The 56,973-nt window shown below is 54.6% G+C and carries 51 protein-coding genes, 2 tRNA genes and 1 rRNA gene (1 of these 54 only partly in view); 30 read left to right on the top strand and 24 right to left on the bottom strand.

The annotated features are described in order from the left end of the window. Positions 1-581: the 5' portion of an endonuclease/exonuclease/phosphatase family protein gene (locus ACW17M_RS06510; RefSeq protein WP_009286938.1), read on the bottom strand. Its footprint begins 490 nt before the window's first position; 581 of the gene's 1,071 nt are visible here — the first part of the coding sequence; it begins with the start codon at positions 579-581; its stop codon lies off the left edge, out of view. Positions 582-814: 233 nt separating this feature from the next. Here ACW17M_RS06510 and ACW17M_RS06505 point away from each other — a divergent pair. After that, positions 815-891 (top strand) — tRNA-Val (locus ACW17M_RS06505). 22 nt (positions 892-913) lie between these two features. Further along, positions 914-990 (top strand) — tRNA-Val (locus ACW17M_RS06500). A 93-nt stretch (positions 991-1,083) separates the two neighbouring features. Here the strand turns inward: ACW17M_RS06500 and ACW17M_RS06495 are convergent. The 4 genes from ACW17M_RS06495 to ACW17M_RS06480 all read right to left on the bottom strand — a co-directional run bounded on the left by ACW17M_RS06495 (position 1,084) and on the right by ACW17M_RS06480 (position 4,250). After that, a complete protein-coding gene (locus ACW17M_RS06495; RefSeq protein ID WP_457547069.1) occupies positions 1,084-1,566 on the bottom strand; it encodes a GAF domain-containing protein in 483 nt (160 codons plus the stop codon). A 97-nt stretch (positions 1,567-1,663) separates the two neighbouring features. Beyond that, on the bottom strand, positions 1,664-2,455 hold the full coding sequence (locus ACW17M_RS06490) for a MetQ/NlpA family ABC transporter substrate-binding protein (protein WP_007114419.1): 792 nt from the start codon (positions 2,453-2,455) through the stop codon (positions 1,664-1,666). A 102-nt stretch (positions 2,456-2,557) separates the two neighbouring features. Beyond that, entirely contained in the window at positions 2,558-3,211 is a 654-nt protein-coding gene (locus ACW17M_RS06485; protein WP_022523240.1) for a methionine ABC transporter permease, read from the bottom strand. After that, positions 3,192-4,250: a methionine ABC transporter ATP-binding protein gene (locus ACW17M_RS06480; RefSeq protein WP_457547068.1), complete on the bottom strand. Its 1,059-nt coding sequence runs from the start codon at positions 4,248-4,250 to the stop codon at positions 3,192-3,194. The genes ACW17M_RS06485 and ACW17M_RS06480 overlap by 20 nt, the downstream gene beginning before the upstream one ends. A 565-nt stretch (positions 4,251-4,815) precedes the next feature. Here ACW17M_RS06480 and ACW17M_RS06475 point away from each other — a divergent pair. From ACW17M_RS06475 to moaE, 10 genes are all read left to right on the top strand, one after another. After that, positions 4,816-5,445, top strand: a complete 630-nt coding sequence (locus ACW17M_RS06475; protein ID WP_022523243.1) for a riboflavin synthase — start codon at positions 4,816-4,818, stop codon at positions 5,443-5,445. Between the two features lie 228 nt (positions 5,446-5,673). Beyond that, positions 5,674-6,972: an NCS2 family permease gene (locus ACW17M_RS06470; RefSeq protein WP_009286934.1), complete on the top strand. Its 1,299-nt coding sequence runs from the start codon at positions 5,674-5,676 to the stop codon at positions 6,970-6,972. A 39-nt stretch (positions 6,973-7,011) separates the two neighbouring features. Then, complete coding sequence (locus ACW17M_RS06465; RefSeq protein WP_180095184.1) at positions 7,012-7,557, top strand: adenine phosphoribosyltransferase; 546 nt, start codon at positions 7,012-7,014, stop codon at positions 7,555-7,557. A 6-nt stretch (positions 7,558-7,563) separates the two neighbouring features. Further along, a complete protein-coding gene (gpt, locus tag ACW17M_RS06460) occupies positions 7,564-8,043 on the top strand; it encodes a xanthine phosphoribosyltransferase (RefSeq protein ID WP_009286932.1) in 480 nt (159 codons plus the stop codon). A 2-nt stretch (positions 8,044-8,045) separates the two neighbouring features. Further along, the gene (gene ung, locus ACW17M_RS06455) at positions 8,046-8,729 is read left to right on the top strand and encodes a uracil-DNA glycosylase (protein ID WP_009286931.1); all 684 of its coding nucleotides are present in this window, start codon (positions 8,046-8,048) and stop codon (positions 8,727-8,729) included. 95 nt (positions 8,730-8,824) lie between these two features. Further along, entirely contained in the window at positions 8,825-9,454 is a 630-nt protein-coding gene (gene upp / locus ACW17M_RS06450) for a uracil phosphoribosyltransferase (protein WP_009286930.1), read from the top strand. Between the two features lie 91 nt (positions 9,455-9,545). Beyond that, positions 9,546-10,778 carry a uracil-xanthine permease family protein gene (locus tag ACW17M_RS06445; RefSeq protein ID WP_009286929.1) on the top strand — a complete coding sequence of 411 codons (1,233 nt, stop codon included), beginning with the start codon at positions 9,546-9,548 and terminating at the stop codon, positions 10,776-10,778. A 70-nt stretch (positions 10,779-10,848) separates the two neighbouring features. Then, positions 10,849-11,442, top strand: coding sequence for a molybdopterin-guanine dinucleotide biosynthesis protein B (gene mobB / locus ACW17M_RS06440; RefSeq protein WP_039859034.1), 594 nt, complete (start codon positions 10,849-10,851; stop codon positions 11,440-11,442). 4 nt (positions 11,443-11,446) lie between these two features. Then, on the top strand, positions 11,447-12,244 hold the full coding sequence (moaC, locus tag ACW17M_RS06435; RefSeq protein ID WP_457547067.1) for a cyclic pyranopterin monophosphate synthase MoaC: 798 nt from the start codon (positions 11,447-11,449) through the stop codon (positions 12,242-12,244). 2 nt (positions 12,245-12,246) lie between these two features. After that, a complete protein-coding gene (gene moaE / locus ACW17M_RS06430) occupies positions 12,247-12,714 on the top strand; it encodes a molybdopterin synthase catalytic subunit MoaE (RefSeq protein ID WP_457547066.1) in 468 nt (155 codons plus the stop codon). 45 nt (positions 12,715-12,759) lie between these two features. Here moaE and ACW17M_RS06425 read toward each other — a convergent pair whose 3' ends face one another. Further along, positions 12,760-14,370 (bottom strand): ribonuclease J, encoded by a 1,611-nt coding sequence (locus tag ACW17M_RS06425; RefSeq protein WP_457547189.1) that lies wholly within the window; start codon positions 14,368-14,370, stop codon positions 12,760-12,762. A gap of 230 nt (positions 14,371-14,600) precedes the next feature. Here ACW17M_RS06425 and purU point away from each other — a divergent pair, with 230 nt between their 5' ends. Together purU and ACW17M_RS06415 are read left to right on the top strand one after the other, a co-directional pair. Next, complete coding sequence (gene purU, locus ACW17M_RS06420; RefSeq protein WP_009286925.1) at positions 14,601-15,455, top strand: formyltetrahydrofolate deformylase; 855 nt, start codon at positions 14,601-14,603, stop codon at positions 15,453-15,455. A gap of 39 nt (positions 15,456-15,494) precedes the next feature. Further along, positions 15,495-16,166, top strand: coding sequence for an energy-coupling factor ABC transporter permease (locus ACW17M_RS06415; RefSeq protein ID WP_457547065.1), 672 nt, complete (start codon positions 15,495-15,497; stop codon positions 16,164-16,166). A gap of 8 nt (positions 16,167-16,174) precedes the next feature. On the opposite strand, the gene lexA is transcribed toward ACW17M_RS06415, so the two are convergent. Continuing rightward, a complete protein-coding gene (gene lexA, locus ACW17M_RS06410) occupies positions 16,175-16,855 on the bottom strand; it encodes a transcriptional repressor LexA (RefSeq protein WP_022523251.1) in 681 nt (226 codons plus the stop codon). A 267-nt stretch (positions 16,856-17,122) separates the two neighbouring features. Between lexA and ACW17M_RS06405 the strand changes: the two genes are divergently transcribed. From ACW17M_RS06405 to ACW17M_RS06390, 4 genes are all read left to right on the top strand, one after another. Continuing rightward, positions 17,123-17,815, top strand: a complete 693-nt coding sequence (locus ACW17M_RS06405; RefSeq protein WP_022523252.1) for a TetR/AcrR family transcriptional regulator — start codon at positions 17,123-17,125, stop codon at positions 17,813-17,815. After that, a complete protein-coding gene (locus ACW17M_RS06400) occupies positions 17,793-18,329 on the top strand; it encodes a L,D-transpeptidase family protein (RefSeq protein WP_457547064.1) in 537 nt (178 codons plus the stop codon). The genes ACW17M_RS06405 and ACW17M_RS06400 overlap by 23 nt, the downstream gene beginning before the upstream one ends. A 63-nt stretch (positions 18,330-18,392) precedes the next feature. After that, on the top strand, positions 18,393-19,430 hold the full coding sequence (gene nagZ / locus ACW17M_RS06395) for a beta-N-acetylhexosaminidase (RefSeq protein WP_141441026.1): 1,038 nt from the start codon (positions 18,393-18,395) through the stop codon (positions 19,428-19,430). Between the two features lie 64 nt (positions 19,431-19,494). Beyond that, the gene (locus tag ACW17M_RS06390; RefSeq protein WP_009286922.1) at positions 19,495-20,073 is read left to right on the top strand and encodes a hypoxanthine-guanine phosphoribosyltransferase; all 579 of its coding nucleotides are present in this window, start codon (positions 19,495-19,497) and stop codon (positions 20,071-20,073) included. A gap of 40 nt (positions 20,074-20,113) precedes the next feature. Here the strand turns inward: ACW17M_RS06390 and ppsR are convergent, their stop codons facing one another. Then, positions 20,114-20,947: a posphoenolpyruvate synthetase regulatory kinase/phosphorylase PpsR gene (gene ppsR, locus ACW17M_RS06385; RefSeq protein ID WP_022523255.1), complete on the bottom strand. Its 834-nt coding sequence runs from the start codon at positions 20,945-20,947 to the stop codon at positions 20,114-20,116. A gap of 256 nt (positions 20,948-21,203) precedes the next feature. Between ppsR and ppsA the strand changes: the two genes are divergently transcribed. Both ppsA and ggt read left to right on the top strand, forming a co-directional pair. After that, a complete protein-coding gene (gene ppsA, locus ACW17M_RS06380; protein ID WP_027957454.1) occupies positions 21,204-23,579 on the top strand; it encodes a phosphoenolpyruvate synthase in 2,376 nt (791 codons plus the stop codon). 110 nt (positions 23,580-23,689) lie between these two features. Further along, positions 23,690-25,480, top strand: coding sequence for a gamma-glutamyltransferase (ggt, locus tag ACW17M_RS06375; protein ID WP_457547063.1), 1,791 nt, complete (start codon positions 23,690-23,692; stop codon positions 25,478-25,480). Between the two features lie 8 nt (positions 25,481-25,488). Here ggt and ACW17M_RS06370 read toward each other — a convergent pair whose 3' ends face one another. The 3 genes from ACW17M_RS06370 to acnB form a co-directional block, all read right to left on the bottom strand. Further along, positions 25,489-27,432 (bottom strand): glycerophosphodiester phosphodiesterase family protein, encoded by a 1,944-nt coding sequence (locus ACW17M_RS06370; RefSeq protein ID WP_457547062.1) that lies wholly within the window; start codon positions 27,430-27,432, stop codon positions 25,489-25,491. A gap of 42 nt (positions 27,433-27,474) precedes the next feature. Beyond that, entirely contained in the window at positions 27,475-27,969 is a 495-nt protein-coding gene (rraA, locus tag ACW17M_RS06365; RefSeq protein ID WP_457547061.1) for a ribonuclease E activity regulator RraA, read from the bottom strand. 190 nt (positions 27,970-28,159) lie between these two features. Beyond that, a complete protein-coding gene (gene acnB / locus ACW17M_RS06360; RefSeq protein ID WP_009286917.1) occupies positions 28,160-30,763 on the bottom strand; it encodes a bifunctional aconitate hydratase 2/2-methylisocitrate dehydratase in 2,604 nt (867 codons plus the stop codon). 548 nt (positions 30,764-31,311) lie between these two features. Between acnB and miaE the strand changes: the two genes are divergently transcribed. After that, positions 31,312-31,995 carry a tRNA-(ms[2]io[6]A)-hydroxylase gene (miaE, locus tag ACW17M_RS06355; RefSeq protein ID WP_022523261.1) on the top strand — a complete coding sequence of 228 codons (684 nt, stop codon included), beginning with the start codon at positions 31,312-31,314 and terminating at the stop codon, positions 31,993-31,995. A gap of 27 nt (positions 31,996-32,022) precedes the next feature. After that, a complete protein-coding gene (locus ACW17M_RS06350; protein WP_027957451.1) occupies positions 32,023-35,922 on the top strand; it encodes an AAA family ATPase in 3,900 nt (1,299 codons plus the stop codon). Positions 35,923-35,943: 21 nt separating this feature from the next. Here ACW17M_RS06350 and ACW17M_RS06345 read toward each other — a convergent pair whose 3' ends face one another. Genes ACW17M_RS06345 through queC form a run of 4 tightly spaced genes read right to left on the bottom strand, consistent with a single transcriptional unit; the run spans position 35,944 to position 38,418 of the window. Further along, entirely contained in the window at positions 35,944-36,201 is a 258-nt protein-coding gene (locus ACW17M_RS06345) for a YkgJ family cysteine cluster protein (RefSeq protein ID WP_022523263.1), read from the bottom strand. Continuing rightward, on the bottom strand, positions 36,198-37,049 hold the full coding sequence (locus ACW17M_RS06340) for a 6-carboxytetrahydropterin synthase (protein ID WP_027957449.1): 852 nt from the start codon (positions 37,047-37,049) through the stop codon (positions 36,198-36,200). Before ACW17M_RS06340 ends, ACW17M_RS06345 begins: the two co-directional genes overlap by 4 nt. Further along, positions 37,049-37,705 (bottom strand): 7-carboxy-7-deazaguanine synthase, encoded by a 657-nt coding sequence (gene queE, locus ACW17M_RS06335; protein ID WP_022523265.1) that lies wholly within the window; start codon positions 37,703-37,705, stop codon positions 37,049-37,051. The genes ACW17M_RS06340 and queE overlap by 1 nt, the downstream gene beginning before the upstream one ends. After that, positions 37,705-38,418 (bottom strand): 7-cyano-7-deazaguanine synthase QueC, encoded by a 714-nt coding sequence (gene queC, locus ACW17M_RS06330; RefSeq protein WP_027957447.1) that lies wholly within the window; start codon positions 38,416-38,418, stop codon positions 37,705-37,707. The genes queE and queC overlap by 1 nt, the downstream gene beginning before the upstream one ends. Positions 38,419-38,639: 221 nt before the next feature. Here queC and ACW17M_RS06325 point away from each other — a divergent pair, with 221 nt between their 5' ends. After that, a complete protein-coding gene (locus ACW17M_RS06325) occupies positions 38,640-39,056 on the top strand; it encodes an SRPBCC family protein (RefSeq protein ID WP_022523267.1) in 417 nt (138 codons plus the stop codon). 37 nt (positions 39,057-39,093) lie between these two features. On the opposite strand, the gene ACW17M_RS06320 is transcribed toward ACW17M_RS06325, so the two are convergent. From ACW17M_RS06320 to ACW17M_RS06280, 9 genes are all read right to left on the bottom strand, one after another. Further along, positions 39,094-39,333: a DUF2789 domain-containing protein gene (locus tag ACW17M_RS06320; RefSeq protein ID WP_027957446.1), complete on the bottom strand. Its 240-nt coding sequence runs from the start codon at positions 39,331-39,333 to the stop codon at positions 39,094-39,096. Between the two features lie 88 nt (positions 39,334-39,421). Beyond that, positions 39,422-40,498, bottom strand: coding sequence for an asparaginase (locus tag ACW17M_RS06315; protein ID WP_457547060.1), 1,077 nt, complete (start codon positions 40,496-40,498; stop codon positions 39,422-39,424). 25 nt (positions 40,499-40,523) lie between these two features. Then, positions 40,524-41,732, bottom strand: coding sequence for a CynX/NimT family MFS transporter (locus tag ACW17M_RS06310; RefSeq protein WP_027957444.1), 1,209 nt, complete (start codon positions 41,730-41,732; stop codon positions 40,524-40,526). 8 nt (positions 41,733-41,740) lie between these two features. Continuing rightward, positions 41,741-42,244 carry a hypothetical protein gene (locus tag ACW17M_RS06305; RefSeq protein WP_027957443.1) on the bottom strand — a complete coding sequence of 168 codons (504 nt, stop codon included), beginning with the start codon at positions 42,242-42,244 and terminating at the stop codon, positions 41,741-41,743. A gap of 95 nt (positions 42,245-42,339) precedes the next feature. Continuing rightward, complete coding sequence (locus tag ACW17M_RS06300) at positions 42,340-43,596, bottom strand: DEAD/DEAH box helicase (RefSeq protein WP_009286911.1); 1,257 nt, start codon at positions 43,594-43,596, stop codon at positions 42,340-42,342. A 272-nt stretch (positions 43,597-43,868) separates the two neighbouring features. Further along, positions 43,869-44,375 (bottom strand): helix-hairpin-helix domain-containing protein, encoded by a 507-nt coding sequence (locus ACW17M_RS06295; protein ID WP_414126942.1) that lies wholly within the window; start codon positions 44,373-44,375, stop codon positions 43,869-43,871. A 65-nt stretch (positions 44,376-44,440) separates the two neighbouring features. After that, a complete protein-coding gene (locus ACW17M_RS06290; protein ID WP_039859019.1) occupies positions 44,441-45,025 on the bottom strand; it encodes a PqiC family protein in 585 nt (194 codons plus the stop codon). A gap of 10 nt (positions 45,026-45,035) precedes the next feature. Further along, complete coding sequence (gene pqiB / locus ACW17M_RS06285) at positions 45,036-46,721, bottom strand: intermembrane transport protein PqiB (protein WP_039859017.1); 1,686 nt, start codon at positions 46,719-46,721, stop codon at positions 45,036-45,038. After that, positions 46,714-48,087, bottom strand: coding sequence for a paraquat-inducible protein A (locus ACW17M_RS06280; protein WP_027957441.1), 1,374 nt, complete (start codon positions 48,085-48,087; stop codon positions 46,714-46,716). Before ACW17M_RS06280 ends, pqiB begins: the two co-directional genes overlap by 8 nt. A gap of 345 nt (positions 48,088-48,432) precedes the next feature. Between ACW17M_RS06280 and ACW17M_RS06275 the strand changes: the two genes are divergently transcribed. From ACW17M_RS06275 to ACW17M_RS06245, 7 genes are all read left to right on the top strand, one after another. Beyond that, on the top strand, positions 48,433-49,410 hold the full coding sequence (locus tag ACW17M_RS06275) for a calcium/sodium antiporter (RefSeq protein WP_027957440.1): 978 nt from the start codon (positions 48,433-48,435) through the stop codon (positions 49,408-49,410). A 274-nt stretch (positions 49,411-49,684) separates the two neighbouring features. Next, complete coding sequence (locus ACW17M_RS06270) at positions 49,685-51,100, top strand: cytochrome ubiquinol oxidase subunit I (protein ID WP_009286908.1); 1,416 nt, start codon at positions 49,685-49,687, stop codon at positions 51,098-51,100. Between the two features lie 2 nt (positions 51,101-51,102). Continuing rightward, positions 51,103-52,104: a cytochrome d ubiquinol oxidase subunit II gene (gene cydB / locus ACW17M_RS06265; protein WP_009286907.1), complete on the top strand. Its 1,002-nt coding sequence runs from the start codon at positions 51,103-51,105 to the stop codon at positions 52,102-52,104. A 3-nt stretch (positions 52,105-52,107) separates the two neighbouring features. Beyond that, entirely contained in the window at positions 52,108-53,781 is a 1,674-nt protein-coding gene (gene cydD / locus ACW17M_RS06260) for a thiol reductant ABC exporter subunit CydD (protein ID WP_141441032.1), read from the top strand. After that, on the top strand, positions 53,778-55,508 hold the full coding sequence (cydC, locus tag ACW17M_RS06255; RefSeq protein WP_342584404.1) for a thiol reductant ABC exporter subunit CydC: 1,731 nt from the start codon (positions 53,778-53,780) through the stop codon (positions 55,506-55,508). The genes cydD and cydC overlap by 4 nt, the downstream gene beginning before the upstream one ends. A gap of 27 nt (positions 55,509-55,535) precedes the next feature. Further along, on the top strand, positions 55,536-56,528 hold the full coding sequence (locus tag ACW17M_RS06250) for an adenosine deaminase (protein ID WP_342584403.1): 993 nt from the start codon (positions 55,536-55,538) through the stop codon (positions 56,526-56,528). A gap of 328 nt (positions 56,529-56,856) precedes the next feature. Further along, positions 56,857-56,973, top strand: a 16S ribosomal RNA gene (locus tag ACW17M_RS06245); the annotation flags it as partial.

Below are 56,973 nucleotides of genomic sequence, written 5' to 3'. Positions count from 1 at the left end.
GTCACTCGGGTGTGAATAGACGGGATGTCGTCCTGAATTAGCCACTCCACCGAGGTGTTAGAGAGCTCCAGGTGCGAGTAAAGGTGCATGCCGTAAAGGTTGTCGAGCGGGATTTTAACGCTGTGCGGCCACTGCTCTGCGAGAGCCGGATCTAACTGATCTTGCCACCACTGGTCTGACTCCAGGGTCAGTACTATGTCGGGCTGATGCTGTTTAATCATATCGATCAGCGCTTGGGCCTGCCGGTTAGGGGTCAGTACGTTAGCGATCAGCAGCGTGATCGTTTTATCTGAATCGTTACTCTTCGCCGCCTTGACCTGCACCGGCCACAGCGGTGTCCAGGGCAGAATATAGTAGACTTGAAACAGTAAAGTGATGCCTGAGGCGAGCAGGGCTACCCATAGCCAAGGGCCAGGCTCAACGAAGATAGCGGCTAATAGCCAAGTGATTAAAGCTAGGCAAGCGATCTGCAGGCGTGGAAATTCAAAACTGCGGATCCACCACCAGTGTAAATGTATTCTTGCAATCAGCGTCGCCAATAACAGTACGATCGCTATGCTTCCTAGCAAAATACCCAGCATGGTTTATCTCCCTATAGAACACCCAGCACCTTGAAGCGCTAAGCCTAGCGCTAGAAGGTCACAGGTGTCGAATTGAGCCTCTATTCGTAATGGGTTTAAGGCTGGCGGGAGAGGGCGCGCAATGGAAAAGAACTTGCAATTCAGTGATAAGAGCGTAAGATATGCATCCGTTGCAAGGCGCGCGGCTATCCAATAGCCCATCTCAGAAAGTGCAATAGAACAGATAGCGCAATAGAACCATAGCTCAGTTGGTTAGAGCGCCACGTTGACATCGTGGAGGTCGGCGGTTCAAATCCGCCTGGTTCTACCAGCCTTATGCCACACCTCTTTTCAGGACCATAGCTCAGTTGGTTAGAGCGCCACGTTGACATCGTGGAGGTCGGCGGTTCAAATCCGCCTGGTCCTACCAGCTTTTATCAAAAACGCCCCAGGCAGTGATGCTTGGGGCGTTTTTGTGTGGGTGTTATATGGCGTTTTTTATTTTGTAGACTATAGCTTTTAACTAGCTCTTTTGAATTAGGTCGGGTAGGTCAGTTTGGCGCATAAACGTTGCTATCAGGGCCTCAATGCCTGCTTGGTCTTGTTGTGTGAAGCGCGCCTCCAGCGGGCTATCCAAATCCAGTACGCCCCATAGGTTGCCATCGACTACGATGGGAATCACCAGTTCAGAGCGAGAGTTGGCGTCGCAGGCAATATGGTCGGCAACCGCGTGTACGTCGTCCACTCGCTGGGTGGTTTGTTGGCGAGCAGCCGCGCCGCATACGCCTTTGCTAAAGGGAATCGGGTGGCAGGCGGGCTGCCCCTGAAAAGGGCCTAGACCTAACACATCAGGCTGGCGTTGAAGGTAAAAGCCTACCCAGTTTAAGTCGCTAAGCTGTTGGTGAATAAACGCACAGGTTTGCGCGCTGTTGGTGAGCCAATCACGTGTATCGAGCAGCGCTTCAAGCTGTCGATTGAGAAGAGGGTAGTCAACACTGTTTTGCATGAGGGATCCTTTGCTACAAACGCAACAGGCCGACACTTTTGCATTTGGGGTTACCTATGCGTGTCGGCCTGACGTCATCTATTGATGGCTTGCGGTATTACTCGATCCAGCCAGGAACTGCTGCGCCTTTGAATAGTTCTTCGGCTTTCTCGATCACTTCATCACGCTGATAGGCGTCGACCAGTTGACGAATCTCTTCACGCTCTTCGTCACCGCCGCGAACCGCGATCAGGTTGACGTAAGGAGACTCGGGGCCCTCTTTGATCAAGGCGTCATCCAGGCTTAGGCCAGCAGGCTGAGCGAAGGTGTTGTTGATGAACGCCATGTCGACATCGGGCAGCACGCGGGGGAGCTGGGCGGCTTCAATTTCGCGGAAACGGAAGTCGCGGGGGTTTTCAGCGATATCGATCGGTGTTGATTCGAGAAATTCTGGATCGTTAAGGGTGATCAGGCCTTCGTTGTGCATCAGGATCAGCGCGCGACCTTCATTTGAAGGGTCATTGGGCAGTGCGATTTGTGCGCCGTCAGGCAGGTCGTCGATACTGTCGTATTTTTCTGAGTAAGCACCAATCGGGTACACGAAGGTGTAACCAGCGATTGCCAGGTCATAGCCACGATCGTCGACCATCGACTGCAAATAGGGTTCATGCTGGTAGGCATTGGCATCTAGGCTGCCGTCTGCAAGGGCTGCGTTCGGGGTAACGTAGTCAGTGAACTCGATGATTTCTACATCAAGGTCGTACTCTTCTTTGGCAATGCGCGCCGCAACTTCCATCACTTCTGTTTCAGGGCCCGCAACGGTGCCCATTTTGATGCTGCGCGTTTCAGCATTGGCGACGTTAACGGCAAGCGCCAGGGCGGTAAGGCTGCCAATAATCAGTTTTTGCATGAATCTCTCCAGTGGCATTTTGATAGATGGTGCAATGATGCGGCAATAAAAAACTGTTGTCTAATGCATTTTGGTTATAATGGATGACAAATAAACGAGTGGTTACTTGCGATCGCTTTTGCGTACCAAGTAGTCGCCCAAGCTCTGAAAACCCTGCACCATGACGACCAAAATCACCACGGTAATCAGCATGATGGTTGGGTTGAAGCGGTTATAGCCGTAGCGGATACCTAAGTCGCCGAGACCGCCACCGCCCACTGCGCCGGCCATGGCGGAGTAACTTACCAGCGTGACAACGGTAATGGTTAAACCCGTCATGATCCCGCCGCGAGCTTCCGGAATCAGTACCTTGCGAATAATTTGCCAAGGCGTTGCGCCCATGGCTTGGGCGGCTTCAATTAACCCTGGCGAGATTTCATTAAGTGCAGCCTCGACAAGCCGAGCGACAAACGGAATAGCGGCAATTGTGAGCGGTACCGACGCGGCATTAATGCCAATCGAGGTGCCCACCAACATGCGCGTAAAAGGAATGATCGCTACCATCAAAATAATAAACGGGATGGAGCGACCAACGTTGGTAATAATGCTCAGTACTTGATTAAGTACGGGCTTCGCCAATATTTGCCGTGGGCGTGTAACGTACAGCATTACCCCAAGGGGCAAGCCGACGAGGGTAGAAATAAGTCCTGAAACGGCCACCATATAAAGGGTATCCAGCGTGGCCTGTAAAATGAGATCAATCATTGCGCTGGACATGGCCGAGTACCTCCACTTGCAGTTGATGAGATTCGAGATAGTGCATGGCTTGCTGGGTTTGCGTCGGAGAGCCGAGTAGTTCCGCAATCATCAGGCCCAGGGTGCGCTCCTGAATCGACTCTACTTTTGCTTGTAAAATGCTGACATCGACCCCGCACTCTCGAGCAAGGCGGGAAATCAGCGGCGTCGAGACTGCATCGCCAGAGAAGGTTAGGCGTACCACAGGGTGGGTGTTTTCGCCTGGGGCATCAAGGAGTCTCTCAATCAGCTCTTTGGGCGGTGTTAGCTGGAGGAAGTCGTTAAGAAACTCACGACCAAGCTGGGTACGCGGAGCGGTAAAGAAGTCGCCGACTTCAGCGTCTTCCACCAGTTCGCCGTCCGAGATCAAACTCACCCGGTGGCAAATCGATTTGACCACTTCCATCTCGTGGGTGATCAGCAGGATGGTAATGCCCAGTTGGTGGTTAATATCGCGCAGCAGTTCCAGTATTGAACTGGTGGTTTGTGGGTCTAGCGCAGAGGTTGCCTCATCACAGAGCAACACCTGCGGCTTGCTGGCTAGCGCCCGGGCGATCGCCACACGCTGTTTTTGACCGCCGGAAAGCTGAGCAGGGTACTGGTTGGCCTTATCTGCCAGGCCTACCATCTCCAGGAGCGGGATAACGCGATCGCGGACGGTGTGGCGTTTTTGCCCCATTAGTTCTAGAGGCAGGGCAACGTTGTCGAACACCGTGCGTGTGGTCAATAGATTAAAGTGTTGAAAAATCATGCCAATACGGTGACGCGCACGATTAAGCGCGGCGTTACTCAGCTGGGTCATTTCCTGACCATCGACCGTGACGCTGCCGTTCGTGGGGCGCTCTAAGAGATTAACGCAGCGAATTAGCGTTGATTTACCTGCGCCGGAGAGGCCGATGACGCCGTGAATAGTGCCTTTGGGCACACTGAGAGTGGCATTTTTGAGTGCATGGACGGCATTTGCGCCGCTGCCCTTGTTGTTACTGAAATAGGTTTTACTGACGTTGCTAAGTTCAATCATAGCGTCTGCCTTAACGGTAGGCCGAAGACGGAGTGCGGGATGCGAGCTGGGGGAGGGCCAGTATCGAATAGAAAATAAAAAAGGCCACCCCAATGGGTGGCCATCAACGCTGGACACACCCGTTTAGCTGCACTTCACTCAATCAGTAGGCTAAATACTAAGCCATAGACTAGGTGGACGCCCGCAATCTGGGTACAAATCGGCGTCATTACATTTGCGGCAAAATTTTAGAGATAGGTCGCTGCCTTGTCAATTTTATCCATCTGATTTTATGTTGTAAGTCGCCGAGTCAGCATTATTTTCTGATTTTTATAAATATTTAAGTTTTTAGTTCTGTGCGTGCGTTTTTAAAGATGTGCAGCTGGATGAGGTTACCTTGAGTTGAAAGCAGCCATAGAAAAGTCAATGGCGTAGAATGGCAAGATCAAGAAACCCTCAAGGCAGAATGCACGGCGGTGAGGGAGCAGTAGGAAGCTTGCGCCATTCATTGAGCGCTTTTGCTACGTGCTCTTTACGAATTATTTGAATTACACGGCTTTTTTATTAGATGAGGAGAAAGCGCCTTATGTTTACTGGCATTGTGCAAGGGGTAGCCAGGGTTGTGGCGGTACGCGAGCTGGATGATTTTCGCGTGCATGTGTTGGAAATGCCCCCCGCGATGCGCGAAGGGCTTGAGGTCGGAGCGTCTGTTGCTCATAACGGCGTTTGCTTGACGGTAACGGCCATAGAGGGGGATAGCGTTAGTTTTGATTTGATGCGTGAAACGCTGCGATTGACTAATCTTGGTGCAATCACCCCTGGGCAATGCGTCAATATAGAGCGCGCGGCGCGCTTTGGTGATGAGATAGGCGGACACTCCATGTCAGGCCACATCATTTCCATGGCAGAAGTGGTGGCCATCGAAGAGGCGCCCAACAACCGTCGGCTATGGTTTTCGCTGCCGGAACGACTGGGCCGATTCGTGTTTGAAAAGGGCTATATCGGGGTGGACGGTATTAGTTTGACCATTGGGGATGTACGCCCCACTGAAAGTGGGGATGTGGAGTTCAGCGTCAATTTAATTCCTGAGACACTTTCGCGTACCACGCTTCAAGATCGAGCCCCCGGGGATCAGGTCAATATTGAAATTGACCCGCAAACCCAGGTGATCGTTGAAACCGTTGAGCGAGTGCTTTCTCAAAAAAGCGGCGTTTAGTAAGTGACGCGGCAATGGCAATAATCAGCTTTTTTGGTTAATGGGTTGACCGATCGGTTAGTTCATGGCCTAAAGATTGCTAGACATTAGGCGGCGGGCGATTTCCGCCAACATTGGTCGCTACGCTGAGGCGCTCGCATCACAGCGAGCGTTTCGGTAGTATGTGCGGCTTTTCTCAGCACCAGAACGCATACTCATGCGGCGTTAGCGCTAAGGATAAAAAGATTCATGAAACTTCTGGATAACTATTTCAAGCTCTCCGAGCACAAAACCAACGTGAAGACAGAAGTTATCGCCGGGATCACCACCTTCCTGACGATGGCCTATATCATCTTTGTCAACCCGAGCATTTTGTCTGAAGCGGGGATGGACTACGGCGCAGTGTTCGTCGCCACTTGCCTAGCGGCAGCGATTGGCTGTTTCGTCATGGGGATGTGGGCTAACTACCCGATAGCTCAGGCGCCAGGCATGGGTTTGAATGCCTTTTTCACCTACGGCGTGGTGCTGGGGATGGGCTATACCTGGGAAGCTGCGCTGGGGGCGGTGTTCTTCTCAGGTCTAACGTTCTTCTTGTTGAGTATTTTTAAAATTCGCGAGTGGATCATTAACTCCATTCCTATGACGTTACGGTTGGGGATCGCCGCTGGTATTGGCCTTTTCCTGGCAATGATAGCGCTTAAGAACGCCGGTATCGTGGTTGCCAACCCCGCGACCTTTGTTTCCTTAGGTGATCTTTCCCAACCCGCGGCTATTTATGCGCTGCTGGGCTTCTTTGTGATTACCGCGCTCTCTTACTTGCGAGTGACTGGTGCCGTCATGATCGGGATTTTGGGGATTACTATTGTTGCAATGGTGCTCGGCCATAATGAGTATGGGGGCCTGATGTCGATGCCACCCTCTATTGCACCTACCTTTATGGCGATGGATTTGATGGGCGCGCTGGATGTGGCGATGCTTAGCGTGATCTTTGCCTTCCTGTTTGTGGATCTATTTGATACCTCCGGCACCCTGGTAGGCGTTGCTCACCGCGGCAAGCTGTTGGACAAGGATGGCAAGTTGCCGCGCATTGGCCGCGCTATGATGGCCGACAGCACCGCGTCAATGGCGGGTGCCGCCTTGGGTACTTCCACCACCACGAGCTACATTGAATCGACTGCGGGTATCGCGTCGGGTGGCCGTACTGGGTTAACGGCGGTAGTGGTTGGTGTTCTGTTCCTGATCAGCCTGTTCTTCGCACCGCTGGCGGGTTCTATTCCGGCCTACGCTACCGCAGGTGCGCTGCTGTATGTGGCGGTACTGATGGCAGGAAGTTTGGCTCACGCGAACTGGGAAGACCCCACCGACGCCGCGCCGGTACTGATTGCTGCCCTGGCGATGCCGCTGACGTTCTCGATTGCCGAAGGTATTGCGCTTGGCTTTATTAGCTATGTGGCGATCAAGGCGCTGTCGGGCCGTTTTGCCGACCTGAATCCGGCGGTGATTATTTTGGCGTTGCTGTTTGCGACAAGATACCTTTTCTTGGTTTGATTGATCATTACCACTTTTTATTACTCAATGAGAGACGCGATGAGCATCTACGGCGACTACATTAAGTCCGTCATTCGCACGGTTCCCGATTGGCCTGAACAGGGCGTGAATTTTCGCGACATCACCCCGTTGCTGCAAAATAGCGCGGCCTTTCGCAAGCTGATCGATAGCTTCGTTCACCGCTATCAGGAAATGAACCTGGATGCCATCGCGGCCATCGATGCGCGTGGCTTTATTATTGGTGCGCCGCTCGCTTATGAGTTGGGTTGCAGCTTTGTGCCGGTGCGTAAGAAGGGCAAGCTGCCTTTCAAGACCATCAGCGAGACTTATAAGCTGGAGTACGGGCATTCCGAAGTGGAGCTGCACTCCGATGCGTTCCAGAAAGATGACCGTATCCTGCTGATGGATGACCTGATCGCCACCGGTGGCACCATGCTGGCCGCGGCCAACCTCATTCAGCGCAGCGGTGGTCAGGTGGTTGAGACCGCCACCATTATTGATCTGCCTGAGCTGGGCGGATCGCAGAAAATTCGCGATGCTGGTTACAGTGTATTCGCAGTTTGTTCTTTCAACGAAGACGAGTAATGCCCCATGAGCAGCGATCGCTACCACCAACACTTCACTGTCTCCTGGGATCAGTTGCACCGCGATGTGCGCACCTTATGCCATCAAATGATCGAGCGTGATTTTAAAGGCATCGTAGCGATTACCCGCGGCGGTTTAATTCCCGCCGCGCTGATTGCTCGGGAGCTTAATATCCGGCTGATCGATACCGTGTGTATTAAAAGCTACGACCATATGGATCAGGGTGGCCTGGATATCATGAAGGGCGTCGATCATGACGGTGAAGGTTGGTTGCTGGTCGATGACTTGGTGGATACTGGCAAAACAGCGCGGGCAGTACGTAAAATGCTGCCTAAAGCTCACTTTGTGACTATCTACGCCAAGCCGGATGGCCGTCCCTTGGTGGATCAATACCTGACCGAAGTTGCCCAGCAGTGCTGGATTCAGTTCCCCTGGGATATGGGTGTTGCGTACGTTGAGCCGCTTGTTGATCAAATGAAGAGGTAATAATGGCCAATCCACTTCCCGACGATTGGAGTCAGTGGCTGGGTAATGAGTTTCAGGCTGACTATATGCTGGCGCTAAAAGACTTTTTGGCGCAGCAAAAAGCTGCGAAGAAGATCATATATCCCCACTCAACGCAGTGGTTTCGTGCCTTTGAACTGACCCCGTTGAACGAAGTGAAGGTGGTTATTTTAGGCCAGGATCCCTATCACGGGCCCAATCAGGCTCACGGTTTATGCTTTTCCGTGCAGCCCGGTGTACCCGTGCCACCGTCGCTGGTCAATATCTACAAGGAGTTGGCCACTGATGTTGGTTTTACCCCCGTGCGCCACGGCCATCTGGAAGCATGGGCCAAGCAGGGCGTGTTGTTGTTAAACACTTCGCTGACTGTGGAGCAGGGCAATGCGGCATCTCATCGCGGTAAGGGATGGGAGCCCTTCACTGACCGCGCGATTGAAACCGTCAGCCAGCACGCGCCGCCGTGTGTGTTTCTGCTGTGGGGCAGTCATGCGCGCCAGAAGAAGGCGTTAATCGACCAAAGGCGCCATTTAATACTGGAAGCCCCGCACCCATCACCGCTCTCTGCGCATCGGGGCTTTTTTGGTACCCGGCATTTTTCCCAAGCCAATCAATTTCTTCAGGCGCAAGGGCGAGCACCTATCGAATGGCAATTGCCTGAAACCCCTTAACCTCGTAAGTGGTTGCGGGTAGAATACGCGCAATTTTGTGCCTAGCTGATGCAACCTTGGTTGCCATTCTGAATCCCCTGCAGTGAGGAAGTCCCATGAGTGTTTACGCCATTAACCATCCGCTTGTACAACATAAGCTGGGTCTGATGCGCGAAGTTGACCTGAGCACTAAGAGCTTTCGTGAACTGGCAGGTGAAGTCGCCAAGCTGCTGACCTATGAAGCAACCAAAGGTCTTGAGCTGGAAGATCATGAAATCCAGGGATGGAACGGTGAGCCGATTGCAACGCGCCGATTAAAAGGTAAAAAAGTCACCGTCGTACCGATTCTGCGTGCCGGGCTCGGCATGCTGGAAGGCGTAACGGATCTAATCCCGAGTGCGCGGGTAAGCGTTGTAGGTCTTTATCGCGATGAAGAGACGCTACAGCCGGTGCCTTACTTTGCCAAGTTTGCCAACGATATCGAAGAGCGCATGGCGATCGTGATAGACCCCATGCTGGCCACCGGCGGTTCGATGGTAGCAACACTGGATATGCTGCGTGAGCGTGGCTGTGAGCATATGAAGGTGATCGTTCTCGTCGCCGCCCCTGAGGGTATCAAACGGGTGCAGGACGCTTACCCCGATATCGAAATTTACACCGCCTCGATCGATGACCGCCTCGACGAAAATGGCTACATCGTCCCCGGACTAGGTGACGCTGGCGATAAGATTTTCGGAACGCGCTAAGCATCGTTATTGACATTGCCCCTTACGCCCAGCGTCAGGGGCATTTTTTTGTATACCTGCTATCAAATCAATAATCACTAGGAATTCACTTATGCGTGAAGCTGCCAGTCAGGCTGAGTCGTGGCCAAAAGTCATTTTAACCGGCGCACAAATGCTATTTGTGGCGTTTGGCGCCTTGGTGTTAGTACCGCTTTTGACAGGACTCGACCCAAGCGTTGCGCTGTTCACGGCTGGGGTGGGAACCTTGGTATTTCATGGGGTCACCAAGCAGAGCGTGCCGGTGTTTTTAGCCTCATCGTTTGCCTTTATAGCGCCTATTCAAGGCTCTGTGGCGAGCTTTGGGGTTTCGGCGACCATGGGTGGGCTAATGGCGGCGGGACTGGTTTATGTGGCGATTTCCCAGGCTGTGCGCTTAAAAGGCACTGCCTGGCTGCATCGCTTGCTGCCCGCTGTGGTGGTGGGGCCGGTGATTATGGTGATTGGCCTGGCGCTGGCGCCGGTGGCGGTTAGCATGGCGACCGGTGAAACCAGTGACAATATCGGCTATGGCGCGGCGATTTTCTTATCAATGACCAGCTTGCTAGTCACGCTTGTGTTGGCCGTTTTTGGTCGCGGGCTACTTCGCCTAGTGCCGATTATGGGGGGCATTATCACCGGCTATTTTTTAGCGTTGCTGATGGGGGTAGTCGACTTTACGCCAGTGCATGAGGCGGCTTGGTTATCGATACCCAGCTTTACCGCACCCAGTTTTCACTGGGCTGCCATTCTGTTTATGATTCCGGTCGCGATTGCCCCAGCGGTAGAACACATTGGTGATATGGTGGCCATTGGTTCGGTGACCCGCAAAAACTACCTGGAAAAGCCTGGCCTGCATCGAACTCTGTTAGGCGATGGGCTGGCGACCAGCGTAGCAGCGCTGTTCGGCGGGCCGCCGAATACTACTTACTCGGAAGTCACCGGGGCGGTAACGCTTACTCGGGCATTTAATCCCAAGTACATGATTGTTGCCGCGATTATTGCCATTGTGCTGGCGTTTGTGTCCAAGCTTGGCGCGTTGCTGCAGACCATTCCTGGCCCGGTAATGGGCGGTATAATGACGCTGTTGTTTGGCTCCATTGCGGTGGTCGGTATGAACACACTGGTACGTGCAGGACAGTCGCTGACGGCGCCGCGCAACTTGGTCGTGGTTTCGCTGATACTGGTGTTCGGGATTGGCGGCATGCAGTTTGGTGGAGGCCAGTTTACGCTGCAGGGCGTTAGCCTAGCCGCTTTGGTGGGTATTGCGTTGAACTGGCTATTACCCCGTGAGCAAGAGGGCGAGTAGAGTCATCCTCTATAACGCTGTGTGAATCGTTAGAATGGTAGCGTGAGTGATCATCAGGAGTTTCGGCAGCATGGAAAACGAACTAACCGCACCTTTTCCCATACTGGGGGTTGCTGCCTGGAGCGGTACCGGAAAAACGACGCTGCTAGAGAAGCTGTTGCCACGATTAGGGGAGTATGGCTTGAGCGTCGCTGTCATCAAGCATGCGCACCACTCGTTTGATGTCGACCAGCCCGGCAAGGATAGCTATAAGCTGCGTAGCGCAGGTGCCGCCCCGATACTGGTGGCTTCCCGTCAGCGCTTTGCGCTGATGCAGGAAACCCCTGACCAGGAAGAGCCTGATTTAGCCCAGCTAATTGCCATGATGGTGCCGCACAAACCTGACCTGGTGATTGTCGAAGGCTTCAAGGCTTGGCCGATTCCCAAGCTGGTGCTATACCGCGAAGGGGTTGGCGATGTGGATATTTTAACCGGCCGATGGGTTGAGGCAGTCGCTCTCAGTGCGCCACCGCCTATCGACCTGGCGGCTTCGGTGGCTCAGTTAGATCTAGACGATAGCGAAGCGGTTGCACAATGGGTAGTGACCTGGTTAAGCGCTAAAAACGATACGATGTCTTCAAAAAATACGTCTTCAAAACATATGTCTTCAAAACAGCAATGGTGACAACATGCATTTGACCCACCTTAATACCCGTGGCGAAGCCAATATGGTGGACGTCGGCGATAAGCTGGAAACCCGCCGCGAAGCAGTCGCCTCCGGGCGCATTATAATGCAGCCTGAAACGCTGAAATTACTTAGCGATGGTGAACTGCCCAAGGGCGATGTGTTGGCCACCGCGCGTATCGCTGGTATCCAGGCGGCCAAACGTACTCATGAGCTGATTCCTCTCTGTCACTCACTGGCGCTCTCCAAGGTTTCTGTTGAGTTCGATATTGATGTGGCCGAATCCTGCGTTCATGTGACCTCGCTGTGTCGCTTGAATGGACGCACCGGGGTCGAAATGGAAGCCCTTACCGCTGTCTCAGTAGCCTGTTTGACGCTTTACGATATGTGCAAAGCGGTCGATAAAGGTATGCGTATCGAGGCTATACAACTCGACAGCAAGCAAGGTGGTCAGCGTGGCGACTACCAGCGTATGAGCACCCAGGCGCCGATTGTTACCGGTGACGGCGTAGCCGGAGAAGTCAGCTTGGGCGAGCGCTGCCCTTCACCCTGCGTGCGGGTTAAGTTTTTAGCCGAACTGCGCGAGTGGGTAGGCGAAAGTGAGACCGTCGTGAGTCTCGATCAACTGGCTAGCCGCGACATTAGTGGATTAAAAGCCGCGCTGGCCGAGCAGGATAGTCGCTTTAAACAACTCACCGACCAGCGTACGCTGTGTGCGATTAATCAGGTCATGGCCAATGACGAGGCGTTAGTGACCGATGATGACGAAGTGGCGTTTTTCCCGCCAGTAACAGGGGGGTGAGGGTGGATAATAAGCTGGATATTAAAGTAACGATTCAAGCAGCCTCGTTTCCAATGGACTACGGCTATGACGATGCCTTGGCTGGGCGTAGTGATATTGGCGCGGTGGTGAGTTTTACCGGCTTAGTGCGTGATTTTAATGAAACGCCGGACGTCACAGGGTTAACGCTGGAACACTATCCGGGAATGACCGAGCGTACGCTGACGGAGATTGGTGAACAGGCTTGGCAGCGCTGGTCGCTCCAAGCGGTGCGGATTATTCATCGTGTCGGTTACCTGGGGCCAGGCGATCCGATTGTGCGCGTACTCGTAGCCAGCGCACACCGGCGTGAGGCGTTCGAAGCCTGCGATTTTATTATGGATTACCTGAAAACCCAGGCGCCTTTCTGGAAGAAAGAGCACTCTGCCCAGGGCGAGTATTGGGTCAAAGAGCGTCACTCTGATCAACAAGATGCAGCGCGCTGGGAGTGAGACTGCCGCGTTGCTGCGCTTTTTTTTTCACAATAATGCACAGCTCTAACGATTGGCGGCGTTCTCCAGGGGGATGGTCTCTGGCATTTCGGCGGCCATAATCTGTAGATGCACGTCGGGCAGGTGCTGCATATGCTCCGCCAGCCACTGCACCATGCGAGGCTGTAATGCTTGGCGCAAGTCGGCAAGCGTCTCTGCTGCAATCTCCTCAAGCTGATCATCCAGCCAATCATTAAAGCTATCTTCATCTAGCGGGCTGGCCCCCGAGGCATCCAGCATCAAACGGCCAATACGCGCCCATCCAGTGTCAGTAGCCGTCACTGGCAGCGCTAAGTATAAGCTACCGCGACGGGCCTTGTTGGCGTCGTGCACCTCAAGACCAGGATGGGGCACCACGCTGTTTTGACTGACGATGCAGGGCGGCTGCGGATAGCGCGACTCACAGCGCAGCCCGTGACTGTCAAAGCAAATTAGATCGCCGTTCACCGGCGTCAATGGAGCGCTAATGCCTAGCTGTTTGGCAATAGTCTGATGAGCTTGTTGGTGACGGGCTTCGCCATGCACCGGTATGAGATGTTTTGGCCTGACCCACTGATACAGCTTGATCAGTTCATCCTGAGCGGGGTGCCCGGTAGCGTGCAGTTCAGGGTGGTTGAACTCGTCGTAGAGGTTGACACCTAAATGCGCCAAACGCTTTTTAAGCTGTTCAATGGGGCGTTCATTGCCAGGAATGGCTTTAGCCGAAAAAATAACGTTATCGCCCGGCTGAAGATCCACAAAAGGGTGGCGACCCTGGGCGAGGCGCTGTAGCGCAGCTCGGGGCTCACCCTGGCTACCGGTGGCGATAATCACCACTTCATCCGGGGGGAGGTAGCCTAAGTCATGATTGGGCACCAAAGGCGGTAAATCATCCATATAGCCGAGCCCCCGGGCAACGCTGACCATGCGCTCCATTGAACGGCCCATCAAGCTAATGCGTCGGCCACACTTCTGAGCGGCGCGCCCTATCGCTAACACCCGGGCAAGGTTACTGGCAAAGCAGGAGACCACCACCCGGCCCTGGCAGTTGCCGAGGGTTTTTGTCAGGGCGCGGGCGACGTCCCCCTCGCTACCGGAGTGCCCGGGCATGGGGGCGTTAGTGGAGTCGCCCACAACCAAGTCAACCGGGGCAAGCGCCTTGAAGAGGGCTGCACTGATCGGCGTGCCGATAATCGGTTCAGGGTCGAGTTTCCAGTCGCCGGTATGTAAAACGCGATAGCCACCGGCCATCATTATTAGCGCACAGCTTTCGGGAATCGAGTGGGTTAAAAGTAAATAGCGCAGCGTGAATGGCCCGCTCTCTAGGGCCTCGCCAGGTTCAATGACATGGATAGCCGCACTGCTAAGCTGATGCTCGGCAAATTTTAGCCGCAACAGGCCTGCCGCCAGCGGGGTGGCGTAAATGGGGCAGTTCCACATCGGCCATAGCCAGGCTGCGGCACCAATGTGGTCTTCGTGACCATGGGTGATAAATAGCGCTTTGGGCACGATCCCTAGTGCTTTCGGCGTATCAAGATTGGGTACCTGCAGTGGCGAGTTGGGAAGATCCTGGCGGATCATCATGCCGCAGTCCACGGCTATCCAGTGATCGTCATAGCCGTATAGCGTTAGATTCATTCCAATCTCACCGCATCCCCCCAGCGGCAACATGCGCAGCGGTGGACGACGACGGGGACGAATTTGAACGCGTGGTGAATGCATCTGTTATGAAAAACCTAAAAAGTAGTGACTTAACTATACGGGAAGGCAGGGGCAGCTAACAATCATCCATGGCCTTCCGATACACTATGCGACCTAAGCCGCTGGTTTGTCATAATTAACTTAGCAATAGGTCAAGAGTAGCTCACATGTCTCATTATTATCGTTTAGTGGTTTCCTGTCCTGACCGGGTGGGTATTGTTGCACGGGTATCGAGCTTTATTGCCCAGCAGGGCGGCTCCATTACCGAAGCCAGCCAGCACTCCGATTTAGAAACCGGCTGCTTTTTTATGCGCTACGAAATCCTGGCGGATTCGGTAGGTATGTCGGCGGAAGCGCTGAGCGCGGCATTTGAACCGATAGCCAGCGAATTCAATATGCAGTGGTCGCTGGTGGATACCCAGCAGCGTAGGCGCGTAGTGCTGATGGTGTCGCGGGAGTCACATTGCTTGGTAGATCTACTTTACCGCTGGCAGGCGGGGGAACTGGATTGCGACATTGTCGGGGTTATCTCCAACCATGATGATATGCGTTCGCTGACGGAGTGGTACGGTATTCCTTATCACCATGTACCGGTCGACCCCGACAATAAGCAAGCATCGTTTGCCAAGGTTCAGGCCGAAATCGACAGTGCCCGCGCCGACTGCGTGGTGCTGGCGCGCTATATGCAAATACTGCCCCCTGAGCTGTGCGCGCGCTATGCGGGGCGAGTGATCAATATTCACCACAGCTTTTTGCCCTCTTTTGCCGGGGCTAAGCCCTACCACCAGGCCTACCAGCGGGGGGTTAAGCTGATTGGCGCTACCTGCCACTATGTGACCGAGGAACTCGACGCAGGCCCCATCATCGAACAGGATATCCATCGCGTTAGCCACTGTCATACGCCTACTGATCTAGTCCGCTTTGGTCGTGATGTGGAGAAAGCCGTGCTCGCTCGAGGTTTGCGTTGGCACTTAGAGGATCGTGTGTTGGTGCATGGCAACAAGACAGTGGTATTTAGCTAAGTACTCTATAATGCCCGCCCATCAACCTGAGAGGCCGCCATGTCATTTGCGCAAAGTGTATTAGCGCCCTGGGCGCTGCTGTTCACCTGGCTACTCTCGTTAGCAGTGATCGCATGGGCGCTTTGGGGGCGGCCCTGGCAGGTGTTGATAGCGGATTCAGCGCTTCAGCACCGCTGGCTGGGTACTACGCTGGCGGTGATGCTGATGTGGCAGCTTCGTGCCCAGGCTGTTGATTGGCTAACGCTACACCTTGTTTTTACAGTATTGATGACACTGGTTTTTAAAGCGCCATTAGCGCTGATTAGCAACGTGCTGATCAACATTGCCATGGTGGTGATTGGCCGCAATGAGTGGATGTTGCTGGGGGCAAATGTGCTGGTTACCGGGATCGTCCCGGCGGCCGTTATTGGCACGGTATGGCGGCTGGTAGATCGCCGCCTGCCGGATAACTTGATGGTCTTTCTGTTTGCCTGCGGCTTTTTTGGCGCGGCGCTGGCAACGCTGGGAGGAGGCTTGGCGGCGGTAGTGCTGATTATCGTCGCGGGTACAGACCCTGAGGCGATCTATCTCGCCCAGGAGTATGCGCGTTTTTTACCACTGCTAATGCCTTCAGAGGCATTTATTACTGGCATGCTGTTGAGCATCCTGCTGGTCTATCACCCAAACTGGGTGGCCACCTTCAATGACCACCGCTATATCGACCTGCAGTAGCGGATTTATTAGCCGAGTGCCTGGCCGTTGCCACCACGAATTACGCCGACTCCAACGCCTTCAATATCGAGCGCTTGAGAGCGCAGGTCGATTTCAATGGGCGCAAAATCAGGGTTCTCTGCAAACAGCGTCACTTGGTGCCCCTGGCGTTTGAAGCGTTTAACCGTTACTTCATCGTCCAGGCGGGCAACCACGATCTGGCCATCGCGAACCCGGTCAGTGCGATGAACCGCCAGTAAATCACCTTCCAAAATGCCAATATCCTTCATGGAAAGGCCGCGTACGCGCAGCAGATAGTCAGCTTTGGGAGTGAAGTACTCGGCCGGTAGCGGGCAGTAGCGATCAATATGTTCGGCGGCCAAAATGGGGCTGCCGGCAGCTACTTCCCCGATCACAGGCAGGCCAGTGGGTGGGGCTTCCACGTTGGTTGTGGGTAAGGCGGTGACTGCGCTATCCAGGACTTCTTGAGGTTCCTGGTTGGGCAGGCGGATGCCGCGAGAGGTGTTGCGGATAATGCGAATAACACCTTTGCGTTCCAGCGCGCGCAGGTGCTCTTCAGCCGCATTGGGTGAGCGGAAGCCAAGTGCTTTGGCAATCTCGGCGCGGGTAGGAGGGTAGCCAAATTCGCCCATGGTCTTAACGATAAAATCAAACACGTGCTGTTGGCGAGCGGTTAGCGGACGCGACATACCAGACTCCATAAATAGTGAATAGACAGTAACAAGTTAAATGTCGACTTAATCAATAAGTGTTTAAGTATACAGTATGTTCCTCTGTCCAGTATATGGCTTGTCTGTGCCTATTGCCGATGTCTATGCAATTTTTCTAATCGTTTGAAACTAAGTTTCTGCTTATTTAATACGTCACATTTTGTCAATAAATCAAGCGTTGAGCCCGCCTACGTTATGGCATAGTATTTTGCTATGTTTTAAACACCTGTTTCCCTGGAGAGCGACATGGCTCAATCTGATACGGTGACCCGTATACTCGACACCGCCGAGGTGCTGTTTGCAGAGCGGGGTTTTGCTGAAACTTCGCTGCGCAACATCACTAGCAAAGCGCGGGTTAACTTAGCCGCTGTTAATTACCATTTTGGTTCCAAAAAAGCCTTGATTCAGGCCGTTTTTGCCCGCTACCTGGATCCGTTTAGTCAGCGCTTTCATACTGCGCTAGATGAGCTCGAGGGCCAACACGCCGGGCGCGTTATCCCGCTGGAAACACTGCTCGAGACCATGGCAACTACCGTTCTCGCGGTGCCCGCCGAGCGCAATAGTTTGAAAGTGTTTATGCGCCTGCTGGGTCTTGCCTACAGTCAAGCACAGGGACATCTAAGACGTTATATCCAGGAAGAGTATGGCGATGTGTTTACACGCTTCACCGAGCTTGTGCGCAAAGCAACGCCGGATCTGCCTGACGCCGAGCGTTTTTGGCGGCTACACTTTGTGCTCGGCACGGTAATCTTTACCCTGTCTGGCCTCGATGCGCTACGCGATATCGCGGAGAAGGATTACCACGAGCAGGTATCTGTGCGTGATTTGGTCAGGCGATTGCTCCCGGTAGTGGTGGCTGCTATGAATGCGCCGTTACCCATAGCCCTTGACGGTGCCAAGCCAGAAGAAGGAAAACATGCGAACTCCTACGCTAGCTGAGCTACCTCCAACGGAACATATCTGGCTGGAGATTGATACTACCGAACAGTTGCTGCGCTGTTGGCGAGGGCCAAAAGTGCTCCATGAGTGTTCTATTTCATCCGGTGCTGCCGGAAGCGGGGAGCGCAATGGCAGTGGTAAAACCCCCCGCGGGTGGCACTATGTGCGCGCGGCCATTGGCGGAGATATGCCCGAAAATGCGGTGTTTCGAGGTCGCCGCTGGACGGGCGAGACATTTTCGCCCGAACTCGCCGAAGAGCATCCAGAGCGTGACTGGATTCTGACCCGCATACTGTGGCTGTGTGGCTTGGAAAAGGACGTGAACCGCGGTGGTCAGGTGGACTCGCAACGGCGCTATATTTACCTGCACGGGACGCCGCCTGACGAGCCCATGGGCGTTGCTGCGTCCCACGGCTGTATTCGTTTACGCAATAGTGATTTGCTCTATATCTTTTCGTTAGCGTTGCCGGGTACCCCTGTTTGGTTGCACGGTGGCCGCCAGTCCTTTGATTGATCAGATTTTGACACCGCTAGACGATCGTCTAGAATCATCGCCCCTTTTCATGGACCTATCACGATGACTCAACCGTTAGGCCCGGTCATGCTTGACCTTGAAGGCCCAAAATTGACGGCTGCAGAAAAACGCTTGCTGCTAGAACCGACGGTAGGGGGCGTAATTTTGTTTGCCCGCAACGTTGAAAATGGCTATCAGGTTCGCAAGCTCTGCAGCGATATTCGCCGTGTGCGTGCTGATTTACTGCTTGCCGTGGATCAAGAAGGCGGTCGCGTTCAGCGCATAAAAGAGGGGTTAACACGCCTGCCTGCCATGGCGCGTATCGGCGAGTGTTACCGCGCTGCCCAGGGAGAGGGGCTGGCGTTAGCTAAAGATGCCGGCTGGTTGTTAGGGATGGAGATGGCTGCCTGCGGTCTGGATCTGAGCTTCGCCCCGGTACTTGATGTGGAGAGCGGTCTATCCAGCGTTATTGGTGATCGTAGTTTCAGCAGTGACCCACAGCACGTAGCCCAGCTGGGCAATGCATTTATTCAGGGGCTTCACGATGCCGGTATGGCCGCTGTGGGTAAGCACTTTCCCGGCCACGGTGGTGTCGCGGCGGACTCACACGTTGCATTGCCGATAGACGATCGCCCGCTAGAAGTGATGAAACAGCACGATCTTGTGCCCTTTACCCAGTTAGCTTCACAGTTAGATGGGATTATGCCCGCACACGTTATTTATAGTGCTTTTGATACGCGCCCAGCAGGCTTTTCACCCAACTGGTTGGGCATGCTGCGGGAATCGCTAGGCTTCAAAGGCTGCATTTTTTCAGATGACCTGAGTATGGCCGGCGCCCACGAGGCGGGAGACCCCAAAGCGCGTGCCCAGGCAGCGCTGGCAGCAGGCTGCGATATGCTGCTGGTATGTAATGACCGAGCCTCCGCGCTTGAAGTGATGGAGGCATGCCACGGAATCAATTCTAAGCGCCCCGCTAAGTTGCGCTATAGCCGTGCGCGCCCAGACCTAGATGCGCTGAGTGCATTGGGCCGTTGGCGTCGTACTCACGCTAAGCTGGAAGCGCTAGCGGATAAGCCCAAGTCCAGTGCGGAAGCAGAGTAAGCCCAGCGCTGAATAAATCTCTTACTTAAATAAATGAAGTTTTAACCCGCCGTGGAGTTGGTAGATGTCAAAGTTGGATAAAGAAGCATTAGAGTCGCTGGACTCGATGCGTGAGCTGATGGATAACGCCGACTGCCTAATTTCTCAGCAAGAGGTAGAGCGGGCGCTGGATCGTATGGCGGAAGAGATTACTCGGGATTTAGGCGATAAACTGCCGGTTTTTTACTGCGTAATGAATGGTGGCTTGATTACCACCGGTCATCTGCTTACCCGCTTGGGCTTTCCGTTGGAAGTAGATTATTTGCATGCCACTCGCTACCGCAACGAGCTGCGCGGCGGCGAGCTTTTTTGGCGCGTTTCCCCTGAAGTGCCCATGGCGGGCCGTCACGTAGTGATTGTTGACGATATCCTGGATGAGGGGGCGACCCTGGCGGCCATTTTGGCTTACTGCGAAGAGGCCCAGGCCGCCAGCGTTACCACAGCGGTGTTGGTCGATAAACAGCACAACCGCAAAGCAGTGCCTGGGTTGAAAGCCGACTACTGCAGCCTGGAAGTTGCCGACCGTTATGTGTTTGGCTTTGGTATGGATTACAAAGGCTACTGGCGCAACGCGCCGGGAATTTTTGCCCCCAAAGGCATGTAATCCACTGGGGGCTTGCGTAGTTTTTGTAGTAGTTTTTACATTAGCGGGGCGAGAAACGCCTCGCTAAGCCGGTTTCAGCAATCATCCGCGTTGAAATCTCCTCCACCGAGAAGCGTGTCGCATCGATGAAGGGAATGTGCATGGTGCGGTAGAGCGACTCGGCCTGTTCCACTTCTTGTAGGCACTGATCCATCGAGCTATAGCGGCTATTGGGGCGTCTCTCGTTGCGAATTGCCGACAAGCGTCGCGCATCGATGGTTAACCCAAACAGCTTTTGCCGATGGGGCACGAGCGCCTTGGGTAGCTTCAGCATGCCATCTTCGTCTAAATCGTCTTCCGTCAGCGGGTAGTTAGCCGCCCGAATGCCAAACTGCAGCGCCAGATAAAGCGAGGTAGGTGTTTTGCCGCAGCGCGAGACGCCAACCAGGATGATATCCGCTTTATCGTATTGGTGGGTGCGTGCACCGTCATCATTATCCAGCGCGAAGTGGACGGAGTGGATACGATCCATGTAGACATCATCGCTGCCTATCGAGTGAGTGCGCCCAACGCTGTAGGAGGAGTGGGTCTCTAGTTCTTGCTCTAAGGGCTCCAGAAAGGTGGAAAAAATATCGACCTTAAAGCCGGACGCCTTACGAATAACGTCGCGTATTTGTTGATCCACAATGGTGTCAATGATAATGGGGCGATGACCATCCCGGTTGGCTGTCGACTCAATAATCGCTGCTAACGCCTGCGCTTTTTCCAACGTATCGATATAGGGCTTGGTCTGCATATCGATCTCAACATCGCTGAACTGGGCCAGCAAGCTACGTCCTAAACTTTCCGCCGTGATGCCGGTACCATCTGAAATAAAAAAAGCCGTACGTTTCATAACTAAGTCCACGGGTGAGTGATACGGCTATTGTGAGCCGAGCTGTTTGTCAGCACAACGTGTCATCATTGGGCGTTTTGGCGGGCTCAAATGTATCTGACTACATAAATAGCCCAAAAAGCCCTGCTGTTGTAAAAATCCTCCACTCTCTTCGCTATTAGACCAATGGCGAATATATTGGCGTGGTGCTAGGGTGTCTCAATCAATTATCCATGATCGTCAAGGTCATGCAGATATCTATGAGCGAGGGGGTTACGTGGAAGAGTACATTCTGTGGTTCGATCAGCTGGGCATGGCGGACGTCGAACGCGTAGGTGGTAAAAACGCCTCGCTGGGTGAAATGATTTCTAACCTGTCCGGTGCTGGCGTGACGGTTCCTGGCGGTTTTGCCACCACCGCCCACGCTTATCGTGAATTTCTCTCCCACGAAGGATTAAACGAGCGCATTAATGCCACCCTGGCCCGTCTGGACGTCGATGACGTTAAAGCGCTGGCTGAGGCGGGCCGCAATATACGCCAATGGATCATCGATACGCCGCTACCTCCTACCTTTGAATCGGCCCTGCGCGATGCCTACGGCCAGCTGCAGCAACAGCACCCGCAACTGAAAGTAGCCGTGCGCAGCTCAGCCACCGCGGAAGATCTACCCGACGCTTCCTTTGCAGGCCAACAGGAAACCTTCCTGAATATCGAAGGCTTCGACAATATCAAGCGTGCAGTGCACGAGGTTTTTGCCTCGCTGTTTAACGATCGTGCGATCTCCTACCGAGTGCACCGTGGCTACGCCCACGAAAATGTCGCCTTGTCGGCGGGCGTTCAGAAAATGGTGCGTTCAGAGACCGGTGCGGCAGGCGTTATGTTTACCCTGGACACCGAATCCGGCTTTAAAGACGCCGTTTTTGTCACTGGCTCCTGGGGCTTGGGCGAAACCGTGGTGCAGGGTGCAGTCAATCCCGACGAGTTCTACGTGCACAAGCCGACCCTGGCGGCGGGCCGCCCGGCGGTGCTGCGCCGTAATTTAGGTTCCAAGCTGATCAAGATGGTTTATGGGCAGGATGCCAGCGCCGGTAAATCGGTTGAGACCGTCGATGTGCCCCATGCCGACCGCGGCCGCTTCTGTATCAACGATCAGCAAGTGATGGATCTGGCCCGTCAGGCGATGACTATCGAGCAGCACTACCAGCGGCCCATGGATATTGAGTGGGCGTTAGATGGCGATGATGGTCGGCTTTACATCGTCCAGGCGCGTCCTGAAACGGTGGTCTCTCAGCAGGAGGGCGGTAAACTCGAGCGCTTCCAGCTGCGTGAAAAGGGTCGTACGTTAATAACCGGCCGAGCGATTGGTCAACGTATTGGCCGGGGTACCGTCAAAGTCGTGCTCAGCCCTGATGACATGGATAAGATCCATGATGGCGATATCCTGGTCACCGATATGACCGACCCGGATTGGGAGCCGATCATGAAACGTGCTTCCGCGATCGTCACCAATCGCGGTGGGCGTACCTGTCATGCGGCGATTATCGCCCGTGAGTTGGGTATTCCCGCTGTCGTTGGCTGTGGTGATGCGACTACCCAGTTAAAAGAGGGTATCGATGTCACGGTTTCTTGTGCGGAAGGCGATACCGGCAATGTGTATGAAGGGCTGTTGGAGTTTGATTGCAAAGTCTCCAGCGTCGATGCGATGCCGGAAATCCCCTTTAAAATTATGATGAATGTGGGCAACCCTGACCGCGCCTTTGGGTTTGCCAGTCTGCCTCACGCAGGCGTGGGTTTAGCGCGTTTGGAATTTATCATTAACCGCATGATCGGCGTCCACCCTAAAGCGCTGTTGGAGTACGACACGCTGCCGGTTGATTTACAGCAGGTGATCGATTTACGTACTGCGGGTTACACCGACCCGGTCAGCTTCTATGTCGATAAACTGGTTGAAGGTATCTCCACGCTAGCGGCAGCGTTTCATCCCCAGCGCGTCATCGTGCGGCTGTCCGACTTTAAATCCAACGAATACGAAAACCTGATTGGCGGCAAACTCTATGAGCCGGGGGAAGAGAACCCCATGCTCGGTTTCAGGGGGGCATCGCGCTACATTTCAGAGGCGTTCAGGCCCTGCTTTGAACTCGAGTGCCGAGCGCTCAAGCGGGTGCGTGAAGAGATGGGCTTCGAGAATATCGAAATCATGGTGCCCTTTGTGCGTACCACCGACGAAGCACGTGAGGTGGTAGAGCTGTTGGCGGCTAATGGCCTCGAACGTGGCGGCCCCACAGGGCTTAAAGTGATTATGATGTGCGAGCTGCCCGCCAACGCACTGCTGGCCGATGAGTTCCTTGAGTATTTTGATGGTTTCTCCATTGGTTCAAACGACCTGACCCAGCTAACGTTAGGTTTGGATCGTGATTCCGGCATCGTGGCGCATCTGTTTGACGAGCGTAATGGGGCGGTTAAAAAGCTCCTGGCCATGGCCATTCAAGCCTGTAAGGCGAAGGGCAAATATGTTGGTATCTGCGGACAGGGGCCGTCAGACCATCCTGACTTGGCTAAATGGTTGATGGAGCAGGGTATCGATTCTGTATCACTCAACCCCGATGCGGTGCTGGAAACCTGGTTTATGCTGGCAGGGCAAAAAATCGACTAATCGAGCCTACCCTAGTTTTTACTTTACGCCCGGCCATTGTGCCGGGCGTTGATGTTTTAATAGGCTACTCTTTTGGAGTGGTTTTTTAACTTGTCATGGAGAGCGCTGAGATGTCACCAAAATCGGTTAAGTATGCGCTACCTGTTCTGCTGGTAGCGCCATTGTATAGTTGGGGGTTTAGCTATGAGACACCCTCCATTTCCCCTGAAAGCGAATCGGGCTATGAAGAGAAGCCCGGCTGGGAAGCCGAGTCATTTGCGGTGGCAGCAGCTAACCCGCTCGCCACCGATGCCGGTTACCAAGTACTTAAAGCCGGTGGTAACGCCATTGATGCGGCCATTGCGGTGCAGATGGTGTTGAACCTAGTTGAGCCTCAGTCCAGTGGTATTGGTGGTGGTGCTTTTTTGATGTACTTCGATGGCGATGAAGTGCGTGCCTACGATGGTCGTGAAACCGCGCCCCAAGGCGTTAACGGTGAGCTGTTTATGCAGGATGGCGAGCCGCTGGCGTTTAATGAAGCAGTGGTTAGCGGCCTCTCAGTGGGAGTGCCAGGCACGCTGCGTATGCTTGAGAAAGCCCACGCTGAGCACGGTGAGCTGGCCTGGGAAGAGCTGTTTATCCCGGCAATCACCCTGGCCGAGGAGGGCTTTGAGGTTAGCAATCGGTTGCATACCAGCTTGGCTGGTGATGAGTTTCTGCGCCAAGACCCAGTAGCGAGCCAGTTTTATTATGATTCAGACGGTGAGCCTATCGCCGTTGGTGAAACGCTCAAAAACCCAGCGTTGGCAGCCGTTCTTCGCCGCGTCGCTGAGCAAGGCAGCGTCGCCTTGTACGAAGGAGCCGTGGCACAGGACATCGTTGAGCGCGTTCAGAACCACCCTGAGCGTCCAGGCAGTTTGACGCTTGAGGATATGAGTGGCTACCAGGCGCTTAACCGAGAACCGCTGTGTACGCCTTGGCAACAGTGGGAAGTATGTGGTTTCCCGCCACCCTCATCGGGTCATCTGACCGTGATGCAGATTTTAGGCATGCTTGATCAGCAGCCACTGCTTGAAGCCCCGTTAGACAGTGGTGCTGCAAGCAGTGGGTGGCTGCATCAATTCTTGGAAGCCTCACGCCTGGCCTTTGCGGATCGTGGCCGTTACATTGCCGACCCCGATTTTGTCGAGGCGCCGGGCGGCGACTGGTCACTGATGCTGGCCCCGGAATACCTGGAGCAGCGCAGTGCACTTATCGAAGAGATGAGCATGGGCGACAGCGCTGAACCGGGTAACCCTGGGGAGCTTGACGTGAGCTGGGCTAGCCAGCCCGAACAGCCCGAGTACGGTACTAGCCATATCAGTATTGTCGATGAGGAGGGCACCGCGGTGGCTATGACCACCACCATCGAGCAGGCGTTTGGCTCGCGAATTATGTCCGACGGTGGCACGGGGCTAGCGGGTGGTTTCCTGCTCAATAACGAGCTCACCGATTTTTCATTTACCCCTGAAGTAGATGGCGAGCCCGTAGCGAACCGGGTAGAGCCCGGCAAGCGTCCCCGCTCCAGCATGAGCCCGACCCTGGTATTTGATCAAGAAACCGGCGAGCTGGTAGCCAGCTTGGGCTCCCCAGGTGGCGCCGCCATTATTCATTACACCGCCCGTACATTAGTCGCACTGCGCGACTGGGGGTTAAGCGCTCAAGAGGCGCTCAACCTTCCCCATGCTATTACTTTGGGTGGGGATGTCTATGTGGAAGAGGGGCGTTTTCCTGAGGCAACCATAGAATCACTGCGTGATCGTGGTCATACGGTCAGCGAGCGGGAGCTAACCAGCGGCCTTCAGGCCATTATGCGCCTTGAAGATGGCACTCTGTTTGGTGGTGCTGACCCTCGGCGCGAAGGGGTGGTAATGGGCGATTAGTCCAACCTCTATTGGCGAAGCCAGTTGCGCAGCTTCACTAGCATTAGTGCACCGTCGCTTAATTCGCGGCGGACTTGAATAAGTTCGTTTAAACGATCTGGGTAGTCGGTGATAATCGCATCGACCCCCAGATCAATCAGCGTTGACATACGAGCTCGGTCATTGACGGTCCAGGCGTGTATTTCGTAACCATATAGTCGCGCTAAGCGAACTTCCCCTTCCGTGATGCGGTTATGGCGTAGCCCAAGGGCATCAAAGTCACGCCGGTTTAGCGTGCCGGGCAGTATAAGCTGGGCCAGTAAGGTAACGCGCAATTCAGGTGCTTGGACTTTGATATGTTTAAGTAATGATGGGGACATGGTAGCCATGCGCATATCCATTAGCGCATTGGGAAAACCGCACGCTGTATAGCCGTCAAAAGCGCTTTGTTGGGTTGCCCAGCAGCGATAGCGCACGTCACTCTCTGCATTCAAAGTCTCGATAATGGCATCGGCTAGCGCCTGTTCTTGCCCCGGCAGAGGCTTGATGTCGATCATTAGTCCGGCTTTTCCGCGCACTCTTTGCAGCGCTTCATCCAAGCCTGGAATGTTCTCACCTTGATAAGCATCACCAAACCAGCTTCCTACATCGAATTGGCTGAGTTCTTCTCTGGTTAGCTCGCCAAACTCACGAGGATCGCCGGTTAGCCGCGCCATGCTGCGATCGTGGTAAAGCATAACCTGTTGGTCACGGCTCAAACGTACGTCTATTTCGATATAGTCGGCGCCATCAAGTAGTGACTGCTCCAGCGCGGCAAGGGTATTTTCGGGGGCCACCATGGAGCTTCCACGGTGGGCAATCACCGCGACGTTGTCACGTATCTCAAAGCTATTGAGTATCCACCATGCTTGAAGGCCGGCAAAAATGAGTACGCTAAGCTCTACCGCCCAGGCCAGTTTGCCTGCATTAATATCCTCAGGTGGCGGTGCGGGTCGAGCTTCTCGGTGGGCCAACTGCATATAGAGGCAGGCGGAAAGCAGCGCATTGGTGGCAATACCGATAAAGGTAATGGCCAGGGTGATCAGCACATAGCCGAGTAAGTAGGCCAGCATGGCTGGGATGAGCACGGCATTATGCTCAGGCAGCCACCACAGAAGCGGCGTGAATAGTCGGTCAAAGAGCAGTGTCACCAGTAGCGGCAGGCTAACAATCACAACCAATAGCAGAAGTACCGCAGCGCCAATGGAGCGGCGCCAGCCGCGGGTTAAGCTAACGCTTCGTTTAAGTGCCTGCCAGGGGTTACAGCTTTCCAACGCAACGAGGGGGAGCGCCAATAGCCAGCGCAGGTAGAGCCATGACGCTACCCATACCCAGGCAATAATCAGTGGCAGCGCGCACGCCATGAAATACCACAGTGCAGGGGGACGCACGCGCTGAAGATAGTAGGGGTCTATACCACTCAGCCAGAAATCGTAAAGCCACGCGAGCCCAGCCATAAAGGGCACGAGCAGTAGTAAGTGGGTGCCTACCTGGAGTATGACAAGACCCGCGAGGGCAGGTAGCCGACGGGTGCTTAGCCAGAGTGCTTCAAGGGCCAGCCGATAGTGATTGTCACGGGGCCTGACGGCGACCTGCAGCATGCCTGCCTGCTGCCAGTAAATAATCAAAAAAGCGAACCCAAGCCCTACCAGCATGCCTACCAAACCCAGCGGGCTAAACAGTAGTGCGATCAATTCATCGTTGGTGACCACTGTACGGTTGAGTTGGGCAAGCAGCCAGCGTGTCATCCAGGTGATCGCTGGCAGCAGCAAGGCTGAGGCAAGCAGGGTAAAAAACAGGTGGTAGGCGATCAGTGGGCGAAGATGATCGCGCAGCGTGCGTAGTAAGGCAGAGCCAAGGTAGGTTAAAGGCTGCATCGTCATTAAACGGTAAGAATGAGCCACCAGGGTGGCAGTAACCGCCACACCTGGCAAGAGGCTCTTTTAAGACAAATTTAATGACTACGGAGGTCTTTGTTAGGAAAGTGGCAGCTCTTGCTCGGCAACAATAATGCCGTTGTTATCTGCATACAGCCACTGTCCAGGCTGAAGAGTAACACCAGCAAAGGCGACGTCAATATCGCGTTGTCCTTCGCCGCGTTTTTCGCTTTTGCGCGGATGGCTGCCTAGCGCCTGAACGCCAATCGGCAGGGAGGCGAGTATATCCACATCGCGCACGCAGCCGTACATAACGACGCCCGCCCAGCCGTTGGCGACGGCCTGCTCGGCGAGCATATCCCCCAGCATGGCGCAGCGGTGCGAACCACCCGCATCCACCACCAGCACCGCGCCGTTACCCGGCTCGGCAACGGCCTGTTTCACCATGGAGTTATCTTCAAAGCATTTGATTGTACGAATAGGGCCATAGAAAGCTTCAAGCCCGCCAAAATTGGCAAATAACGGGTCAAGCACCGCAACCTCTGGATGCGCATCGCAGAGATCGGGCGTCACTATATCAATCGACTTCGTCATCACAAGCTCCTAAGGGTAAACACTGTTGGATTACCGGACAGTTTAGAAAGGTAGAGCATAAAAAACGCCCCGCCCTGTAAAACAGTGGCGGGGCGTTCGGTCATCGACTCAGAAAATGCAACGTGTCACATCTTCTGCGATGGTGCGAGCATCGGCGATGAGGCGGTCTATCTCAAGTGCTTAACAAGCGTTAGGCTTCTTGAGCGACCGGAATCACGTTTGAGGCTATCTTTTGATACTCCTCAATCTCGTGAAAGTTCATATAACGATAAATCTCGCCCGCCATAGCGTCAAACTCACCCATATAGCGTTGATACTCTTCAACGCTGGGTAGGCGTCCTTCTACTGCGGCAACGGCCGCCAGTTCCGCAGAGGCGAGGTACACATTGGCACCGTCACCCAAACGGTTCGGGAAGTTACGTGTAGACGTAGACACCACGGTGCTCTTAGCGGCAACGCGGGCCTGGTTACCCATACACAATGAACAACCCGGCATCTCCATACGGGCACCGGCACGGCCATAAATACCGTAGTAGCCCTCTTCGGTCAGCTGATGCTGATCCATTTTCGTCGGTGGTGCCAGCCACAGCCGGGTTTTTAAGCTACCGGCAGGCTGCTTCTCAAGCAGTTTGCCAGCAGCCCGGAAGTGGCCGATGTTGGTCATGCATGAACCGATAAAGACTTCGTCGATTTTCTGGCCAGCGACTTCAGACAGCAGGCGCGCATCGTCCGGGTCATTCGGCGCACAAAGAACCGGCTCTTTAATTTCAGCCAGATCAATTTCGATAACTTCGGTGTACTCGGCATCCTGGTCGGCACGCATCAAGCTGGGGTTGGCCAGCCACGCTTCCATGCCTTCAATACGACGGCTAATGGTGCGTTCATCGCCATAACCGTTGCCCATCATCCACTTCAACAGGGTGATGTTGGACTTCAAGTACTCGGCAACGCTCTCTTCAGACAGCGTAATGGTACAGCCAGCGGCGGAGCGCTCGGCGGATGCATCAGAAAGCTCGAAGGCTTGCTCAACGGTTAAATCTTCAAGTCCTTCGATTTCCAACACACGCCCGGAGAAGGCATTTTTCTTGTTGGATTTATCAACGGTCAGCAGGCCTTGCTTGATGGCGTAAAGTGGAATGGCGTGAACCAGGTCACGCAGCGTAACGCCAGGCTGGCGCTTGCCCTTGAAGCGCACCAATACCGACTCCGGCATATCCAACGGCATAACGCCGGTGGCAGCAGCAAACGCTACCAGGCCTGAACCGGCCGGGAATGAGATGCCGAGCGGGAAACGGGTGTGCGAGTCACCGCCGGTGCCCACCGTATCAGGCAGCAGCATGCGGTTGAGCCAGCTGTGGATGATACCGTCACCGGGGCGTAGCGAAACACCGCCACGGTTCATAATGAAGTCGGGCAGGGTGTGGTGAGTATCCACATCTACGGGCTTCGGGTAAGCCGCGGTGTGACAGAACGACTGCATGACCAGGTCGGCTTGGAAGCCAAGGCAGGCAAGGTCTTTCAGCTCATCACGGGTCATCGGGCCGGTGGTGTCTTGCGAGCCAACGGTGGTCATCTTGGGTTCGCAGTACATGCCGGGGCGAACGCCCTCTAAACCGCACGCTTTACCGACCATTTTCTGCGCTAAGGTGAAGCCTTTGCTGGTATCTTTAGGCTGGTCAGGTAGGCGGAAAACGTCAGAGGTGGGCAGGCCCAGTGACTCACGCGCCTTGCCAGTCAAACCACGGCCAATGATCAGGGGAATACGGCCACCAGCGCGTACTTCATCCAGAATCAGCTGCGTTTTAAGCTCGAAGGTGGTGATTACCTCGTCGCTATCGTGCTTGCACACTTTACCTGCGTAGGGGTAAACATCGATGACATCGCCCATATTCAGGTTGGTGACGTCCATCTCAATCGGCAAGGCGCCCGAATCTTCCATGGTGTTAAAGAAAATAGGCGCAATTTTACTACCAAAGCAGAAACCGCCAGCGCGCTTGTTAGGAGCGTAGGGGATATCGTCGCCGAAGAACCACAGTACCGAGTTAGTGGCTGACTTACGCGATGAGCCGGTGCCGACCACGTCGCCTACATAAACGACGGGAAAGCCTTTGGCTTTAACGTCTTCGATCTGCTTGAGCGGGCCAGTGGTACCTGGAACCACTGGCTCAATGCCGTCGCGCTCATTTTTGAGCATGGCGTTGGCATGGAGCGGAATATCCGGACGTGACCAGGCATCCGGCGCGGGAGACAGGTCATCGGTATTGGTTTCGCCCGGGACTTTAAACACGCTCAAGGTGATTTTTTCAGCCAGTGCCGGCTTAGACAGGAACCACTCGGCGTCTGCCCAGGACTGAATAACCTCTTTAGCGACGCTGTTGCCGTTCTTGGCGCGGCTTTCCACATCATGGAAGGCGTCGAACATCAGCAGTGTGTGCTTGAGCTGCTCGCCTGCTTCTCGGGCAAGCTCCTCGTTATCGAGTAGCTCTACCATTGAAACGATGTTGTAGCCACCCTGCATGGTACCCAGTAGCTTGACGGCGTGAATCTTGTCGATCAGCGGAGAGCTCGCTTCACCTTTCGCAATGGCGGTGAGAAAGCCTGCTTTTACATAAGCTGCCTCGTCAACGCCCGGCGGAACGCGGTTGGTGATTAAGTCGAGGATAAACTCCTCTTCACCGGCCGGTGGCGTCTTCAGCAGCTCAACCAGTAAGGCTACTTGTTCGGCGTTTAGGGGTTTGGGCGGGACGCCCTCAGCTGCACGTTCCTCGACATGTTGGCGGTAAGCTTCAAGCACGTTGGGGCCCTCTCATTCACGTTTCATTTACTTTATGGTGATGGCCTGCACGGTGCACGGTGGTGGCCGCGCAGTGGGTGTAGAGTGGGGCCGATCACATATGACATACGCTTGACAAACAGCGTGTGGTTGGATGGCTGCGATTCTACGGCAAACTGTCGACAATGTTAAGCTGGCAAGCAAAGACGACTCTTGTACTTTATGTTGATACCTTGATTTAAACGGATCAAAAAAACGCTTTTTATTAGCCTATTGGCGTAAAAACAGGAAAGTTTTTTCCCCATTTACGGGCTAACCACAGGTTGTGCAGGTGTGATTGTCGTTACAGCGCGTTACCATAGTCCTCACTTTATGACCTTAGCGCTATCTAACTGCTGTGGTACTTACGTAAGCGAGCTGATTAAAAGTGTGTGGAGCATTTTTAAGCGCGCAACTACATTAGTAATAAGCGATTCAGGGTATGAAGAACGCAATTCAACAGGGAACTGTAAGCGCCTTGCGCGCTTATATGTTGTACAATAGTGAGATATAAGCTCGGTAATGGTGTTATGTTGATACAACCCGGTACACTTCCGCCCTCTAAACAAAAGAATGCCTTACAAACGGCTGATCATGCGGTGAAAGCGGATGATCTGCTGCCGGAAAGTTTGCACCAGTTTTTGGCCTGTGCAACACCTGAGGCGTGGCTGCAATGGGCGTTAGAGAATCCTGAAACGCTGCTGGTCGACCACGCTCAGTGTGAAAAAAAAGCCGCTTCCACCGCCATGAGTTTGCTCTATCGCTACGTCGATCAGCCACTTCTGCTAAGCAAAATGTCGCAATTGGCGCGCGAAGAGTTGCTCCATTTCGAGCAAGTGGTTGCGCTCATGGAGGCGCGTGGGGTGACCTACCAACACTTGACCGCTTCACGCTACGCGGAAGGCCTTAGGCGACACCTGCGCAGCAATGATCCCGAACGGTTAATCGATGTGCTCATCATTGGCGCCCTTATCGAAGCGCGTAGTTGCGAACGATTCGCTTGCTTGATTCCGTATTTAGATGAAGAGCTCGCCAAGTTTTATCGCACCCTGGTGAAGTCAGAAGGCCGTCACTTTGAGGACTACCTATTACTGGCTCGCCAGCAGACATCGGGCTCTATTGATGAGCGGATCGCTTTTTTTGTAGCGCGTGAAGCGGAGCTGATTACTACGCCCGATACGGCTTTTCGTTTCCATAGCGGTGTGCCAGCTTAACCCGCTTAGCCCGGCAGGATGTTTATCATGCGCGATGCTCGTGAGACAGACCAGTTAACTCTCTTTGGTCACTTTTCGCTTACCCAGGGCGAAGACGTATTAACCCACTTTAGCTATGACAAAGTGAAGGCGCTGCTCGTTTATCTGCTGCTGCATCGTCAGCCGGTTAACCGCGCCGCGCTGGCGGAACTGCTGTGGCCTGACCAAGGGTTATCCTCAGGCAGAACTAACCTGCGTCACGCGCTGCACTGTTTACGCCAGTCGTTGGGGGAGAGCGCCGACCAAGTATTAAGCGTCTCACGGCAAACGATTGCCTTCCAGCTTCCGGCCAATTGGAAAGTCGACCTGCATACACTGCAACAGTTGCTTGAAGGGCCGCGCGACTTGGATACCCTGGAAGCACTGATGACCTGTTACCAAGGTGACCTGATTGAAGAACTTCAATTGGCCACCTGTAGTGAGTTTCAGCGCTGGTTAGTCCAGGTGCGGAATGAGTGGCGCCAGCGCGTCATTCGTTTTGCTGAACAAGTACTCGAAGCACATACCGATGTGCCTGACCTGATCCTGGAAACACTGGTCAGTCGCTTTTCCGGCTATGGCCCGTTTCATGAGCGCTTGGTTCGCCAACTGGCTGAACAGAATCAAATGGCCGCCGCGCACGAGCAGTATAATAGCTACTTGCAGCTACTGGCGTTGTCAGGCCAGCAGCCTGAACCTAGCTTCTTACAGTTGGCAAGCTACTGGTCTGACGGCCACCATGACCCCCGGATGATGAGTCCCCAGGGCGCGTTTTCCCGCGCGCTGGCGGCAGACAGTAAACCGCTGCGTGAAGATGAGATTGAGCTGCGCCAACTTTCCGTGATGGCTATCCGGCTGCGCCTGAAAGGGGAGTGGCAAGACCGAGCCGCGACCCGACATTGCCTCACTCTGCAGTTAGAGCTGTTGCGATGGCTAGAGCAGCAGTGCCATCACTTGGGCGGCTTCTGGCTGCCTGGCGCCACTGGTGGCTTGGGGCTGGCGTGTTTCGGTACCCATGGGCCTGCTCACCAACTGGCTGAGTTAGTGGCGCTCTATGAGCACTGCCGTCAGGCGCTTCCCCAGGAGAGTGCTCGCCACTGGTCTGGCGAAGGCGAAGTGCCGCAATTTGAGTTAGCTGCTGGTTTGCACAGTGGGCAAGTCGTCTACTTGCCCGAGCGGCAATTGGCGGATCCGCTGGGGCAAGTCACCCAAACCTCGCTGGAGCTAATGAGCGCAGCTGAAGGCAGTGAGCTGGTTATCTCACAAGAAGCCAGTCAGCACATGCCGCCCGCGCTTGATCTACAGCCACGCTTGGTATCGCGTTTGGTGGCTAGCGACGGTCGCGTTCGACTGCGCGCTTTAGTGCTGGGCCTAAACGAAGGCGGTCGCGATGCACTGCCGCCTAGCCTGGTCGGGCGTGAAACCTCGCTGCGTACGCTGCGCGACGCGTTGGCGCGGGCAGGTATAGGTTTGCGTCAAAGCGTGTTAGTTCGCGGGGCATCTGGCATGGGCAAATCGGCGCTGATGGTCGGTTTCCGCCAGTTAGAACTTAGTCGCGATGCGGCAATTTGCTGGCAGCCCACCACGAGGCTGTCGGTGCTAGATCCCTACGGCGTTGCCCGGACTCTGGTGGGCTGGTATCTCAAGCAACCGCTGACTATCGAGGCGATTCACGAGCTACAGGCAACGCTTGAGTTTGACCAGCTTACGCCCGAGCGTCAGCACCTGTTGGAAGAGGCGCTTGGGGTGCACGAAGTTCAGGAGATCACCCAGCTTGCCCAAAGCGGTGAAGCCGTTGAATTGGTGGTGATGTTGCTGCACCGCTTAATCGAGCGCCAGGCGACCACTCATACCCTGGTGCTGATGGTCGATGATTTACAGTGGCTTGATGAGCCGTCGTTTAAAGTGCTCGCGGGGCTGCAGGCACGTTTACCTATCAATACCGCCTTTATGTTGGTGGCTAGCCACCACGGCCGAGAACTGCTGCCGGTGAAGCTGCATTGGGATCAGCAGATTAGTCTGGGGAATCTGGATCCGCAGCAGTCCTCACGGCTATTGTCACAGCTGTCACGGCGCTACCGCATTCATTTGAGCCCACGGTTACGTAACCAGATTATTGAGCGCTGCGATGGCGTACCGCTCTATATGCAGGAAATTTGTCGGCGTCTGGATATGGATCGTCGCGAAGGGCGTAGTGTCCAGTTCGATGAATTGCCCAAGGGGTTGTTAGGGCTGCTGGCAAGCCGTATCGATCAGCTTGAGGGTGACCGCGAAATTGCCCACGTAGCGGCAGTGCTGGGTAAGCGTTTCCGGTTGGATTTCCTACTGGAGTGTAGCGGCTGGGAAAAAGGGCGACTTAACCAGGCGCTCGAACATATGCGGGCGCTGGAGATTGTCGAGCCGGTCGATAAAGAGAGCGGCGAGCACGAATATCAGTTTAGCCACCAGTTGCTGCAAGAAGCTGCCTACCTTTCTTGCCCGCGGGATGTGCGGGTCAAGCTGCACCAACAGGTAGTGACCCTAATAGAGGAGCGCTTCCCTGTCTGGATTAGTCGCCACCCCGGCGATTTTGCCACTCACCTGCGCCGGAGCGGTCATTATGCCCGTGGTGCACGCTATTTCGAATTGGCCGCCCGTGAAGCGCTCAAGGTGAGCGCCAACCGAACCGCGCTACGCATGGCCGATTTCGGTTTGGCGAGCTTGCGCCACGTTGAGCATGAGATTGAGCGTGAAGTAAGTCTGCTCACCGTGCGTGGTCAGGCGGCGTTCTCACTTGAGGGCCACGGCTCGCCTACCGCTCACGAAAGCTTTGTGCGTGCGAGGGAACTGCTGCGCGAATCGGGTACCGATAGATTGGAGGATCCAGAAGATCTTGAGCAGATATTCCTAGTCAAATGGGGGCTTTGGGTGGGGCGTAGCCAGCGCTATGCTCATGCCGATGCCTTTGCACTGGCGTCGACGCTCGCTGATCTTGCTTCACGCCTTGAAGACCCTCGCTATCGTCGGTTGGCCGATTATGCCCGGGCCAACTGTGAGTACTGGGCGGGTCGCATTCAGCAGGCTCACGACCATTTAGATGAAATCGATCCGCTCAATGCGCAAATGATGATCGAGTGGCTACCGTTCTCTGATCATCCACAAGTTTCAGCCGCCTGCTTTCAGGGCTGGGCGCTCTGCCTGCGTGGTGATTATCAGCGTGCCGAGCGGCAAGTGTCGGCGGCGATTCGGCTGGCGGAGAAGATTGCTCACCCCGGTACCTTGGCGCTGGCGCTGCTATTTGCCGCTGCGCTCTATCGTCAGCTAGGCCACGTCCATTTGGCCGCGCGGCATGCTGAGCGGGCGGCGGCAATGACCGGAACGCCCGATTTACAGCTGTGGCAAATATCCAGCCAGTGTATTCTTGGTTGGCAACGAGCTTTGGCAGGTGATACTACCGGGTTGACTCAGTTACGCGAGAGCCTGGATCAGATGGCGGAGCTGAACGGCCGTGACCGCTACCAGCGGCCGGTGCTGTGGTACTCGGATGCCTGCATTGAACTAGGCGAGTTAAATGCCGCAGAGGAGTACCTCGATCAGTGCTTGGTGATTGCCCGTGAGCGTACCACGCTATTTTTGCCCGAATTAGCCACCCAACTGGCTAAAGTGCGTGATCTGCTTGGACACCCCGCCAATGAAGTCAAGGCATTGGCTGAGATGGCGATAAACCAGTCCCGCGAGCACGGCAATCGCCACCAGGAGCTAGCGGCCCTTGAACTATGGCTGACGCGTATTGAGCCCAACGACCAGCAGGCGAAAGAGAGTTTTAGGCAGCTATTGAGCGAAGTTAGCCACAGCGATGCGCCGGTGCTAACCCGTTGGATCAGCTTGTTGGATCGCCGTTTGCCTCGGCCGGTAGGCGCTGAAGGTTGATAAGCTAAAGCAGGGTGCTCTTTAACGGGTGTCCTGCTCCAGCCACGTCAACGTGGCGAGCGCCTCTTCCCGGTTCTCGCCGCACACACTAGCGTCAAAGTTAAACCGCTCGCAGACCCTGGGGCGGCTCGGATCCCCGAACAAACGGCACAGGTTATCCTCGTCTAACTGCACGCAGCGAACGCCCGCCGGCTTGCCCTCAGGCATGCCGGGGATAGCTGAGCTAATTGAAGGCGCGATGCAGCAGGCGCCACACCCCGCACGACACCCTTCACTCATAGCCTAGCACTTGGACTAGGTGAACATACGGCAATCGCGCCCTTGTTGATGCCCTCAAAGGCCTGGATACGCGTGGTTACGCCGCTTTGTGTGGCAACCTCTTTTGCCAGCCAGGCGGCGATATTTTCTACCGTGGTGGGGCCGGGGAGGACTGCGCATAGCGACTGTGGCAGCGTAATGGAGAAATCACCTTGGGCGGCGCGATAGCCGCAGGTAAGGAAATCGTTATCCCGTGAGGTGATATCCGCCTCTTCAAGCAGGTAGCGATTTTCCAGCCATGCGGCCCACTGTTGTTCGAGCGTAGGTTGACGCAGCTCTTGCTGAAAGATGTGTAGCCGTGAACGGTGGCCGTGAGCGATACGCTGGCAGTTGCCTAAATGGCGCTTCAGGCCGTGCGAGTAGCCATAGGCAGCGCCATCGATGGCCTCGTCGCTAAGCGTAAGGGTAACCTGATGGACATTCTCAGGCCGTTCTTCAGTCAGCTGCTGACTTAAGTGCTCCGCGACCGTGTCAAGCTCAATGGTTTGCCACGGCAGCAGGCTAAACGCCTCCTTGGGGCCGCGCACTTCCATCGGATAGGGCGTGGTGGTTCGCACGCACACACCTTCGGGGCATCCCGTCACCGTGACCCCAGGCGCCTGAGTAGGTACCAGCAGAGTATGATCGAGGCCGCTGTCTAGCGTGCGCTTGATCCACGGCTTGACTTCCCCAAAATCGAACAGCATGCCATCTTCGCCCAGCTCGCCATCCAGCACTGCGTCCACCTGCCAGCTACAGCCCACTAAGCCGCGCTCGGAACACCAAAGGGAAACGTCAATATGGGTCAGTTGGTTTACGAATAGGGACATTAATCAAAACCTGCTAATTTGTGCATTTGTAGCGATAGGCGCCACTGGGGGTTAGCCATGCAGTAGGCGGTCGCTTCAGCCACGGTGGTCTTATCCTGATTGAGAGGGGCAAGATCCATCGGCTGTAGAAAGAAGTGGCGAAACCCTAGGCCTGAAAACTGCTCCGGGGGAGCGTCCACCTGAGGGTAGACAAGCTTTAACTCGTCGCCTTGGGTAATGGCTAGCGGATTGCTACCCTTAGGGCTGACACACAGCCAGTCAATACCTGGTGGCGGAGCCAGCGTACCGTTGGTCTCGACGGCCACCTCAAACCCATGGCTATGCAGTGTGGCAATCAGCGCTGCGTCAAGCTGCAGCAGCGGCTCGCCGCCGGTAAACACCACATAGGGCGTCGCGTGCGACTTGGCGTCACCGAGTTGGCTGGGCCAGAGTCCGGCAATGTGTTCAGCGAGGGCGGTGGCAGTGGCAAACTTGCCGCCATTGATGCCGTTAGTGCCAATAAAGTCAGTATCGCAAAAGGTGCATTTAGCCGTCGCCCGATCAATTTCACGGCCCGACCACAGATTGCAGCCACTGAAACGACAGAAAACGCTCGCTCTGCCCGCTTGGGCACCTTCCCCCTGGAGGGTGTAAAAGGCTTCTTTGACCTGATACATCAGCGCTGACCTACTGCGCTGTCTACGCTGTAAGCCAATGGATCGGTAACACCGTTGGCGGCAAAGGCGTCCAGCCGCTCGCGGCAGCTGCCGCATACGCCGCAGGCAAGTTCACGGCCTTCGTAGCAGGTCCAGGTATGGCGGTAATCCAATCCCATTGCCAGGCCTTCACGCAGTATGTCGGCCTTGCTTACTTTGAGATAAGGGGCGTGTAGCTTCACTGGCTCGAAGTTGGCGATGCCCGCGACATGGTTCATTGCCTCGACGAACTCGGGGCGGCAGTCGGGGTAGAGAATGTGGTCGCCGCCATGGGCACCGTAGTCGACTCGTTCTGCGCCAATGTTCACAGCCTTGGCAATCGCCAGGGAGAGCAAAATCATATTGCGATTGGGTACGACGGTAGCGCGCAGGTTGTCCGCATCATAGTCGCCCTGGGGCATTGCTTGGTCTGGATTGGTGAGCGCCGAATTATCAATCAGGCCGTGTATGGCGCGAATATCGACTACTTGATGGGGTAGCCCCAGCGAGGCGCACACTTGGCGTGCAGTGTCGAGTTCGCGGGCATGCCGCTGACCATAGTCAAACGAAAGCGCGTGTACGCTAAGCCCTTCTCGCAGCGCGCGATGAAGCACGGTAAAAGAGTCCATTCCACCGGAATAGATAACGACGGTTGTGGTGGCTGTATCAGCCGCCACTGGGGGTATTGATGACATGAGAAAACACTCTTTGTCGGAGAATTTATTAATCGCGAGCAGCGTTTAGCTGACGCGGCGTTCCGGGGTCCGGTCCGGAAGGGCGGCAGTTTACGCAATAGCCGTTAGTCTGACCAGTTCTAGCGCTGACCATGTACCTGATTGAAGTAAAAAAGTGCGTAGGCGGGCAGCATGAATATCAACATGCTACGCTATCCATCCATGTCGTTAGAGGCGAACCAATGGCAACTATTGAACATAGTGAAATCATTAACGCTCCGCCCGAACGAGTGTTTGAACTATTGCGTCGTGTCGAGGATTTTGCCGATTACTCGGATCTGATTCGCTCAATAGAAACGCTGGGCGAAAACCGTTACCGCTGGCACGTACGTGCCGTGGGCATGGACTGGGCGTTTGATGTCATGGTTACCGAGGTTCAGCCGCCTTATGTGCTTGCCTGGGAGTCCTTGGATGGTGTGAAGAACCAGGGACGTTATCGCCTTCGCGAGGTGCCAGAAGGTACCGAAGTGGCATTAACGTTGAGCTATGAAATTCGCAACCGCTTAATGGAGAAAGCCGTCAACAAAGCGGCCAAGCCACTAGTCGGCAAAGTCAGCCGACAAATTCTTGAGCGCGTTGAGGCACGTTTAAATCAGTAGCGCCGCTTAGCAGCGCATTGGTGATCAGGCCACCGACTTATTGTGGTTTATGCATTGAGGCGTCAAGGTGGTCAACGACCTCTGCCCAGTCGGCATCGTCATCTACGGCTTCTTTCAGAAATTCTGCCTGGCCCTCGTTCCAGCAGGGAGCTTCAGACAATGGCATCGTTTCCGGAAGTGGGGCGTTGCGCTGGATAAAGCGCTCGATTGAAGCTGCATCAGACGCCAATCCCAACTGCTCGAATAGTTCGCTGAAATGGTGTACCGGCTTTTCCATAATCTGTTGCTCCTTCAAACGGTTAGAATGCTCCCTATAACATAGCTTGATTCTCAGTCTGCGCCAGCACACAAAAGCCTTTGTTTGATCAACGTTCGCCAACCAGTGGTGTTAAAAAGCGCTGTCGTTGATCTTCTAACGCGAGTGGCTGGGCCAGTAAATGGGCTAGCTTGGTGAACGCCGCCTCCGGCGTCATATCATCGCCTGCCACAACGCCTGCATCGCTCAGGCCGTGACCTGCCGCATAAGCACCCAGGTGGACACTGCCCTGCGGGCACTGGCTAATGGCGGCAAGCAGTTTGCCTTCGCCGGTGGCTCTGGCAAGTACGTTAAGCAAGTGGGGATCGTCGGGGAGGTTACCCGCGCCCCAGAGCTGAAGTAACGCCCCTTTTACCCGTGAATCACTCAACCAAGCATCCAGCTGCCAGGCTGCTACGCCCGGCCAAAGAGCGATGCGCACGATCTCTCCCTGATTGACCAGGCGGTAGTCGGGGAGCTCGAAACGTGGCGCGCCACGCTGCTGCAGGCCAAGCCCACGGCTGGGGTAATAAACGAAATCATCGCCTACCCGCTCACCGAGCATTGGGTAGTTGGGGCTTGCGAAGGCGTTGGCTGCTTCGCTGTGCTGCTTAATGGCGCGGGCACCCCGCAGCAATTGCCCTGCAAAGTAAATCGCCACTTCTTGGAGCTCAGGCTTGTCAGCGAACTGCAGCGCGCCGTGCAAATTGTGCAAGGCATCGCTGTCGGGCGATTCTAGTGGCAACATCGAGCCCGTGACGACTACTGGCCGATCTAGCCCCTGGAGTTGATAGGCAAGGCTGGCAGCGGTCCAACTGAGTGTGTCAGTGCCATGAATAATCACGAAACCGGCGAAGGCCGTTAGCTGGTCGTTAATGTCGTGGGCGAGCTGTTGCCAAGTGAGAGGAGTGGCCGCACTTGAGTCAATCAACGTGGTGTAGCTGACGACCTTATAAGGTGGAAGGGATTGCTGTTGGGCAAGCGGTAGCTGGCTCAGGGCCTTTGCCATGCGAGTGGCAAAGTCACCGCTAGGCGCAAGCCCTTCAGCATGCTGTTGCATACCGATAGTGCCGCCGGTGTAAATGACTAATATTCGCTCTTGGGCGGGAACGCTGCTGGCAAGAGGGGAGTGAGGGATCATCGCCATCTCCTGGGGCTTTGTGCGAAACCTGCTAAGTGGGTCTTACGCGCTGTATCAAAAGTTCGCCGCTCTGGTCATCTAGACGCTGATTACGGCCCGCCAGTAGCGCAAAGCCACAACAAACCGTGATCAGAATAATCAATAACCAAGCGATTTGTGATGTGTTGGCGCCTGTTTGCAGCATAACTCCCACACCAAAAGGCCCAAGTGCTGCCAGTGTATAACCACCGCCCTGAACCAGCCCAGAAAGCTGACCGGCAAGGCGGGAGTTGGCCGTGCGTAAGACGAGTAGGCTCAGCGCCAGGCTAAAGCTGCCGCCTTGACCGATACCCAGTAAAGCGGCGCCTGGCCATTGCCACACTAATGGCGCAATAAGTAGCATCCATAGGCCAATGGCGGTGCTAAGCAGCACAGCCAATAGCGCGGGACGCTGGTCACGCCCCATTCGTGCAAGCCAGGGCGCGCCTAGCGCGGAGGCTAGCTGGCACATAATCGACACCGCCATTGTCCAGCCCGCATCGGCCTCGTTATAACCGCGATCAACCAGCAGAGTAGGCAGCCAGCCAAATACGATGTACGCCATGGACGATTGAATGCCCATGAACAGCATGACGTGCCAGGTAAGCGGTTGCTTAAGAAGCCGTAAAATACCGCTTTTGGGCGCTGTCGGCGTGTTGGTCATTGTGGTTCGGGGCATTTGGAAGTGCCAAAGCACCAGTGCGAACAGCGCCAGCAGTGACCAGCTCATCAAACTCGCCTGCCAACTGCCGAGCAGTTGCGTTAATGGGACGCTAAACCCAGCCCCTAAGGCGCCACCTAAGCAGAGCGCCATGGTGTATAAACCGGTAAGCAGGTCGGCACTATCGGGAAGTTCACGCTTAACCAGGGCCGGTAGCAGGGTGCCGCCAATGCCGATCGCACAGCCTGCCATCGCCGAGCCAATAAAGAGCCCACCGGGGAAAGGTAAACCACGTAAAACCAACCCCGCAGCCAGTAGTGCCAATGCCGAACTTAGCGCCCGTTCACTGCCTATACGTCTAGCCAGGGCAGGGGCAAGCGGGGCGGAGAGGCCTAAAAACAGCACGGGTAGCGTGGTGAGTAACCCCGCAGCGGTAGCGGAAAGCCCCGCGCTTTCTTGCAGGCGAGTAAGCAGTGGGGCAACCGAAGACATGGCGGGGCGTAAATTAAGCCCCACCACGACCATCAGCAAAATAAACGTAATCGAGCGACGCGTTGCCATACGAGTACTTACTTAAGGTGGGGACGCAAGTCTCCGCGAACGGCATCGAGTAGCGTAATAAAGTGGTAATCCTGGGGAGTGTCCAGACAGTCGACCCTGACGTTTGTGCGCATGCCTTTATCCATATTCAACTGGTCAAATATTTCTAAAGTAAGCTTGCGAGCAGGTTTATCGCCTGGCGCCATGATGCCATCTTCAAGGGTAAAAGTTTCAAGCAGGGTGACACGTACGCGGGTGCTATTGCCTTCGCTCAGTACTCGGCGTACAAAAAGCCAGCCTTCGCAGGGGAGGGCGTGGTTGTCATCCCGTTGGCGCAAGAAAATCGTGCGGTAGCAGGCCCCTTCGATCGAGGCCTTTTCAGCCATACTGCGGTAGGCTTGAAGCACCTGATTAGCTGACGCACGGGCGTCCTCTAAACGCTGCACGATCCCTTGATGTTCGCGGCTGAGCTGCTCTTGACGTTGGAACGTCAGCCATTGGCGATACTCGGCCATCAGTTGAGAAGACGCCATAATCACTCCGTGAAAAGTATTGGCTAAAATAGCTGCTGGAAACAGCGGCTTGGAATATGCAAAGGCGACACCTTCGCATATTCCTGCGCTCTGAGCTAGCGCCGCGCGCGGCGTTTACGCTCGCCGCCGGTATTGGCACTCTGGCCTTCGGGCTTGCGTTTGGCGCGAGGCTGACGTTGGTTGCGTCTACCATTCTCAATGGGCTCAGGTTTGATACTGGGGTCGGGCTCAAAGCCAGGTTCAATGTGCTTTGTTAGCTTCTGCTTGATTAGCCGCTCAATATTGCCCAGCAGGGCATCTTCATCGACACACACCAACGAAACGGCTTCGCCATTGCTGCCCGCACGGCCGGTACGGCCAATGCGGTGGACATAATCTTCCGCCACGTTGGGTAGGTCAAAATTGACGACGTGGGGCAACTCATTGATATCCAGGCCGCGAGCAGCGATATCGGTGGCCACGAGTACCTGCAGGTCGCCGCTCTTAAATGCCGTTAGCGCGCGAGTGCGAGCTCCCTGGCTTTTATTGCCATGGATCGCCATGGAAGGGATGTCCTGCTTGGAGAGCTGCTCTGCAAGGCGGTTAGCGCCATGTTTGGTGCGCGTAAATACCAGAACCTGGAACCAGCCGTTCTGTTGAATTAAGTGAGCCAGCAGTTCGCGCTTCTTCTCGCGGTCGACACGGTAAATGGCCTGCTCAATTTTGTCGGCTGTGGCATTCCGTGGCGCTACCTCAATCATCGCCGGGTTATCCAGCAACTGTTGTGCCAGGGTTTGGATCTCGTTAGAGAATGTCGCCGAGAACAGCAGGTTTTGGCGCTTTTTAGGCACCAGGCGCAGCAGGCGCTTAATGTCGTGAATGAAGCCCATATCCAGCATACGGTCAGCTTCATCAAGCACTAAAATCTCAACGCAGGAGAGATCCACATGCCCCTGCTGGTGAAGATCCAGCAGGCGGCCAGGGGTAGCTACAAGTACATCCAAACCGGCTTTTAGGGCATCGATTTGAGGCTGCTGGCCAACGCCACCAAAAATAATGTGGGAGCGCAGTGCCAGATGTTGACCGTAGGTCGACACGCTTTCGCCTACTTGAGCGGCAAGCTCACGGGTAGGGGTTAGCACCAGTGCACGTACCTGACGCTTTGTAGGTCGTTTGCCAGTATTTAGACGTTGCAGCATTGGCAGCGTAAAACCAGCGGTTTTACCCGTGCCGGTTTGGGCGCTGGCCAGCATGTCACGACCTTCTAGTACGACGGGGATAGCCTGTCGTTGTATCGGGGTAGGCTCGGTGTAACCTTGCGCTGTAACAGCGCGTAATAAATCGGCGTGCAGGCCAAGTTCAGAAAAGCTCATGCGTTCTCCGCAGTCACCTAGTGAGTTAATACCGGTAAGTGGCTGTTATCACTAGATGTAATGTTCAAAAAGCGAGGTTGATTCACCTTCGCGGCAGCGAAGTGTGCCAGATAATTCAGTGTGCCGCGATGGTCGTTGGGTAGCCGTGGATGACCGTGACAGGAGACGTGAAGGTTATAGCGCCAAGCAGCACTATCATCCTGGTGTGCACGGACACACCAGAAAACTACGTGTCAGTAATAAGCCGAGTAGTGTAACACGGTTATAGGGCCTCAGCTTGTTTCGCTGAATCGTTCCAGCGATGGGGCCTGGGCATGCAGTGGGATTAACCGCGCTAAAGTAGCCGCAGGCAAATCAAGCTGGGCCACTTCCTTGGGGGCTAATGTAAAAAAGTGCTCAGGAGTGAAAACACCAAGTTGAAACAGTTGGCGGGCCGTGGCTGGTCCTATGCCGTCGAGCCCCAGTAGTTGTCGCGCAAAGAGGGTGATAAAACGACTGTTTTGCTGTTCATCAAAATCGACGCTAGCCATTTGATAATAGTGCCCAGCTTGAATAGTAATAAACTGCTCAATGCGCTGAAGCGCGGCTAGCGTTGTGGCATCGTGAGCCTGGGCTGCTAACTGATCGCGCAGGGCATCGTGGCTATTTAAAGCCGTCTCGAGGACTCCTTGAGTCGGTTCGCCCTCAAGCAGTGCCGTTACGGTATGCATTAGGGCGTTAATGGCATCGCGTAGTTGTTCAGCGGGCAGACCTGTGGTCTGGCTTGGTTCAGCTGGCATATTGACATCCCTGAGAGGGTTAGCATTAAGCGTAGTGCAGCAAACTCAGTTTAGAAAAGGACTGATTAATCAAAATAATCGCCCTGACGTATTTTAGTGGCGATAAGTTCGGCAGCTTGATCCCAGCTATCACTTAATGCACGCACCAGGGCGGGATAGCCATCTTCTGAAAGAGGCGTTTCGGCATAGAAAGTTTCCATCTCTAACAGCTCGCCGGCATCGTTTAGCAATTGCCATTGGCCGCTAGCCACGGCGATACCATCAAAGCGGCCCTGGAATTGATCTACGTTCAGGCGCAGGGTGAGGGCGTTGGATTGATCACCTTCACCACGCATAACCCTAAGTGTTGGCAACGCTTTGGATAGATTGGCGCGCACTCTCCGCTCTAATTGCCTGCCTAAGCCTTCTGCCCACTGGTGTTCCCGAGCGGCATTCAGTGTAATGTCGTCTAGCTGCATCACAATGCCGTCGACATCCAGGTAGTGGGCTAGCCGTGGTGCGCTCACTATAAGCGTACCCTCGGGCTGGCGGGGTGTGCTAGCCAATGGGTCGCTTGGCAGCATATAGCGAGCGGGGGGCGTGACACTGCTGGCGCAGGCGGATAGCAACAAGCAGATCAGCAGCAGTGAATATCTCATCCATGTAAACATCGTTCGCTCCTTAATCACGTGGCGCACGCGGTATGGGGTCTTGAGCATCCAGATTATCAAACAACAGTGCTCTGGGATTGTCGTTGAGCGTGCGAGTCAAAGGCTGCAGGTCACGCATCAAGCGATCCAGTCGCTCAATGGCGGTTGTCAGCTCTTGATAGGCCGGCGATGACGGCGATAGCCCCTGTAGCGTGCTGCGCAATTCCTCCAGGGTTGCGTTGAGGTTGCCGCCCACAGCCTGGGTTTCAGGATCATTGAGCAATTGATTAAGAGAGGCGCTCACGTCGCGAACCTCATTCAGCATGCTCTCAGAAGCTTGAAGGTTACTATCCAAACCGGTTAACAGCGGTTCAACCTCAAGGGCGTTTAGTTTCTCAAGTAGATCGGTTACCTGGGCCTGTATCTGAGCAAAGCCGCCTGCTACGGTGGGGAAGACATCTCGATCTGAGAAGCGCTCGGCGACATACTCATCGGCAAGGTCGCGGTGGAAGTTCAAGTCTACAAACAGAGCGCCCGTTAACAGGCTGCCACTTTTTAGCGAGGCGCGTAGTCCGAGGCCGAACATGCGTTGGAATCTCGCCTTCCACTCTTCCAGGTTAATATCGCTATTTTCGATCCCTAGGCGCTGAGGTTCGACTCTGATCAGTACGGGGATGGCAAAGCGTGCCCGTGAGTCGGGCTGCGGAGCGGTAAAGTTCCAGGGTACGGCGGCAACGGTGCCCATGCGTACCCCGCGAAACTCTACCGGTGCGCCTTTGGAGAGTCCGCGTACCGTTTCATCGACCAGCAGTACATACTCCAAATAACGATTAAAGGTTCCTTCCCGAGCGGCATCCTCATCAGCGTAGAGAGTGAACCGTGTGTTGGCTTCAACCGGCTGACCCATGGGCAGATCTTCGGGCACGCCGAAAGTAACGCCGCCACCCAGCAGCGCTTCCAATGACTCAACGTTAACCCGAACGCCGTCGGCGTCTAAGCGGAAATCGACACCACTAGAGGTCCAGAAGCGAGTGCTGTCGGTGACTAAGTCTGTATATGGCTCCTCAATAAATAGCTGATGTTGCATGGTGCGTGACTCAGGCTCGAAACTATTTTCTTCGATGCGTCCCACTGTGTAGCCCTGATAGGAGACCGGGTCACCGACGCGTAGTGAGTTACCTAACTGGCTCGTCAAGCTAAGACGCAGTCCCGCTTGGCCAGCGGGTGCAACAGGGGGGATATCGCTAACGGGGAATTCTCGCCGTGGTGCTTCCTCTGTGCCTGGCTCAAGCTGTATATAAGCGCCAGAGAGCACGGTACCCAACCCACTAATGCCTTCACGGCCAATGCGCGGTTTAACCACCCAAAAGCGGGTATCTTCGCGCAGAAGGTCCTCCACTTCCGGCTGAATACGAGCGGTCAGCACTGCATGGGAAAGGTCGTCAGACAGGCGCACGCTTTGTACGCGGCCTACTTCAACATTACGGCTGCGAATCAGCGTATTGCCCGCCTCAATGCCCTCAGCACTCTCCATGGTCAGCGTCACCTGGGTTCCACGACTAGCGTAATTGTCGTAAACCAGCCATAACCCAATAGCAATCGCGACGATCGGTACCACCCAAATGGGCGATAATCTGGTCTGGTGCGATATTTTGGCCTTATTTAGCTCCTGATCGTTAATCGGGTCAGTGTTTGACGATTCTGTTTCGTTAGCCATCAACAGGTTCCTTGGTGGCCGCTTTACGGCGAAGAAGAGGGTGACGATGTGGAAGAGGGGTATCCCAAATTAAGCGCGGGTCAAAGGTCATTGCTGCAAGCATGGTTAACACAACCACGGCGCCGAAGGCGAGCGACGCAGGGCCTGGCGTAATCGACATCAGGGAGCCAGCGCGAATCAGTGCCACTAAGATAGCCACCACGAAGACATCAACCATTGACCAGCGACCAATAAATTCTGTTAGACGATACAGCCGCGTGCGACTTTGAGCATTGAGCGCACTGCTACGCTTAACCACCAAACAAAGCCAAGTTAGCGCAACGAGTTTGCCTACAGGTACGATAACACTGGCGATAAAGATAACCGCTGCGATTGGCCAGGAGCCCATCTGGATCAGTTGAACAACACCGCCAATAATCGTTGAAGGCGAGGAGTTGCCTAGGCTAGTAGTGGTCATAATGGGGTAGATATTGGCTGGAATATACATAATGGCAGAGGCGCCCAGCAGTGCCCAAGTGCGCTGCAAACTGTTAGGAAGACGCTGGTGAAGCTTTTCATGGCAGCGAATGCAATGCCCACGGCCCTGGGGCGATAGGCGGTTAATCAGTCCACAGGTTGGGCAGCCGGTCAGCCCTTGTTCACCAGCGGGTAGGCCTGTCCGGGTACCTTCGGGAGCCAGTGGTTCTCCCTCAAGCGAGAACCACATCCAATCGGCATCCAGGGACTGACTTGTCATCAGCAGCAGCAGCGCAAATGCACAAAACGCCCAGAAGGAGATGCCTATTTCCACATCGGCCAGGCCCGCTATTTTTATCAGGCTCACCAAGGCGCCAATAATAAAGACATCGGCCATCATCCACGGCGTTAAATGCGCCAGTGAGCGTGCAATATCGCGACTAAAGGGCAGGGGGCGATCGCGAAGTAGTCCAAATTGAAGCCAAAGAACGCCAAGCAAATACACGGCTGGCAGCACCACTATGGTCATAATAACGGCGATAGCCACCACGGGTTGGTGAAAGCCAATCAGTGTGGTGGCGGTCTGGGTCAGCTCGATGCGGTTGCTTACTCCGCTGACCGTAAAGCTAATAAACGGAAACGACACTGCCAGCATTAGTGCGACAAGCGAGGCGATGGCCAGGGCCATACTGCGCTGAGCGGGGTAGCGATGGCGCTTAACCAACACGTGAGAGCAGCGTGGGCAGCTTGCTTTCTCGCCAGAATTTAACGGCGGTAGCGCGGATACCCAGTCGCATTCGTGGCAGGCACGCAAACGCCGTCGCTGAGTTCTAACCTCAGGCGGCAAGCTGTCAACAAGGGGGGCGTTGACGGGCAGTGGACGGCGCTTAATCAATTTTTGTGGGCGCAAAAACCAAAACTCTCAGTGCGAACCCCTAGCAAAACTACTAGGATGTGGCGGATTAAGCATGTCAAACACGCATTTTAGCAAGTCTATGTCACTGAAATAATGTTTAAAAACATAGTCTGGCCGCTTGACCAATGGGTTAGTTTAGACAACGATGCTGCGGCGCAATGGCGAACAGTTAGATTCGACCTGATTGGCCGCGTACTTCCGCGTCAGGTTTACGTGCTAGTTTCGCCATATAGTGGCAGGCATTGCTAGTAATAGCATCATACTGCCGTTGCAATGAAGTGTTGCTCAGAAGCACAACCTATAAAACAGTACCGATCATTATGTCATGAAGGAAATGAAATGTTGCTTCCCACATTAGCAGTTGTAGTTGGATTGATCTTACTGGTTTGGAGCGCTGAGAAATTTATCGACGGCGCGGCGGCAACCTCTCGTTGGCTTGGTTTGTCACCCCTATTGATCGGTATGCTGGTGATTGGGTTTGGTACTTCGGCGCCGGAAATGATGGTATCCGTGCTGGCGGCGCTGGATGGAAATCCAGGTTTGGCGGTGGGGAATGCTTATGGCTCAAATATTGCCAATATCGGTTTAATTCTCGGCTTGGTAGCCCTTGTTGCACCACTGTCGGTGCACTCTAGCGTTATCCGTAAAGAGATGCCGATATTGATGCTGGTCATGTTAGCAACGGGCCTAATGCTGCTGGATGGATTCGTCGCGCGTTGGGAGGCCGTTGGCCTGTTGCTGGCATTGGTTGTCTTTATCGTTGTGAGCATTCTGCGTTCTCGCAATCAGTCCGACGATGCGCTGGTGTCTGAGGTCGCTGAAACCCTGGATAGCAAGCCGATGTCTCGCGGTAAAGCCATCATGTGGACGCTGGTGGGGTTGGTGCTGCTTATCGCTAGTTCGCGGCTTCTGGTGTGGGGAGCCGTTGAAATTGCACTGCGCTTTGGTGTGAGCGATTTGATTATTGGTTTGACCGTAGTCGCCATCGGGACGTCGCTCCCTGAGCTTGCTTCCTCGATTACTGCCCTGCGTCGAAAAGAGCACGATATGGTGCTAGGCAACGTGGTTGGGTCTAACCTGTTTAATAGCTTGGCGGTGGTCGGCCTCGCCGGTGTCATTGCGCCGATTGAGGCGGGGCGAGAGGTGCTCGTGCGCGACTGGAGCGTGATGACCGGTATGACGCTGCTGATGATCCTGTTTGCGTTTTCTTGGCGTGGTCGTCCGCGGCGCATTAATCGCTTGGAGGGGGGGATTCTGCTGGCGCTGTTTGTCGCGTACACCAGCTATATGGTCAGCGTCGTTATTATGTCGCGATAGTGCCTACTTTGCCATACCGCACCGCAAGGGTAATTGGTGCGTCAATGCGACCCATCTTGGACATCCGGCTACTGTAATACAATGGCTGTCCAAGAGGGGCGCTAGTGACGGAAGCTAAGTTGCGTGAAGCAAAGTAACGCAGGAATAGTAGTGTAAAAAACTAGCGTAAAGAAATAAGCTTAGTGCTTATAACTAAAAGTGCACTGCCATAAAGGCTCAACTAAGCTTGTGTTAGCCCATTGATGGGATATCGATTAGGTCTTAGGAGAGTGAAATGGAACTTGATCCGCTGGTTTTATCGCGATTGCAATTTGCATTCGTTGTGTCGTTTCACGCTATCTTCCCCGTATTTACGATTGGTCTAGCGTCTTATATTGCGCTGCTCCATGGTCTGTTCTTCACAACGAAGAACCCTGCATGGGATCGCCTCTCGCTATTCTGGACAAAGGTGTTTGCCGTTGTCTTTGGGATGGGGGTGGTGTCAGGCATCGTTATGTCGTTCCAGTTTGGCACTAACTGGAGCAACTTTTCCCAGGCCTCTTCGAATTTCCTCGGCCCCATGCTCAGCTATGAAGTTGTCACCGCGTTCTTCTTAGAGGCAGCCTTCCTGGGCGTCCTGCTATTCGGCCGCGGTAAGGTGCCTCAAGGGGTTCATTTATTTGCTGCCATTATGGTGGCGGTGGGCACCTTTATTTCTTCTTTCTGGATTCTATCCGCTAACAGCTGGTTGCATACCCCTGCGGGCGTAGAGTTAGTTGACTTCCGCTTCCACGTGACCTCCTGGAGCGAGGCGATCTTTAATCCGTCGTTTCCTTACCGCTTTATGCATATGGCCGTTGCCTCATTCTTGACCGGTGGCTTCGTTGTCGCTGGGGTGAGTGCTTGGTTTCTGTTGCGCGATCGAGACCCGGAAGCGAATCGCCGAGCTCTCTCTATGTGCCTCTGGCTGCTGCTTTTTTTGGCACCGACTCAGGCCGTCATCGGCGATTTTCATGGCATAAACACCCTGGAGCACCAGCCGACTAAAGTGGCTGCCATGGAAGGGCACTGGGAAACCTCTGGCAATGTGCCGCTGCTGCTGTTTGCCATTCCTGACCAGGAAGCACAAACCAACCACTTTGAGCTGGCTATTCCGAACTTGGCCAGCATTATCTTGACTCACTCTGTTGATGGGGAGGTGCCGGGGATTAATGAAGCGGCGCCTGAAGAGCAGCCGCCAGTGCTGATCGTCTTCTGGGGCTTCCGAGTTATGGTAGGGATTGGTCTGCTAATGATTGCGGTGGCGCTGACGGGGCTGGTGTTGCGCCGCAAAGGGCGTATCTATGACAAACGTCTATTCTTAAAAGGCCTGACGGCAATGATTCCCATGCCGTTTGTGGCTGTTTTGGCGGGCTGGATCGTCACAGAGTCAGGCCGTTCTCCTTGGTTGGTGTACGGCATGATGACCCATGCCGAGGGCTTAACCCCGTCGCTCACCGGCCCTATGGCGCTGTTTACGCTGATTGGCTATGCCTTGGTCTACGGCGTGGTGTTTTACGCGGGCATTTATTACCTCACCCGTGTGGTGCGTAACGGCATGCTGCCGGAAGAGGAACGCGAAACCACCGACGAGAACTTCAAGCGCCCCATGCGGCCTATGTCGGCGGCGCATACACCTTTTGATGATGACGTTGACCCGGTGAGGAGCTAGACATGGAAATGTTTGATCTAACGTTAGTTTGGGCCTTCATCATCGGTTTCGGCATCATGATGTATGTGCTTATGGATGGGTTTGATTTGGGGTTGGGTATTCTCTACCCCTTTGCTCCCGATGAAGATGCTCGGGATGTGATGATGAATTCGGTGGCGCCAATTTGGGACGGCAATGAAACATGGCTAGTGCTCGGCGGGGCTGGGCTATTAGGCGCTTTCCCACTGGTCTACTCGGTGTTCTTGCCTGCGCTTTACATCGGCGTTTTCTTAATGTTAGCAGGCTTGATCTTCCGTGGCGTGGCCTTTGAATTTCGCTTTAAATCTCGCCGTAACCGCCGCTGGTGGAACCGCGCTTTTTGCTGGGGGTCGGCGGTTGCCGCCTTTGCGCAAGGTGCCGTGGTAGGCGCCTATATCCAGGGCTTTCCGGTTGAAGATTTTGCCTATGTGGGCGGTGCCTTTGACTGGCTAACGCCTTTCTCGGTACTAACGGGGCTTGGCTTGATGGCAGGCTACGCGCTGTTAGGAGCAACTTGGCTAATACTGAAATCAGAGGGGCATGTGCAGGATTGGGCCTATAAAATCACTCCACTGCTGCTGGCACTGGTGCTGTTTGTTTTTGCGGTGATTAGCCTCTGGACGCCGTTTGTGAATCCTTTGGTCTGGGAGCGCTGGTTCGGCAATATTCAACTGATTTGGGTTTTCCCATTTGCTGCCTTGGCTTGCGCTTTTGTGGTTTTCCGTTCGGTGCAAAAACGGCGTGAAGGGGTGCCTTTCCTGGCCACTATCGGCATTTATGTCTTCACCTATTTAGGCCTGATCGTCAGTAAATGGCCGGTGATCGTGCCGCCGGATTATACGCTGTGGGATGCGGCTTCTTCGCCGGAGTCACAGCTGTTCCTGCTGGTAGGTATGGTATTCGTTATCCCGATTATATTGACCTATACCGCCTGGACCTATTGGGTGTTCCGCGGCAAGGTACGTGTAGGCGAGGGATACCACTGATTCATGGTAACTGAAGACACGCTTTCTCTTACGCCGCGCAGTTGGCTGCAAGCGTTGGCTAAGGGAGAGCGTAAACGCCTGCTTGGTTCAGCGCTTTGTGGCGTGTTGGCAGGTAGTCAAACGATAGTCGTGGTGGTTGGGCTTGCGTGGCTTATTGATCAGCTAGTGGTGCATCATCGATCACCCATTTCTCTATTACCGATATTTTCCCTTCTGGTGGGCAGTGTGCTGTTACGCGCTGCCTTTCAGTGGGGGCATGAAACATTAAGCCTGGAGGCGAGCCTGCGAATTCGACAGCGTGCCAGAGCTCAGCTGTTGGATAAACTGTCTGCCTTGGGCCCGGTGTGGCTTACCAATCAGCATAGCGGCTCGCTGGCAAATCAGGCGGTTGAGCATATAGATGCGCTGGAAGGTTATTTTGCGCGTTTTTACCCTCAACTGCGCATTACGTTCTGTTTGCCGCTATTGATTCTGGCGGTGGCGGGTTGGCTGGATTATCTGGTGGCGCTGTTCCTGCTGCTTTCTGCACCGCTTATTCCACTTTTTATGGCATTGGTTGGCATGGGAGCTGAGCGCCTTAATCGTGACCAGTTCGTTGCGGTATCGCGATTGTCAGCGCATTTTATTGACCGTGTGCGCGGTATGACCACACTGCAGCTTTTTGGCCGTACGTCAGCCGCACAGCAGGATGTTTGGTATGCCACGGATGGTTATCGGCGTCTTAGCATGCGTACCCTTCGGTTAGCTTTTCTCTCATCAGCGGTGCTGGAGTTTTTTTCCTCGGTCGCGATTGCGGTTGTGGCTATGTATGTCGGTTTCGGCCTGCTGGGCTATATCGAGTACGGGCCGGCAACATCGTTGACGCTTTTTTCGGGCTTAGCGGTGTTACTGCTCGCGCCTGAATTTTTCCAACCGCTGCGCACGCTTTCTCAGCATTACCATGATCGCGCGGCGGCACTCGGTGCCGCCGAGAGCGTGGTGAATATCCTCAATCAGCCAAGTTTGGTGAGTGGGCATCACTATATGGCTCCGCGGTCAGATAGGTCGGCCATTGAGTTAAAGGCTGCTTGCGTTGCTTATCCTAGCCGTGGGCAAGTGATAGGCCCTATCGATCTCACCATTCAGCAGGGTGAGGTAGTGGTGCTTAGCGGTGTCTCCGGTAGCGGCAAGTCAACGCTGTTAGCGCTGCTCGCGGGCTTTATCGCCCCAAGCGCTGGCAAGTACCTTCGACAAGAAAGTAGCCGCTATGCCTGGCTGGATCAGCAGCCCTGTCTCTTGCACGGCAGTTTGATCGATAATCTACGTTTGGCGGCCCCCGAAGCTTCCCGTGAAGAAATGCTCGCCGCACTGCATCGTGCTGGTTTTGGGCTGCTGTTAACTCAGCTACCCGAGGGTCTGGATACGTTAATCGGCGAGCGTGGGGTAGGGTTATCGGGTGGCCAAGCTCAACGCCTTGCCCTCGCGCGAGTGTATCTTAGCAATGCACCGTTGGTGCTCTTAGATGAGCCGACGGCGAGTTTAGATCAAGAGACAGAGCAGTTCGTGATGGCTGCTTTGCTTGAGCTTGCCCAAGAGGGGCGCACCCTGGTCATAGCGACCCACCATCCGGCCGTGATTGCCGCCGCTCAACGCCATCTAGCTTTTGAACAGGGTGAACTGGTAGAGGTGGCCTCATGATGACTATTTGCCGTGACTTCCGCCCTTGGCTGCTGCTCTTAGTGCGCCGCCGCAGGCGCTTTTTGGTGGGCGCCTTGTTGGTTTGGGTCACCCTGATAGCCGGGCTTGCGCTGCTGGGGTTGTCGGGTTGGTTTATTACCGCCAGTGCTCTGACCGGTATCGCCCTGGCTCTGGGTATTCCCGCGCGACTTGATGTTTATATCCCCGGTGGCGGCATTCGCTTCTTCGCTTTGGCGCGCACCCTTGCGCGCTATGTCGAGCGTCTCTATAACCATAATACGGTGTTAACGCTGCTTGCCGACTTGCGTTATCGGGTATTTGGCCATTTAACGCGCTTTGACGATGCTCGCTTGCACGGTGAGCGTGCCAGCGACTGGCTGAGCCGTTTAACGGCTGATATCGACACCCTGGATAATTTTTATCTGCGACTCTTGGTGCCACCATTGGTGGCGCTGCTTGGTGTAGTGACTGTGTCGCTTTTTGTGGCTATTTGGTTGCCCGGTATTGCCGTGCTGATGGCGGTGACGCTGGCCTTGCTCTGGCTGGTAGCGACCTTGTTAGCGGCTGCCTGGGGATTTTCGCAAAGCTATCAGCAGGTGGTTGACCAGCAGTCGCTGCGCCGCCTAGTGGTCGACCAAGTACAGGCCTCGGCCGAGTTGATGAGCTATCAAACGACCCAGTGGCACCGGACGATGATTGCGACTCAAGAGCAGCAAGCGTTCGGCAATCAGCGCCGCTTGGGGCGTAAGGCGGCGCTAATAAACTGCCTGGTGAGTGTCATAAGCGGATTAATGGTAGTGGCAGTTGTGTGGTTCGCTAGCCTGGTATTTAGCCAGCAGCTGGTCACGGGCCCTGTTTTGGTGATGGTTGCATTGATAGTGCTGGGGGTGAATGAGGCGTTTATCGCACTACCTGCTAGCTTTATCAAGCTGGGCGCTAGCTATGCAGCGGTGCGTCGGTTAAATGCGCTAACCAGCGATTCATCGTCGGCTGCCCCTGTTGTTACGCTACCTGAAGATGTTGATCTCAGCGTTCAGGTTAATCAGCTCTCTCTGCGCTATGCGCAAACATTAGAGCCCGCGCTAAGGTGTATTAATTTTCAACTACCCGCTGGAAAGCGAGCGGTGATTACCGGCAATTCTGGTGCCGGAAAATCGTCTTTAGCCAGTGTGTTGATGGGACGCTTACAAGCAACTCAGGGTGAGGCGATGGTGGGTGGCGTGCCAGTGTGGCAGCTCTCGGTCGAAAGCCGTGCTAATCACTTTGCTATGCTCACTCAGCAGGTGGATCTGTTTGATGCCTCTATTGCTGAGAACCTGCGTATTGCCAACCCCACCGCAAGCGATGAAAACCTCTGGGAGGTATTGAAGGCCGTTGCCTTGGATGGTTGGGTTGAGCAACTGCCGAAAGGCTTAGCCACGTCGGTGGGCGAAAAAGGCCAGCAGCTATCGGGTGGTCAAGGTCGGCGTTTGGCATTAGCACGGCTAATGCTTTGCAGTCCTCAAGTGGTGATTCTTGACGAGCCATTTGCAGGCGTTGATGCGGTGACGGCAAACCACCTTGCGGCTTCCCTGGATCAATGGCTGCTTAATCGAACGGTTATATTCTTTGTCCATCAAGTTGGTTCACTGAACCCATTGCCTGGGGTCGAGTACCACTGGCATTTAGATGCCGGTAGACTTAGCCAGTTCGCACTTAAAGAATCGGTAATGAGCGATATTGATTAATTGATAAGAGATAGCCAGGAGCCCTCCATGCACGAATTTTTACGCAATCTTCCTAAAGTAGAGCTCCATTTGCATATCGAAGGCTCGCTGGAACCAGAGCTAATGTTTGCACTAGCACAGCGTAATGGGGTTGAGCTGCCCTATACGACAGTTCAAGAAGCCAAAGATGCTTACCACTTCAATGATCTGCAGGGGTTCCTGAATCTCTATTTTCAGGGCATGAGCGTGCTGCGTAACGAGGAAGATTTTTACGACCTGGCGATGGATTATTTCAAGCGCGCGCGGGAGGAGGGTGTTGTGCATATCGACATGCACTTTGACCCCCAGGCGCACCTACAGCGTGGTGTGCCGCTTGAAGTGGTAATGGCTGGGCTATTAAAAGCTAAGCAGGAGGCAGAGGATAACCTCGACCTCTCTATCGGCATGATTATGGCTTTTCTCCGCGACCGTCCCGCAGAGGAGGCGTTGCATGTACTTGAGCAAGCCGCTCCCTATTGGAAAATGCTAGATGCCATCGGTCTGGATAGCGCTGAACAAAACAACCCACCGGTAAAATTTGTTGAGGTGTTTAAGCGCGCTAAGCAGCTTGGGCTTGTGCGCGTGGCCCATGCCGGGGAGGAAGGCCCCGCAGACTATATTAAAGAAGCCCTGGATATCCTTGATGTTCAGCGCATTGATCACGGGGTGCGCTGTTTAGAAAGTGATGTGCTAGTTGAGCGTTTGCGCAGTGAACAGATTGTTCTAACGGTTTGCCCACTTTCAAACGTCAGCTTAAAGGTAGTAGAGGATTTGCGTGATCATCCGCTGCCCAAGCTTTTGGCTGAAGGGCTCAAAGTAACCATTAGTTCGGATGACCCCGCCTATTTTGGTGGCGGTATGTTGACCAATCACATTGCTTGCGCCGATGCGTTTGACTGGGATGAGGCGGTTTTTCGTCAGATAACCCGCAACGCCATTGAGGAAGCCTTTACTAGCCCAGGCCGACGCGAAGAACTTCTCGCTCGTTTAGCTGGGGTATAGCATTACAGCGCCTAGTCACACAGACTAGGCGCTGTTTTAATCAGATGCAGTGCTAGGTTTTTACTCATAAATATTCAAATCGCTGTTGACCCTGGCGGTGAATCGGGTAGTATACGCACACGTCAACGGGGCACGGCCTCATCGACTAGCTCTTTAACAATTTGATCAGGTAATTCATGTGGGCGCTTGCTGATGTTGGTGACAAATCACCCAATATCAAGGCAAGCGGTCATGAAAACGTAAGTTTGAATGAATTCGTTTGAACCTTGAGCCAAGTTTGGTTCGCTTCTGTCACTTTCGGGTGGCGGGTAAGAACCGCATAGATCTTAAACTGAAGAGTTTGATCATGGCTCAGATTGAACGCTGGCGGCAGGCCTAACACATGCAAGTCGAGCGGTAACAGGGGTAGCTTGCTACCCGCTGACGAGCGGCGGACGGGTGAGTA

Source organism: Vreelandella sp. 2A-K22 (assembly GCF_054065485.1).
Note: the sequence above shows the minus strand (reverse complement) of the source record. Positions and strands in the feature narration are given on the sequence as shown.

What these genes read in the sequence shown, in the direction of transcription:
- ACW17M_RS06495 (WP_457547069.1), bottom strand. Translation starts at nt 1,566, where the DNA reads ATGCAAAACAGTGTTGACTACCCTCTTCTCAATCGACAGCTTGAAGCG.
- ACW17M_RS06425 (WP_457547189.1), bottom strand. Translation starts at nt 14,370, where the DNA reads ATGAATCTAACGCTATACGGCTATGACGATCACTGGATAGCCGTGGAC.
- ACW17M_RS06315 (WP_457547060.1), bottom strand. Translation starts at nt 40,498, where the DNA reads ATGGCGATGATCCCTCACTCCCCTCTTGCCAGCAGCGTTCCCGCCCAA.
- ppsR (WP_022523255.1), bottom strand. Translation starts at nt 20,947, where the DNA reads ATGAAACGTACGGCTTTTTTTATTTCAGATGGTACCGGCATCACGGCG.
- ung (WP_009286931.1), top strand. Translation starts at nt 8,046, where the DNA reads ATGGCCAATCCACTTCCCGACGATTGGAGTCAGTGGCTGGGTAATGAG.
- lexA (WP_022523251.1), bottom strand. Translation starts at nt 16,855, where the DNA reads ATGTCGCGTCCGCTAACCGCTCGCCAACAGCACGTGTTTGATTTTATC.
- ACW17M_RS06470 (WP_009286934.1), top strand. Translation starts at nt 5,674, where the DNA reads ATGAAACTTCTGGATAACTATTTCAAGCTCTCCGAGCACAAAACCAAC.
- ACW17M_RS06400 (WP_457547064.1), top strand. Translation starts at nt 17,793, where the DNA reads ATGCGAACTCCTACGCTAGCTGAGCTACCTCCAACGGAACATATCTGG.
- cydC (WP_342584404.1), top strand. Translation starts at nt 53,778, where the DNA reads ATGATGACTATTTGCCGTGACTTCCGCCCTTGGCTGCTGCTCTTAGTG.
- moaC (WP_457547067.1), top strand. Translation starts at nt 11,447, where the DNA reads ATGCATTTGACCCACCTTAATACCCGTGGCGAAGCCAATATGGTGGAC.
- ACW17M_RS06490 (WP_007114419.1), bottom strand. Translation starts at nt 2,455, where the DNA reads ATGCAAAAACTGATTATTGGCAGCCTTACCGCCCTGGCGCTTGCCGTT.
- ACW17M_RS06415 (WP_457547065.1), top strand. Translation starts at nt 15,495, where the DNA reads ATGTCATTTGCGCAAAGTGTATTAGCGCCCTGGGCGCTGCTGTTCACC.
- nagZ (WP_141441026.1), top strand. Translation starts at nt 18,393, where the DNA reads ATGACTCAACCGTTAGGCCCGGTCATGCTTGACCTTGAAGGCCCAAAA.
- cydD (WP_141441032.1), top strand. Translation starts at nt 52,108, where the DNA reads ATGGTAACTGAAGACACGCTTTCTCTTACGCCGCGCAGTTGGCTGCAA.
- pqiB (WP_039859017.1), bottom strand. Translation starts at nt 46,721, where the DNA reads ATGGCTAACGAAACAGAATCGTCAAACACTGACCCGATTAACGATCAG.
- queE (WP_022523265.1), bottom strand. Translation starts at nt 37,705, where the DNA reads ATGTATCAGGTCAAAGAAGCCTTTTACACCCTCCAGGGGGAAGGTGCC.
- ACW17M_RS06320 (WP_027957446.1), bottom strand. Translation starts at nt 39,333, where the DNA reads ATGGAAAAGCCGGTACACCATTTCAGCGAACTATTCGAGCAGTTGGGA.
- ACW17M_RS06475 (WP_022523243.1), top strand. Translation starts at nt 4,816, where the DNA reads ATGTTTACTGGCATTGTGCAAGGGGTAGCCAGGGTTGTGGCGGTACGC.
- ACW17M_RS06350 (WP_027957451.1), top strand. Translation starts at nt 32,023, where the DNA reads ATGCGCGATGCTCGTGAGACAGACCAGTTAACTCTCTTTGGTCACTTT.
- ACW17M_RS06325 (WP_022523267.1), top strand. Translation starts at nt 38,640, where the DNA reads ATGGCAACTATTGAACATAGTGAAATCATTAACGCTCCGCCCGAACGA.
- ACW17M_RS06445 (WP_009286929.1), top strand. Translation starts at nt 9,546, where the DNA reads ATGCGTGAAGCTGCCAGTCAGGCTGAGTCGTGGCCAAAAGTCATTTTA.
- mobB (WP_039859034.1), top strand. Translation starts at nt 10,849, where the DNA reads ATGGAAAACGAACTAACCGCACCTTTTCCCATACTGGGGGTTGCTGCC.
- upp (WP_009286930.1), top strand. Translation starts at nt 8,825, where the DNA reads ATGAGTGTTTACGCCATTAACCATCCGCTTGTACAACATAAGCTGGGT.
- ACW17M_RS06480 (WP_457547068.1), bottom strand. Translation starts at nt 4,250, where the DNA reads ATGATTGAACTTAGCAACGTCAGTAAAACCTATTTCAGTAACAACAAG.
- ACW17M_RS06340 (WP_027957449.1), bottom strand. Translation starts at nt 37,049, where the DNA reads ATGTCCCTATTCGTAAACCAACTGACCCATATTGACGTTTCCCTTTGG.
- ACW17M_RS06295 (WP_414126942.1), bottom strand. Translation starts at nt 44,375, where the DNA reads ATGCCAGCTGAACCAAGCCAGACCACAGGTCTGCCCGCTGAACAACTA.
- ACW17M_RS06405 (WP_022523252.1), top strand. Translation starts at nt 17,123, where the DNA reads ATGGCTCAATCTGATACGGTGACCCGTATACTCGACACCGCCGAGGTG.
- ACW17M_RS06485 (WP_022523240.1), bottom strand. Translation starts at nt 3,211, where the DNA reads ATGTCCAGCGCAATGATTGATCTCATTTTACAGGCCACGCTGGATACC.
- purU (WP_009286925.1), top strand. Translation starts at nt 14,601, where the DNA reads ATGTCTCATTATTATCGTTTAGTGGTTTCCTGTCCTGACCGGGTGGGT.
- ACW17M_RS06310 (WP_027957444.1), bottom strand. Translation starts at nt 41,732, where the DNA reads ATGGCAACGCGTCGCTCGATTACGTTTATTTTGCTGATGGTCGTGGTG.
- cydB (WP_009286907.1), top strand. Translation starts at nt 51,103, where the DNA reads ATGGAAATGTTTGATCTAACGTTAGTTTGGGCCTTCATCATCGGTTTC.
- queC (WP_027957447.1), bottom strand. Translation starts at nt 38,418, where the DNA reads ATGTCATCAATACCCCCAGTGGCGGCTGATACAGCCACCACAACCGTC.
- ACW17M_RS06465 (WP_180095184.1), top strand. Translation starts at nt 7,012, where the DNA reads ATGAGCATCTACGGCGACTACATTAAGTCCGTCATTCGCACGGTTCCC.
- ACW17M_RS06390 (WP_009286922.1), top strand. Translation starts at nt 19,495, where the DNA reads ATGTCAAAGTTGGATAAAGAAGCATTAGAGTCGCTGGACTCGATGCGT.
- ACW17M_RS06290 (WP_039859019.1), bottom strand. Translation starts at nt 45,025, where the DNA reads ATGTTTACATGGATGAGATATTCACTGCTGCTGATCTGCTTGTTGCTA.
- rraA (WP_457547061.1), bottom strand. Translation starts at nt 27,969, where the DNA reads ATGACGAAGTCGATTGATATAGTGACGCCCGATCTCTGCGATGCGCAT.
- ACW17M_RS06270 (WP_009286908.1), top strand. Translation starts at nt 49,685, where the DNA reads ATGGAACTTGATCCGCTGGTTTTATCGCGATTGCAATTTGCATTCGTT.
- gpt (WP_009286932.1), top strand. Translation starts at nt 7,564, where the DNA reads ATGAGCAGCGATCGCTACCACCAACACTTCACTGTCTCCTGGGATCAG.
- ACW17M_RS06250 (WP_342584403.1), top strand. Translation starts at nt 55,536, where the DNA reads ATGCACGAATTTTTACGCAATCTTCCTAAAGTAGAGCTCCATTTGCAT.
- ACW17M_RS06300 (WP_009286911.1), bottom strand. Translation starts at nt 43,596, where the DNA reads ATGAGCTTTTCTGAACTTGGCCTGCACGCCGATTTATTACGCGCTGTT.
- ggt (WP_457547063.1), top strand. Translation starts at nt 23,690, where the DNA reads ATGTCACCAAAATCGGTTAAGTATGCGCTACCTGTTCTGCTGGTAGCG.
- ACW17M_RS06345 (WP_022523263.1), bottom strand. Translation starts at nt 36,201, where the DNA reads ATGAGTGAAGGGTGTCGTGCGGGGTGTGGCGCCTGCTGCATCGCGCCT.
- miaE (WP_022523261.1), top strand. Translation starts at nt 31,312, where the DNA reads ATGTTGATACAACCCGGTACACTTCCGCCCTCTAAACAAAAGAATGCC.
- ACW17M_RS06275 (WP_027957440.1), top strand. Translation starts at nt 48,433, where the DNA reads ATGTTGCTTCCCACATTAGCAGTTGTAGTTGGATTGATCTTACTGGTT.
- ACW17M_RS06305 (WP_027957443.1), bottom strand. Translation starts at nt 42,244, where the DNA reads ATGGCGTCTTCTCAACTGATGGCCGAGTATCGCCAATGGCTGACGTTC.